This window comes from Bdellovibrio bacteriovorus (assembly GCF_001592745.1).
In the GTDB taxonomy this organism is placed as follows: domain Bacteria; phylum Bdellovibrionota; class Bdellovibrionia; order Bdellovibrionales; family Bdellovibrionaceae; genus Bdellovibrio; species Bdellovibrio bacteriovorus_B.
Window position 1 is genome coordinate 19,674 of sequence record NZ_LUKD01000001.1, and the last position, 57,671, is coordinate 77,344.

Below are 57,671 nucleotides of genomic sequence, written 5' to 3' on the forward strand. Positions count from 1 at the left end.
AAAAAGAAGCAGGCACCTATCGGTATTTTTCGAAGTAGGTGTTGAATGTGCCTTGGCGGTTTTTTAGTTGGGTTGAAAGTTCGTTGATCATTTGTGCGTAGCCTTCGAACTCTTTGGCGTCTTCTTGTTGAAGGATGTAGCTCGCCACCGCTAAAGTTTCTAAGGCTTCGGTGCGACGTCTTTCGATGTCGTTAGCGTCAGTGATCGATGTTGTTGGTTCGACTGAAAACTTCACGCGCACGCCGAAGTGATCCGACCAGGGTTTGCGTGGCGTGCCGCGCATATTCACTTCACCTTCAAGAGCTTTTAAAGTCGTTCCTGAATTTCCAACGTTTGAGAAGAAGATGTAGTCGAACGTGTGATCGCTCAGCATCCATCCCAACGGGTTTCCTGTGCAGTAGGTGCAGAAAGATTTGGGATAAGCTCCACCGAAGTATTCTTCCATAGAGTCGTGAGCTCCTAAAGTCAGCATTAAAAATTTTCTTTCAACGCTATCGATATCCGCATTGAAATCTCCGGATAAAACTAACTTTTCGTCTTGATGCTTAAGTCTCCAGCGCAAGATATCCAGGATTTGTGTCAAACGAACAGCGGGCGACGTGGGATGCAAGTGCGTGTTGAGGAAAAAGAAATCCTCATCGATACCAAAGAAGCCCGCACGCACCACGTGATATGCCTTTTTCACATTAAAAGCGACACGTACCGAATCCAGGACGCCGCCCTCGTTATTCACCTGGAAGTCTTCAGTTTGACTCCCCTTCACATCGGCCATGAATAAAGACATCAAACCGATACGGGACTTTTTATTGGGGGCACTGATTTCGTATTGGCGATTCAGATTGTTTTCAATTTGTTGAATATGCCCTTCATTCCAAACTTCTTGTAAATGAACCACATCACATTTAGGGATGGATTGAAGAAATCCCGTCATTCTTTCAGTGCGTTCTTCCACTTTAGAAGCATAAATCGGACCGTAGGCATTGAAGTTTTGTAAGCAGAATCGCGGAGGATTTGGATCGGCGGTAAAATACATTTCCGCACGCGCACTTTGAGCACCTAAAACAAGCAAACCCAGAGTTAACATCTTTGAAAGAGTCATCACGTTCCTCGCCGACAAAAAGTCTTACGGTGATCTATTCAAGTTCCATACAAAGGCGAGCGGCTTTTTAATTTGAAACCGGCTGTCTAACTTTGAGACAGGGCGACTAATTGGCAAAGGACTCGAGGCTTTTTTAAGGAAGGATCAAGCTGTGGCCTGAGGTTAAGAAATCGACCTTCACTTGTTCCAGGAAACTCTGTGAAGAGAGCTCGGTTCCCACCCATGAACGGACTTCATCGAAAAAACCATCACTGGTCATGTGCGAGGCCGACTTTAGAAGTTTAAATCCCTCGTGACGATAGTCATCTTGGTTCAAACCATACTGAGCATCGTGTCTCCAGATGAAGTTGAGCTTGAGAAGCTCAAACTGATTTTCAGGGGGCAAGGATTCAAGATAGTGAGAGTAAGAAAATCGCGACTGCAGCAAAGTCATTGTGGCATCCCAAGAAAAGCTCCAATGACGTTCTTCCCGAAAGTTCAGACTGTAAAGCTGTACTTCAGACGCCTCGGCTCTGTGATTCAAAAAACTACGGGCCTCATCAAGAACAGCCGCCCAGGTGGGATTTAAAATTTCGGTTTCCGCCAACCAACTCTTTGATTCTAAATGATTCTTTAATTCGACCAACCATTGATCGACCAAAACCAAATTGACGGACATTCCCGACAAAGGATCGACCGGAGCATGAAATCCTGCAGACACATAAAACAAGAAACCCCGTCGTGCAGACAGGGCTCCTTCGATAACTATGCTTAATGGACTTTCACGAACGAAGCTGAGCATTAGTTCAACTGCAAAGCTTGTGTGTTCATCGTCACGTGAGACTTCGAACGGAACTGGTTCACCCAAGCCTCAAACATGCCGTCACCGCGACGTTTTTGAAGCATTTCTGGAGCCATAGGTTCAAGAGCAGTTACTTGCTCTACTTTTGTTTCTTTTAATTTTAGTACGTACTTCGCATTGCCATCACGGACCAGACGTTTCAACAAAGGCTCTGTCTTTTTAAGTTCGAAAACCGCTTCAGTGGCAACCGAGCTTGTGATTTTCGGGAAAGTCTCAGCGCTCAACTCAACAAAACCGGTTTCTTCCCAAGTTGCTTTCAACTCTTTAAGTTGCGCGTTCACGGCCGCTTCGTCGCCCTTAGCCAAGGCTTCGTCCAAAGCTTTCACAGCTGCGTCAGCTTTTTCCTTAGAAAGAGCTTTTGTCGCCGCTTCCGAATCAACACGAGCGAACATCACGTTGATCTTTTGAGATTTCAACTCTTGAATCTTTTTAAGTTCGACAGCTGTTGGTTTTGCAGCCAACTCAAACATCTGACGCGTGCGCACGTTGGCGATATCTTTACGAACCTTGTTTTCGAAATCACCTGGAGTTGAACGCGTAGACTCAAGATAACGGCTGTAGAACTCGCGTTGGAACTGTCCGTTCTGTTGGAAAAATGGAATGTCTTTAACGATAAAGTTAGCAACTTCGGCGTCTGTTGTTAGAATGCCGTTTTTCTGTGCAGCTTGAGAAACAAGCTCCATGCGCACAAGATTCTCAAGAGCCTGCTGGCGAAGCAGTTGACGCTGAGAGCTAAAATCCATCTGGCTTCCGAAGAGGTTTTGGTAGTACTGCTGAATACGGTTTTCTTCCTGCTGGAAGTCAGCAACAGAGATCAGGCTGTTATTCACACGCGCCACCGAACCAACACCTGCACCCAAGCGCCCCGGCAATCCGAAAAACACGAATACCAGAATGATCGCGCCGAAGAGAATGATAGCTGTCACACTCTTACCAGAGAGTTTTCTCTTCATTTTATCAGCCATATTTTCGCTCATAAACTTTATCCTTCCTTAAACAACTTTTGAAAGCGGTTCCATTACCCAACGAATTTTGCATTTTTTCAAGGGGAAATTGTTGAAATAATTGGTTCTTTTGACTAGCGTTTGAATATTACCACGAGGACGCACTTTCAGAAATCGCGGTAACCATACACAGCATAGAGGGGAACCTTTGAACTTTTTCAACTTTGATCTCAAGAAACTTGTGATGATCGGGATTGTTTTGGCTTTGCCACTAATCTCTATCAACATGCAGCAAAGACCTCAGGAATCAAACTGGCTTTCGAAACCATTTACGATGTTGGCTAGCGCCGTATCGGAAACATTTTACGGCTTCAGTCATGGTGTCACTGATACAACCGCCATGTACGTCAATCTTATCAATATCAAAAAACACAGTGAAGAATTAAAAAGCACCAACAACGAGTTGCAAGCGCGTTTAGAAAAAATGAACGAACTGCTTCTAGAGAATGATCGTCTTCGTGGCTTGCTGACGTTTAAAGAGCAAACGAAAATGAGCTTGATGGCCGCACAAGTGATCGGCCGCGACTTGGTTATTGATCACAACACGGTCACCATCAACAAAGGAACCAACGACGGCCTGAAGGCCGGCCAAGCTGTTATCACGACCGGTGGTGTTCTAGGTTACATCTTTAAACCTGAACCATTCACTTCGCATGTAATGTTGATCACGGATCGTTACGCCGTGGTTGATGGTTTGATCCAAAGAACGCGCGCGCGCGGTATCGTCGAAGGAAAAAGCCAATACGCTAGCACTTTGCAGTTAAAGTACGTGGAGCGTACGGAAGACGTGCAGGAAGGCGATATGGTTGTTACCGGTGGCTTGGATAATATCTTTCCAAAAGGCTTCCCTGTCGCGGTGGTAGAGTCCGTTGAAAAGAAAACTTTCAGCGTCAGCTTGAAAGTTGATCTTCGCCCGGTCGTCGATCCTTATAAAGTTGAAGAAGTGTTTGTTGTTCTTTCCGCCGCTGCCGAAGACTTCGGAGACAAATATGCTCCCCAAGCAGCCACAGAAGGTGACACAGTCGAAGGCGCAAACGGAGCAGCAACGGCGGCTCCAGTTGCTACCCCCGCTGCAAGCCCTGCGGCGACTGCCAAACCAACTGCGACAGCAACACCGGCTGTAAAACCGGTAGCGAAACCTTCGCCAGTGGCAACTCCAGCGCAAACTCCTAAAAAGCCTGAGGAGAAACCACAGTGAAGATCCGCTGGAATGCTATTCTGAATTTTCTCGTATTATTTGCGGTCTTAATTTTGGTAGCAGGCTTACAGACAACTTTTTGGTTCGAACTTTTTGGGAATGTTCCTTCTCCCCTCCTTTGGTTGAACCTTATTGTGTATGTGATCCTTTATCGTAAACCGTTCCCGGCCATTCTCACCGTATACGCGATGGGCTTCATTTTGCTGTCGTTCACGGCAATGCCTTTAAAGATGATGTGGATTAGTTTATTAATCCTCTTCACTTTGGTCTATGCGATCAAAACACGCGTCTTTTGGAGTGGCTCTGGATATTATACAATCATGTGCGGATTCTCAGCCGTCGCCTATCACCTGATTTATTTCTTCTCTTCGATGGTGTTAGAAAAAAATCCTGCGAGCTTTGAGATTGTTGATCGCTTAGTACAGATTGTTCTTACTCCATCATTTGCCTTCCCGATGTACTGGATCTTAGCAAAAATCGACAAGATCACTCAGGATGAACTGATGCACGAGCCTGGGGGATTGGAGTTATGAGTACTTACGTAAGTAATCCGGATGAGGCAAAAGAGTACCACAGCCGGTATAAAATCTTTTACATCGCTATTGCGTTTGCTCTGACTATTTTCTCGATCCGCTTGTGGTATCTGCAAGTGATCTCGGGAAATGAGCTGCGTGAGTTCTCGGAAAAAAATCGTATCAAGCAAAACAAGATCACCGCTCCCCGCGGATTGATGTTGGACCGTGATGGAAAAGTTCTGGTGGAAAACCTGCCGGGCTTTGAAGCGATTCTTTCTCCTCAATATATTGAGAACTTGGAAGAGCTTTCAAAAACTGTAGGACCCGTGCTAGGCATGGAGCCAGACAAAGTCGTTTTGAAAGTGACAAAGAGCCGTCGTCAAAACGGACCGTTTGCACAGATTCGTCTGAAAGAAAACTTAAGCCGCGAAGAAGTCTTCCGTCTTAAACGCATGCGTTTGGATACACCGGGACTTGAGATCCGTGAATCCATCGTGCGCTACTACCCTCTTAAAGATAATGGCGCACAACTTTTCGGTTACGTCGGCGAGATCTCTAAACGTCAGCTTCCCGTTCTGAACGAGCTTTACAAAGGCACGCTGCTCTTTGAACAAGGTGATATCATCGGTAAGAGTGGTTTGGAAGAGACCCTGGAAAAAGACATTCGCGGTGCGGATGGTGTCAGCTTTATTCAAGTCGATGCCCACGGACGCGAAACTGTCACCCAGACTCCAAATATTTACGGTGAACAAATCAAAGACTTGATTCCGGTTCACGGTAACAACGCTGTTCTGACTATTGACCGCGACATCCAAGAGGCCGCTTTCAAATCCTTCATGGCACTAAATCGTATTGGCGCCGTGGTCGCGATGAAAACAAACGGCGAGATCTTAGCATGGGTCAGCACTCCTTCTTTTGATCCGAATGAGTTTTCTACGGGTATTTCGGCGCAGACATGGTCCCGCTTGATCAATGATCCGTTTAAGCCACTTCGCAATAAAGTTATTCAAGATCATAACTCTCCCGGTTCAACATTTAAACCGTTAGTGGCGGTGCCGGCACTTCAAGAAAAAGTGATAACGCCGACAACGATCGTCAGTGCGCCTGGTGTGTTCTACTTTGGACGCCGTCCTTACCATGACCACTTAAAAGGCGGTCACGGTAACATCACGGTTTATGAAGCTTTGGAAAGATCTTCAAACGTGTTCTTCTATAAGATGGGTATCGCGCTGGGTGTAGATAAGATGTATGACTACATCAGCCTTCTGGGTATCGGTCAAAAAACCGGCATCGAACTTTCTCGTGAAGTGTCAGGAACGATGCCGAACTCGGCTTGGAAAAAAGCCACTGTCGGTGAAGAATGGCAACCAGGTGAAAACTTAAGTACTGCGATCGGGCAAGGTTTCGTCAACGTAACACCTTTATCGATGGCGATTGCTTACAACTCAATCGGCACTGAAGGAAAAGTTGTTAAGCCATTCTTGGTTCGTAAGATCATCGATCAGGATGGAAAAGTTTTGCGCGAAAACTTCCCGCAAGTGGTGCGCGATCTTCAACAAACTCAACCCAACGGCGTGCATATTTCTCCAGAGACTTTCAAAGTCGTCAAAGAAGGTATGCGTCGCGTGGCCAACGGTGATCGCGGTACGGCGAAACACTGGAAAGTTCCTGGCGTGCAGATGGCTGGTAAAACCGGCACCGCGCAGGTCATGGGCTTTTCTGCAGATCAAATTTATGCAAAGTGTGAAAGCCGTCCTATTCACATGCGCCACCACGGTTGGTTCGTGGCGTTTGCTCCGGCAGACAATCCCGAAATCACGATTGCCGCTTTAGCAGAACATTCGTGTCACGGCAGTACGGGAGCCGCTCCCATCGTCCGCGATATCGTGCAAGCCTACTTTGAGAAATATCATCCTGAGGTGATTGAAGCCGCGCTGAAAGCCAAAGGGCAAAAACGCGCTACAGCTCCTACAGGCCCTATCCCTGAACCTGCAGAAGGAGAATAAGGGTGTTTACGTCGTTACACGTTGAAGAGCGAACACTCTTCAAAAAATTAGATATCAACTTAATCATCGTCATCTTGGCGTTGAATGTGATCGGTCTTATCAATCTGTACAGCGCCACTCACGGCCCGACAACGGTCGACGTGGCTTCGCTGTTCATTTCTCAGATCATGTGGTTGGCCGTTGGTTGGACAGTATTCTTGGTGGTGACTTTATTAGATTATTCCGTCGTCAGCAGGATCGCCCTGATCGTCTACGTTCTTAATCTGGGAGCTATCCTGTACGTAACCTTCTTCGGTAAAGTGGCTTTGGGAGCCCAACGTTGGATTGATCTTGGATTCTTCCGTTATCAACCTTCAGAAACAATGAAGTTAGCACTGATCATGTTGATGGCCAAAATCCTAGCAACCAGAAACACTCACGGCCCCGGTATGGGACTGAAAGAGTTGATCGGACCTTTAGTAGCTCTTTTAATCCCATTCGGTCTGGTTGTAGAACAACCTGACTTAGGAACCGCGATGATGCTAGCCGCAATCGGCGGGTCGATGCTGATCTTTGCAAAAATCAGAAAGAGCATCTTAGCAACAATCATCGTTCTAGGAATCATCGCCCTTCCTATTGCATGGAAGTTCGTCCTGCACGACTATCAAAAAAATCGTATCTTCACTTTCCTTTCTCCAGCTAGCGACCCCAGAGGAACGGGATACAACAGCATCCAATCCAAAATCGCCGTAGGCTCTGGCCGCTTCTTCGGAAAAGGCTTCATGAAAGGAACTCAGTCCCAACTAGAATTCCTTCCAGAACGCCACACCGATTTCATTTACTCAGTACTTAGCGAAGAACACGGCTTTGTAGGAAGTATCGCCGTCATCGGCCTGTTCGCGTTCCTCTTCATCACAGGAATCAGAATAGCCACCAACGCCCGCGACAAATTCGGAGCCCTCTTAACCGTCGGCGTCCTGTGCTACATCTTCTGGCACATGTTCGTAAACATAGGAATGGTCATAGGCCTCCTCCCCATCGTAGGCGTCCCCTTACCACTCCTCAGCTACGGAGGCTCCTCCATGCTAACCACCATGGCCGGCCTAGGAATAGTCAGCAGCGTAGCCTACCGAAGATATCTATTCTAAAAAAGAAAACAAAAAAGCCCTTCAACAGAAGGGCTTTTTTTATTTCCAAAACGAACCGCGCTGAACGACAAAAAATATCTTTCGTTTTCATCTCAACATCTTCGTTAGACTTTCAACATCGACCACCCTAGCTTTTATTTTCCTAATTCCAAGAACACTAAATTCGTTCGAGCTTCAAATCCTCAACCAAAAAAACGCTGATCGACTAGTCATATAAAGCGATCTCAAAACGAACAACCTTCAAGACAGTTCGAAGCAACGAAATCCGCATCAGCACAGCTTTCCCTTTGTGGGAGGGCTTTATGGATCTCGTCCGAAGCGAGGCCTTCGGCGGCGCAGGATGCGCGAACCGCGCGAATGCGCGGCGCCGATTGAGCCACGACGGCGTGCCTCGCGAAGAGACGATAGCCATAAAGCCCTCCCACAAAGGGAAAGCCGTCGCCCGAAGCGATTCCGGCCCCACAAAGAACCGTCTCACCAAGAACGCCTCGAAAAGAGAATTCGTCCTAGAACGACTAACCAATGATCAGACACCGTCAACACATTGGTTGACACCCCTCCAAGCCAGCTCAAACCAATCAACTTTAATAGGCGCTTCATTCTAAGAATCCAAGAAAAACAAAAGCTTACACCGACGGCATGACCCTTGAACTTACCTACTTACATCAGGAGGTAGCGGTTATGAAAACGAAACATCTCAATACAGGAAAAGTGATAGCAGCCGCAACGCTCACGTTGGTTCTTTTTAATAACTTCGATTTCGTTCAATGGCCTGCCGTGAACAAGATCGGTATCGAAAGCGTGAATGAAGCTTCTCGCATCTCGCACGCTAAAGAACTATTAGGTTCAGACTATAAAGGTAGCGGTGCCCAAAAAGTAGAAGGCACTGCGACTTTGAATGAAATGATTTACGATAAAGTGCAAAGCTCTTTAGCTCCTCGCTGGAAAGGCCAAGCACGCAATATCTCTCGCACTGTTATTACTGAAGCAGCGAAACACAATTTAGATCCTGTGTTTGTTCTTGCAGTGATCAAAACAGAAAGTAAATTCAATCCATTGGCTTTGGGTCGCTTCGGTGAAATTGGTTTGATGCAAATTAAACCTGACACAGCAGAATGGATCGCGAAAAAATTCAAACTTCCTTGGAATGGTAAGAAGACTTTGGAAAACCCTTCTGCCAATATCCGCATCGGTCTTGCTTACATGAGCTACCTTCGCGGCAAGTTTGACAAAAAAGCCGTGAAATACGTTAGCGCGTATAACATGGGACCATTGAATGTGCGCCGCCTTCTTGCCAAAAACATGAAGCCTGCGGAATACAACTCTCGCGTGATGAAAAACTACGGCGAAATTTACGCGAAACTTTCTAACAGCACAAACATGGTTGTCGCGTCTAACTAATGTTCTAGCTTAGGAGAGAGAAGCACTTTTCTCTCCTAAGCCTTTCTGCAAATTTCCACTTTTTATACGCACCAATAAAGTACGGAAACATTAAATTTAAGTACGTATCAAATTCACTCTTCAAAGAAAATTGATTCCTCCCGAAAAGCTTCTATCTGAACATTTTGGGGGAATTTCATGAAGTATCAGTACTATCTGTTCAACCCACGTATACTCACTGACGAAACAGCGAAACTCACCAATCAGGTATATGAAACTTGGAAACAAGTTTACGACGGAATCTTTGAGTCTTTGCATACGGACGACTTCTATCGCAACGAAGTCATCACCTGCCTAAAGGATGTGGAGACTGACGAAGTCTTAGCCTTCCACATGTACAGCGTTTTTGACGACCGCGCGAGCTCTCACCTAGAGCATCGCTATATGGAACCCTTCACGCCTGAGCTGGTTAAAAAGTTTCAAGCCGAAGGGGCCCATACCTATATGTCGCTTGAATATTTAGGGGTGAATACTTCTTACCAGTTAAGCAAGCCCGGCTTTAAGGTCGCCGATATTATTAGCGCCCTCAGCATGAAGGCCTTTGAGGCGTCCCCGTGGGATGGCCTGCTTGCCGTCGCTCGTATGGATTATAAGATTCATGAAAAAGCCCAACGCTTTGGCATGCGCCCGATGGGCGAAATCATGCGCGGAAAATATCCGTGTCAATTATTGTTCTTAAAGAAAACAGAAACCAAAGAACTCTCCGACCCGTTTTTAGCCAAAATGGTGAACGAACTTTGGAATGCAAAAATCAACCACACTGATCTCATCAGTGATCAGCCTGTTAAAAAACGCCATTTAAAAATTGCTTAGTCATTTTTCAACTTAAACCAAATGAGGGACGTATGGAGAAAAAAAAATTAGCTACGATCATGGATCGCGAAATCAAAGCCTTGGGTGACAAAATCATGGATTGCCCTTGGGACAATCCGGACTTTTATAAAAACTGGCTGGCGCAGACTTATTATCTGATTCGCCACACGACAAAGTTTTTGGCTCTTTCAGCGGCTCGCCTGCCCGTGGATGATCGCGATCACCACTATGCCATGCTTCACCATATCCAAGAGGAACTGAATCACGATTTCATGCCTTTAAAAGATTTAGAAAACATGGGCGGTAAGCTGGAGCAATATCCCGAGCTGCCAGAGACCGAGATGATCCGTCAATTGCAGTATTACTGGATCGAGTTTGAAAATCCACTTTCACTCTGTGGATACGCTTTCTTGCTTGAAGGCGCAGCGAAGTTCCACGGGCCTAAGCTTTTAGAAGTGCTTGAAAAACACTACGGAAAAAAAGCGACGGTGCACTTAAGAGTGCATGCGGTTGTCGATCAGGATCACTATGAAGAGGGTCAAAAATTCTTGGAACTTTTAAGTGAAAAAGATTGCGACTATATAGCCAAGAATATGCTGCAATCGGCGGTCCTTTATTCCCGTATGGTCGAAAGAATGGCAGAACAATGTAAAACAAAGGCACGCAAAGCCGCATAAACAGAACACGAATTCAAAAATAGAAAAGGCACCCCTTGGGTGCCTTTTCTATTTTAAGAATCAACAATTTAAGAACTAGTTGTGAACTGGTTCTGCGGTCTCAATCACCAACAAACCTTCAACACGTTTGTTGCGCTTCAAAGGACTGATCAATTTCACTTGTTGCATGAATGATTGTCCGTCTTCTTTCACTTCTTTTAGAAGATGCGGCTCGATATCAGGAACATGGCTGTCAGGGATTTCACCTGTAGCTACCTTCACGCCCAGATCGAAAATCTTCATTGTCATCGCAGCATTGCGCTCATAAAGATTCCACCACTCGACAGAGTACAGCTCTTCCAAAGTGTAAGAGCAGCATTCAAAGAATTTGAAATTGCGGTAAAGCTGTTTGTTATCTACAGAATAGATTTCGACAAGATTTTCATCCGTCATGTGATTGAAGACATCCGCACGAGGAATGAAATCAAGTTTGCGGAAGGCTCTCCATACGAAACTTGAGTTGTCTTTTAACTTATAACCTTCTGCAATTTGTTCTTCACAAAGCTCTTTGAAGAAAGTGATGCTAGTAACGATCTCTTGCATTTTTTCGTAAGAACATGCTTGAAAATGAGGCAAACCTTCAACGTAAGGTTTTCTGTAAACACCCTCCGTAGCAAACATCATACAGATTTTTTGAGATGCAGCTTTGAACTTCTCAACGAGTAAGGCCACATCTTGCTGGCGAACTTCAACAACTTCAATAGACATTTCTAACCCCTGCATACACTCACCTTATGTGAGTAGTTCAAAGATAGCCAGCAATTTGCCTTTTGTCCAATCAGACGGCTCAGCAAGTTAAATCTTACTGAGTTGCAACGATTGCGGACACCAGGGAAAAATTAACGGGGTTTTGACATAAAAAAACCCCGCTTTTTTACAAGCAGGGTTTTTGTTTACTTCGCTCTGTCGAGGGAAATTATACGTTCTTGTTCAAGAAATCCAAGATCGCATCTTTCGGGTGGTTACCAACAAGTTGACCCACTTCGCTGCCACCTTTGAATAGCAACATTGCTGGAATTCCGCGGATACCATATTTACCTGGAGTTCCTGGGTTCTCATCAACATTCACCTTTACGATCTTCACTTTTTGACCCAACTCTTGAGCGACTTCTTCAAGCTTAGGAGCTAGCGCGCGACAAGGTCCGCACCACTCAGCCCAGAAATCCACTAGGACGGGAGTTGAAGAGTTAAGTACTTCTGTTTCAAATGAACTGTCAGTGACAGGTTTCGTAAATGTGCCCATGAATGGCCTCCGTAATATTCTCTTACTAATTTGAACATCAAAAGGTCTATCGTCAAGGTATGCGCGGAGCAATTACTTTTTAAACAGCGCTTTGGCGAACTCTTGGCGTAACTTATCGAGATCGCTGAGGTTTTGACCATCCCAATGAGCGGCAAGCTCTCTTTGGCGTCGACGCGCCTCAACTCGGGTCACGGTGCTTTTCGGAGAGACCTTCACATCTGCGACGATATTGCTGTATTTAGAGACACGGTCCTTAAGACCTTCTTCCGCCTTTTCAAGATCGGCCTTGGCCTTCGCCTGAATTTCCGGGGCCACATCCGAAGAGCCCGTTACAGCAAGACTCTCGTCTTCGGCCGCCGTATTATCAAGAACATCCACGCGCTCCACTTCAGGAGCACCGCCACCTAAAAGTTCGCGCTCCAAAGCCTTCAAATCAACATCCGGGAACGCCGACTCTTCACTGTTCGTCGATGCTTTTTCCGACGTGGCTTCAGACATGCGATCGCCAAACTTAAAAGAGAATTTTTTCGTCTCTTCTTCAGGGTTTAGCGTGAACTGTTGAGATTCTTCGTGAATTCTTTCTGACTGCAAAGAAGCATCGCCAGTGCCTTCTTCAGCACCCTCGGGAACGACACCTTTAACGTAAATAGCTTCGTTTTCAGTTCCGGCCTTACCACCGACAATGCTGTTACCGCCCGCCTTCTGCGGACTTTCCACATGCATGGCTTTATTCAAGCGCTCTAAAAGAACCGCTTCATCATGTCCTAAGATTTTTCCAATCACTTGAACAAGTCTTAAAGGAGCTACAGGGGCTTCAAGAATCATATCTACGCGAATGCGGATCAACTCTTGTGGATTGGGTTTGAAGTTTGCGGGAAAAATAAGCACAGACTTTCCCTGCCAGCGCGTCATCTCTTTCAAACGTTTGCCAACGCCCAACGAACTGACTTTACCACCCTTCCCATTACCAACAACAAGATCCGGATTGAATGCGAGCATCTGTTCTGCGATGGAATACTCGCTGGAAAGACCAATGACATCGAAGCCCACTTTTTTCAAAGTCGCCTCAACAGACATAAGATCTGCGTAATCCTCGTACACCAAAAGAATCTTGTTCATACATCTATTGTCGGATATGCAATGGATCGGGTCAATATCGCAGAGACAAACTGTCTGTACTAGACGATGGACGCGATGACTCCTTTAATTCGGCGGACTACAATGGGACTTCACAACGGAGACTGCTTTTGAGTATCTTTCACGGGAAAAAAGCTGCGCAGTACATTTTTTTTGAAATGCTTCCCAGCTTCATTTTGGGACTGATGGTCTTTATTTCGATCATCCTCATGTTTCAGGTTTTGCGCCTGACCGAATTTGCTCTGGTCCACGGCGTGACTCTTAAAACCATCGCCGAGATTATCGGTTATGTTGTCATTTCTCTTTTGCCAGTGCTCTTTCCGATGGCCTTGCTCTTTTCCGTTCTTTTAACCTACGGAAGATTGAGTCAAGACTCAGAAATCGTCGCGATGAAGGCGTCGGGACTTCCGATGGGCACACTGCTGTTGCCAGCAGTTGTGTTATCGCTTTTTGTCGGCGCGATTTCAGCTCAGATGTCCTTCAACATCGCACCTTGGGGAAATCGCCAGTTTGAAGTTTTGTACTCACGCCTGGCAAACACCAAAGCCGGCGCTGTGATCAAAGAAGGAACTTTCTCTGAAGGTTTTTTTGATATGGTCGTCTATGCAAATGAAGTGAACTCGGACAAAGGCCTACTTAAGAACGTGTTTATTTACGATGAAAAAACCGGCGACGTGCCTTTGACGATCATCTCTAAAGAAGGTGAAATCATTCCCGATAAAGAGCGCCCCGGCCACGATATACTTCTGCGCCTTAAAGACGGAGAAATCCACCGTCAGGCCAAAACTCACACGAAGATCAGCTTTGATACATACGATGTCAGATTCTCTGAACCTGTGAACATTGAAGAGAAAAAAAAATCTCCCCAGTCTTTAACTTTGAACGAAGTGCGCAGCCGCCTCAAAGAAGATCTTAAAGACGAGGAACTGGAGCGCACCTTACGCACGGAATATCACAAACGCTTGGCGATCACTTTTTTATGTGTGGTCTTTGCGATGATTGGCGTGGGGCTAGGAACGACCACAAACCGTCGTGCCGCGAAGGCTGGCGGTATGATCCTATGTATTGGCCTTATCATTCTGTATTGGACGTTGTACGTCGCTGCTGAAGGTATGGCGCGCTCAGGAAGCTTGCCTGTGCCTGTAGCGATCTGGGCTCCGAATTTTATTTTTGCTCTTTTAGGTATGGAATCTTTAAGAAGGAATTGGAACTAAGACTGCGGTCGAAAATTAGAGCGATGCAGTAGCATCCATACTACCACGGTCATCCTTGACCACATCGCCCCTCCCTTAAATCAAATGGTAGGGGCATTCCCTCGACCTTGCAAAAGATTTTTTTAGATCATTTCATTTTTTTCTGAACAATTTTGGCAACTTAGATAACACACTACCGGTAGTGGTGAGCGATTTCAGAGTCTCCTATTGGTGCCGCCAGCGACTTTGAATTTTCCATTTCTACGCCAAAGTGCATGGATAAATCGTGAGCATCGCGGACCAACAATGCACCGTCCACTAACAATTCTAAGCTCCCTGTAAAGTGTGGATCTAAAGGGTGCCCCGGCACCACCCATACCGGACGTCCCAGCTGCAAAGACTGCTGTGCCGTAATCAGTGTTCCACTGCGCTTTTTGGCCTCAACCAACAAAGTCGCGCGACCCAATGCCGCGATCAAACGATTCCGATGATGGAAAAGATGCTTATGCATTTTCTGTTCGTAGGCGTACTCGCTGATGAAACAACCTCCGCGATTTAAAATCGGCGCAACCCACTCCTGTAAGTTCGCAGGATACAGATTTCCCAAGCCAGATGGCAAAACTACAACGGTTGTCGTGTCTTTGCGCAAAGCTGTCGAGTGAGATTTTTGATCGATACCGCGCGCACCTCCACTAATCACGCACGGCTTTTCTTTATCACAGAACGGAGCAAATTCTTTTTCCATCCACTGCATTGATTCAAATGTCGGCTCGCGACTGCCGACGACGGCTAGCGTGCGTTCGTTGAGCCATGCAGGTGACCCTAGAAAACTTAACGTCAAAGGAGGCTCCTCCATCCAATAGCACGAAGAAGGATAAAGCGCTTCGCCATAGCAAACCATCTGCACCCCTTGAAGTTTTAGCTTCACGGTTTCTTCGCAGTGATTTTTAAAAAGCGTGTGATTCTTTTGTAAGGCCGTAAAAAGATCCGGCGATAGGATTTTTAATTCATCCATCAATGTTTCTGCATCCAGACGGCCCGTGCCCCCGAGTGTACGATACAAATGCAAAAGAGAATCTTTTTGAAGAGTGTATAATGGATGAGACTTAATAATTTGCGATAAAGAATAAAGATCGTTCATAAGCAAAAAGCCCCTGCAATTCGCAGAGGCTTTTAAGCTTCATTATAATTCAAGGTCTAAGTCGTCGCTTCCGGATTCCGGTGAGCTTTCAGGAGTCGCAGTCGGTGCATCTTCAAAATCTTTTTCGAAATCTTGATCCACCGCAGGTTCCGTCTGACTAGGAGCTGCGACAGGCTCCGTATAGTTCGTCGCATGCGACGTTGCACTTCCCACATAGTCGCCTAGCAAAATATCTTCAGAAGCTTTCGTGATATAGGCCGTCGCAAAGTTTCCAGAGACTTTCACAATTTTTGCTGTGCCAATCATACGGTCATTCGTCAAAGCATTATTCTTTCTATTACGAACACGCTCATCCGCGAAGATGGCTAAAGTTTGACCTTCTTGCAATCCTTGATTTGTTCCCGCATCTAGGAACACCAATGAGTTCGAACCAAATAGTTTTCTTTTTGCTTCAAAGTGTCCACCCATGATTTTAGCGCCCACTCCCGAACTCACTGCTCCTGGAGAAGGATCAATTACAGGCAGCTTTCCTGGCGTTAAAACCGCACCCACTTGAACGGGCTGCAGAGATCTTTTAACAATCGCGCGATAGATGTTTTTTTGATCATTCACACGCTCTAAAATTTCAATCTCGCCTTGGATTTCAACCATATGACCCATGCGACCTTTTTGCGCAGGATCTGGCACCGTTCCGACGTTTCTTTGCGCCACGTATTCTTTAGAGCCACCGCCATTTTCAAGCTGCACGAAAACATACTGGTGCTCACCGGCTGTTTTCATATCGAGCTCTGCTGCAGTCACTACACCTGCTCCATACGCCGGAGTATCTTGGATGTAATATTCTAGATTTTCTAAAGCTGTCGGGAACTGAGTTTTCGGCAGCTCTACTTGCAGTTGCACTTTAGCTGCTCCCAATGCCCCCATGCGGTACTGAGGCAAACTTGGTGGCAACGATTTTAAAAGGGGCGTTTTTTTGCGAGCCCGTGGAATTGTTCCCCCAACGGCAGCATTTCCCGCAGCGGCGGCCTCTTCGTTGCCATTACTTGCTTTTTGGTCAATGACTGCAGTTTCACCGACATCCAAAGTCGGCGCATCATCCATGCTGCCCGGGAAGAATTGCACACTCATCCCTGGATCAATTTCATGCGGATTTAAAATCTGTCCTTTATTCAAAGACCAAATTTTTGGCCAGAATAAAGGATCCCCGAAGAAAGTTGTGGAGATACCGGAAAGTGTATCTCCTTTTTGAACTTGGTAAGTTTCTGATTCACGAGCACCTACGGCTTTTTCCCACGCTTCGACAGAAGTTGGCTGCTCGTTGTAGGTTTTGTAAATGCGGTGAAATTCGGCTTCGCGAGAATAATCCGGTTCACTTGTTCCAAAAGTTGTTGGAGCAGCATCTGGCGTCGTCGGTGGCAAATCTGTAGCGGCTGGCGTAGAAATGTCTTCAGCAGGAATATCCGGCGCAGGAGTTTCCGCAGATTGTCCAGACTCATCAATTTCTTTGAACTCAGGAACTGTCGGTTCCACTGTTTCTTGAGGTTGCTGAGGTTCTAACACATCCAAAGGATCTGACTCCCAAGTGGTATCAGGAGGTGTGTCTTGCGCCTGCGCAACAAGTGCACAAAAAATCATTGCTAAAAGAACCGAGAACTTTTTTTTCATCACTTATGCGTCCTTGCGAAGTGAATTTCTTATTTCGTCATTCTGATTTCAGCGTCAGCACGGAAGGATTCCGGGCTGCCAGGATATTTTGTGCGCACTTCTTTCAAAGTCATGAGCGCATATTCCGGCAAGTTCATGCGTTTGTACGTCATGGCTTTTGCGAATTTTGCCGCCGCCACTTTGTTGCTGCGAGGATATTCTTTTTCAATACGAGCAAAGTATTTTACGGCTTCTGCGAAGTTGTTGTGATCCACGGCCATGCGACCGGCAAGAAAAAGTGCGTTGTCCGCGTAAGAACTTTGCGGAAATCTTGAAAGCAAGCTTTGCAGACGACTCTTAAATGCAATTTCATCGTCATTCTGATAAGCGCTTACCATTTCAGCATAGAGTGTGATGTCATTTTCTTTAGAAATGTCTTTTCCTGTCAGCTCCACCAGCAAAGACTCTTGCTGAAGTTCTTTCGCTGAAAGCTTTTGGGAAGATGCTCCAGGCTTCGCTAATACTGTCAAAGGAAGGGTCGCAAGGACCGTTGCTGCTAATAGTCTAAGTTGCTTCATCTCTCGACACCTCGTGATCTTTCTCCAGTATGACACGCATTGAGAAGTGCAAACAAGCAGGAGTTATCCACATAAAATGTTGAGTTATTGTAATGCTAGACCTTGGACCTGTTCATTTTCAAGGGTTTCAGCGAAATGCACACTCCTTAGGCATGGTATAAGCATTTGAAAACACTCAATAAAGTGCGATTACAGCGGCGTAATTAAGCTTGCAAATTTCAGATCTTAAAATCCGACCTCAGGAGACGCGCGGACCCAATGACAGAACATTTTAGAAATTAGGTGCGTCATTAAATTTGCTAACTAGTTGTAACCATGATTGTTCTTCTTCTTCTTGCTTTGAGCTTAAGCACACCACTTCCCAGCACTTTGCTAACGAACACATCAATATTCAGTGAAGAAATTCAGAGAAAATGTTCACAGACTCTCCCAAAAGATTCGCAACACTTCAATGCACTGAACTCTCTTGTTTGTGGCGAAAAAATCACAGACAAAGATTTGCGCGAAAATTTGCGTAAGACATCGCTCATTCATATCTTTGTGGTCTCGGGTTCTCACCTGCTTTTACTTGATGAACTCTTAAGCATTTTGCGAATTCCATTCTGTGTAAGATTTTTCTTTATGAGTTTTTACTCCATCGTCGTTGGCTGGCAAGCTCCGGCCGTGCGTGCGCTTTTAGGCATGTGCAGTCGGCGTCTTCTTCATCGCTCTCGCATCTTTCTTCCTAAAGACCTGTGCGTGCTCGTAGCGGGGTTTCTGGCGCTGATGCTATTCCCCGCTTGGTGGAACTCATTGTCTTTCCTAATGAGCTGGTGCGCCGCTTTGGCGCTGACGGCTCCTGATGTGCTGCGCATTAGGAATTCTTGGGCGCGCGGATTTTTAACACAGTTTTCGATTTTCTTTTTTATGAGTGCGCCACTCTGGGGAATCGGAAGTCTGCATCCTTTAAGCATTCTTTATAATTTATTTTTAGCGCCTGTCGTCTCCTACATTCTTCTGCCTCTGAGTTTTCTGGTTTCGGTGTTTTCGTCTTTGGTATTTCTGTTTGATTTTTTTATGGATCACTTCCATCACATTCTTTTTGTGCTATCAGAGCCGATTGAGTTCGCAGCTCGCCAGACCCCAGATATTCGTCTTCTTTGGTGCTGGATTTTATTTTGGCATGTCGCCTTTCATTTTCTGCGTCTGCATCTTTGGCAGGGAAAGGATCTAACATGAAGGGCTTCATCTTCTTTTTAATTTTAGGAAGTGCCAGTCTTACCCAAGATTTTCCCGCGCGATCGTATTTCATTGTTTGGAATGTGGGACAGGGGCAATGGTTAACGGCCGTAACGCCCAGTGAGTGTCATCACTTTGATATGGGTGGAGAGTTCTTCCCTTGGGAGAAAGTTCTTCACCAGTGCGCGAATAAAGACAATCGGGCTTACTTAAGCCATTGGGACTGGGATCATGTCGGAGCTTTAAGTAAAACCGCAAAGATCGCGCGCTTTGAGAAATTCTGCATTCAATTGAAGCCACAAGGAAAAAGTTCGCGCGGAAAAATGAAGATGTTGAAAAAATATTCGGAGTGCCCTTCCCGCCCAGAGTTTTCTTTATGGTCCCCGAAAGCCGCAAAGAATTCAAACGAACTGAGCCATGTCGTTGCCTTCAAAGAATATTTGATTCCCGGAGATTCGACCTCGAGGCAGGAAAAAGTCTGGAGTTCTTTAAAAGCGTTTCGAAACAGCCATGTCTTGATCCTTGGACATCACGGCAGTCATACTTCCACTTCAGAAAAACTTTTAAGCTCATTACCTGAATTGCGTATGGGAGTAGCATCCGCGCGATGGTCCCGCTATCGCCATCCCCACAGCGAAGTTCAATGGCGGCTGCTGAAAAGAAAAATCCCCCTTCTTCGCACGGAAGATTGGGGGAATATTTGGTTTGAATGATTTTGAACTATTAAGGCGCGATGGTTTGAAGCATTTTCTTCAAAGCTTGCATTTGCTTTCCGGATTTAGTCATGTAGTCAGCTCCGGTGAAACCAAACCAATCCCAGCACGCATACGGATTGTCTTTTGAAACTTTTGCGGACTGGGGATAAAGAACGATGATGTTATTAGTTTCGGCCCAGTCGTTGTATCCGGCTAATGTGGCGAACTTATCTTGAATAAAATCCGGATTCATTTGGCAGCCGTGAAGTGCGATATGCAGACGACACTTTTCACCTTGTTGGCAGTTTGACGGAACATAGACCCAGCCCTCTCTATATAAAGGCGTAGTTTCATCGCCGAAATCTTTTTGCGAAAATTTGTGCAAATGTTTTACGTCGGCGACTCCCCGCTCTTGCAAAGTACCGTAGGCCGATTTTAGAATTTCTCCTGCTAAGTCAAAATTGCATTTTAAAAGCCATGGAAGAAATCCCATTTGGCAGGGATTACCCGCAGTCAAAGTGGGAAAACCGTGAGCCGCCTCGACACTTTTTTCGACGAGGATTTGCGATGTCGGTATAAAAGCACGATAAAACTCTTCTAACTTTTCTCCATTACCTGGATGAATAACGGCATCTTTGGGACTAGCAAAAATGTAAACTTTTTGGCGCTGCATATTTGCGACGGGATCAACAACTCCCGTCTGCGCCAGTTTTCGCACTTCATTCACTTGCACTTCGGATTGAATATTGTTCGGTTGCTTCATGCACCAGGTTTGTGCTTTTTGAGAATCCCCTTCGGCACACCAATATATTCCACCGGCCACACTCGCGACAGAGGCAAAGTCTTTTGAAAAGGCTACACCGAGTTGCACTGCCATAAAACCACCGGAAGAAACTCCGGAAACAGAAATCGCACTCTTATCGATATTGTAGGCTTTCAATGAGTCGGCTTGTGGTGTCGGTGGCTCCGCTTGGAGGGCCTTCGCCAAAGACAATTGAACAAGCATTACCAGAAAAAATAGAGATACTTTCATAGGAATCTCCTTACCGCTTCGAGTGTTCGTGTTCCGCGAGTTCCTGTCAATGAGGACAACTCGGGTTGACGGATGTTTGCTCACAAGATTTGTCACTTTTATTTTAGCTTTAGACGAATTCGTGGTGAAAATGCGCTTTAAAAGGATTTGAGTAAGGACTCAAGTTTGCACCAACACTCACGGCACTTCAGATTTGGAGGAAGAATGAAAGCTCTAGTTACGTTTTTAGCAATGACCCTGCCGTTCTCTGCGGCCTTTGCGGATGGGACTATTTACTGTACAGCCATCGATCAGGACAATGGGCAAAGACAAGACGTGCTTTTGTTAGAGCCTGAAGACATGTATCTTTTAACAGTCGCCAAGGCGGATCAGTATCTTACTTCACGCAAGGAAACTAACGACGAGTGGATTTTTGGAAACTCTAAGTATCTGGTGACGCTGAATCACCCGAATAAAACGCTGACTCAGCAGGAAAAAGCCTCGGGGGCCTCGAAGGTCTACACCGAAGTGAAATGCCGCTATAACGGCGAACCGGATGAAGGATGGTAGAAATAAAAAAGCCCAGCACAAAGCTGGGCTTTTTAGTTTTAGGCTAAGCCTTGAAATTAACCTTTGTAAGGTCTGTATTCCATGTGAAGATCTTTTGCCACCGGCTCGTAACATACGTAACCGCCGTAAGTATTAAGACCTTTCATCAATGCTGGAGATTTCGCAACAGCATCTTCTACACCCATCGCTGCTAGCATTGAACCGTAACGAGAAGTCACGTTCGTTAGAGCGTAAGTAGAAGTTCTTGGCACCACGCCTGGCATGTTAGGTACGCAGTAATGGATAACGCCATCAACTTCGTAAGTTGGGTTTTGGTGAGACGTTGGACGGCAAGTTTCGATACAACCACCTTGGTCAACCGCAACGTCAACAACCACAGAACCTTTAGCCATTGAAGAGATCATGTCTTTAGAAACTAGAGTTGGAGCTTTGTGACCTGTGATCAAAACGCCACCAATAACTAGATCAGAATCTTTCACTGAATCTTCGATGTTTTTCGCGTTCGAGAACAAAGTCATGCAACGACCTTGGAAGATATCATCAAGGTACTCAAGACGAGCTGTGTTCACGTCAAGGATCGTGACAGAAGCGCCAAGACCGACAGCCATTTTCGCTGCGTTCGTACCGACAACACCACCACCGATGATTGTGACTTTACCTGGTTTAACACCTGTCACACCACCAAGAAGGATCCCTTTACCTGCATGGTCTTTTTGAAGATAGAAAGCACCGATTTGAGTCGCCATACGACCTGCAACTTCAGACATAGGAGTCAAAAGAGGCAAGGAACCGTTATCCAATTGGATAGTTTCGTAAGCGATCGCTTTCACTTTGCGTTCACAAAGAACTTTCGTCAATTTAGCTTCCGCAGCCAAGTGAAGGTAAGTGTAAAGGATTTGATTTTCCTTCATCAATTCGTATTCGTCTGGAAGTGGCTCTTTCACTTTTTGGATCATGTCCGCTTTCGCGTACACTTCTTTTTTAGTGTCGATGATTTTCGCGCCGGCTTTTTCGTATTGTTCGTTTGAAATACCAGAACCAACACCCGCATCTTTTTCAACGATAACTGTGTGGCCTTCTTTCACGTACTGGCGTACGCCTGCTTCTGTGATACCAACACGGTTCTCAGAAATTTTAATTTCCTTCGGAATACCGATAATCATATTTGCTCCTGTGGGGTGACATTGAAATCCCCCTCATTTTTGTCTTTTATGATGACCCCGGAACTATGCCAGAACGGTAATAAAATGCAAGCGAGCTAGGGGAAGGTTTGGGTGTCACATTGCGTAAAGAACTTCGACATCTTAGACTGTCATTTTGCGGCTTTTTCCCAGCGAAATTACAGCCAGATCGAAATAAATCGAACTCCACGCCTAAAAAAGTGGCAAAGGAGTTGCTCTAGTACTTTTTGGACCAAAACCGTATTGGAGTGTTTTATGAAATTTCTCGGGGCTTTCTCATTGGTAGTTCTCGCCTCTTTGACTGGACATGCTCAGTCAAACACAACCCCGTGGCGCATTACGCAGCCGACGTGGACTGAAAACCATGAGCGCCAATTCGGTGAATTTGTCACTCGCATCGGTGAAGCCGTCGAAAAACGCCAGTGCTGGAAAGTCGATACCTGCTTACAAAGTACGGCGAATCCCTATTTTGGTTCTGATCCAGCAGGCTTGAAATATTACGCGGACTGTGCGGATCTTCCCTATTACCTTCGCGCTTACTTCTCTTGGAAAAACGGTCTTCCTTTTTCAATCGCCAGCGAAGTGAAACCCAACATCGGCCCTCAAGATGATCCTACCAAAAAAGTGGATGCTCGTTACTCTACCATGGGTAACTACATCACAAAACGTTATGACGTCGTCACCAAGAATGGCGTTTTCAAAAACACTTACGTCAACGCATTTGATGTTTTGAACAATATCGTTCCGGGTCTAACTTTCTCTGGTTCTTTCCGCATGCAAGGAAATGAAGATGCGGAACTTTTCACTGATTTTTATCCGGTGAAAATCAATCGCGATGCCATTCGCCCCGGCACGGTGATCTATGATCCTAACGGTCACGTCGCCATTGTCTATAAAGTGGCTGATGACGGCCGTATTTTCTACATCGATGCTCACCCTGACAACTCATTGACGATGGGTATGTACACGCCTAAGTTCGTACGCAGCAACCCTGCTCAAGGCGCGGGTTTTAAAAATTTCCGCCCTTTAGCTTTGGTTGACGCCAAAGTTGATTCTTCAGGTTCTTATGCTGGTGGCAAAATTGTCGCGGCAATGAACTACCAATTACCGCAATATGGTTTGGAACAATTCTACGGAACCGAACCTGACTCTGCAGGCTGGAGCAAAGGTAAATTTTCGATCCGTGGTCAACAAGTGCCTTACTATGACTATGTTCGTATGAGCTTAATGCAAGGTGAAGTACACATTGATCCATTGAAAGACATGGCTCAGTTGACGGATGATATTTGCGTCAGCTTAAATGACCGTGTTGAAGCTGTGGAAGCAGCTCGCACATCAGGTGTTTATTTGAAAGCTCATCCTGAAAGATTGCCGGTCAATATCTATGGCGCTGAAGGCGAATGGGAAAACTATGCGACACCGTCACGCGACGCTCGTTTGAAAGTGGCCTTTGCCGATCTTCTTATGTCGACGAAAGCCAATATCGAACGCTATAGAAAACGCGATCCTGCTATCAAGTACAATGGCGGAAATTTAGCGGCGGATTTATTTGCGGTGTACGCCCAGAAAGCTCAGGCGTGTCAGTTCACTTACACGACGACAAACGGTTTGACCGTGAAAATGAACCTAGAGGCCGCTCGACAAAGACTTTTCAATATGAGCTTTGACCCTTATCACTGCATCGAGCTTCGTTGGGGCGCGCGACTAGAACAAGAACTTGCCGCGTGTACGGATGACGCCAACAAACGCGCTTGGTATGAAGCAGAAAAATGGCTTCGTTATCAGTCTGAGCGTCGCTATGACGCCCGCATGGACTTTACCTTGGATCAGTTAACCGGTCCACTTCCCGGCGCCGGAGTCTCAGCACCCGCAGATGTGGATATTGTTGGCTATTTAAAATCTCAGAGGTAATTCTTAAAAGCGCCGAGGCAGAACTTCTGCTCGGCGCTTTTAATTTCAAAACCATCACAATCTATCAAGCTTTGCGCAGAGCCACTCGTTATATAAATGAGGAAGAACTTCGGAACAGACGATTTTTCCTTCACTCCCACCTTTTTCAAAAGTCATCGGGGCAAGTCCCAACTTTTCTGCCATGGCGCTATAGTAGTTTTCTTTTGTTGGATGAAAAGGAGTCACTGCATTTACTAAAGGCGCGACAGACCTGTCTTCACCTAACTCATAAATGATGCGAATCAGATCTTCTCGATGAATCAGGTTTACGGGTGCTAAACCATGGCTGATTACGTTCCGGCCGACAAGGTGGAAAACAGGATGTCTGCTTCCTCCCATCAAGCCCCCTGCCCGAACGATCACTCCGTTTTTGGAAAATCTTTTTTGCAACGCTTGTTCAACCTCGTAAAGCCATTGTCCGGAATCGGAATTGGGATGAGGTTCTGTCCCTTCCGTGACTTCACCTGTAACATCTCCGTAAACCGAGATCGAACTTACAAAAATGATCCTTTTAAAAGAGTTCTCTGGAATCTTAGCCACAAAAGAGGAAGCCGACATCGTCTTTAACGGAGGAACGTTGACTAAAAGAATATCGCAGAATTCGCCAGGAAACAGATCTTTTTCCCAACTAAAAGAAGACCTGTGCGTGCCCCAGAACTTTTGATTTTTCGCTTTAAGATAGCTGGCGAATTCCGCCCCCAACCATCCTAGACCGATAATTCCCCAAACTTGACTCATAGATCCGCCAATAACCACTTTCGTGGCGCCCCGTTATTTTGTCATACGGGCTGTTTTCAAAACCTGGAACTCTTATAGGTTTGCAGTTCCACATAGTCTACTAAAATGCGTTGTTCTGATTTTTGCTTACTTGGAAAATAGGGTTAGGACTTTTTTTGAAAGGGGTTTTTCCATGTTGAAGGTGATCGCGGAGAATTCTCAACACAAGTACATCGAAATTCTGGTGGATGGCGACATTAATAAAGATTCTGTGGCTGCGCTTTTAAGCCTGATGCAACAAAGAATTTCCGAATGGGGTGAGGTCAATGTCCTTGAAGATGTTCGCGACATTGGCAAAGTGGAACTGGCGGCCTTCTGGAAAGATCTCCGCTTTGGAATTAAAAACATGGATAAGTTTCCGCGCGCCGCCATTGTAACGGACATTCATTGGGTAAAAAATATTTCTAACTTTTTAGATCCTATTGTTTCGATGGATATTGAAGTTTTTGCGCGTAAGGATATCGAGCGCGCCCGCAATTGGCTGTCAGGAATTGAACCAGCGACACCTTCACCGACTCCAGAAGATCTTCCCCCTTCACCATAAATGAAAGCTCAATGGGGAAAGCAAGCTTTCCCCATTGTTCCCTCAGGCGGATTGATCCTTGATAAGCCGGCGGATCGCGTTCACAAGTTTTTTGGTTTCTATAGGCTTAGGAACGTACATCTCAAAACCAGCATCCAGAGCCCTCGATTCGGTTTGTTTTGAAGTAAAGGCCGTTAAGGCCAAAGCGGGAATATGATTTTCGGCAGATTCAAGACCGCGCACGGTGCGTATGAACTCGATACCGTTTTTACCCGGAAGACCAATGTCACTCACGATAGCGTCCGGCTTCATCTGTTTTAAGAGCTCTTGCGCTTGATCCGCATTTTCGGCAGCGACAACTTCAACACCGTACTTTTTTAAAATGAGCTTAATCATGCGCAAGGCATCGGGTTCATCTTCGACGACCAAAATGCGACGGCCCCGCAATTCTCGCACATCAAAGTTTTCAATTGCAGCCTCGGGCTTGGCGTCCTGACCGTGATACAGGGGAAATTGCAAAAGAACTTTAGTGCCTTTCCCTTCTCCCTCACTTTCAATTTTCACTTCGCCACCGTGAAGATCAACCAGGTGCTTGACAATGGAAAGTCCCAGACCCAATCCTCCGTATTTACGCGTAAAGCTGCCGTCTTGCTGTCGGAAACGATCAAAAATATAAGGCAAGAATTCAGGCGTTATGCCGACACCACTATCCGTTATCTCGACATAAAGATGCTGGTCATCTTTGCGAGAATGCACCTCAATGCGCCCGTGTTCTGGCGTGAATTTCACGGCATTAGAAAGAATATTCCATAGAATTTGAGTGAGTCGCACCGAGTCCGCCCACAGCGGCGCCTCGGTCAACTGAGCCGACACCTGAATTTCTTTCGCTCGCGCCATATTTTCGATGGATTCTAAAGCATCACTAAGGATCTCTGAAAATTCAAGTTTGTGGGGATCAAGAGCGATTTTACCGGTGATGCTTTTAGAAAGATTCACCAAGTCCTCGACCAAACGAAGTTGAATCGCTGCATTTCTTTGAATGGCCGAAAGGGCCTGAAGAGCGGTCTCGTTCTTACGATCAACTTCTTCAGATAAAATTTCGGCGTATCCAAATATTATACTAATCGGAGTTCGCAATTCGTGGGACAGTGTCGCTAAAAACTCATCCTTCAAACGACTGAGCTCTTGCAGTTCCGTATTTTTATCCGCTAAAAGACGCGCCATTTTTTCAAGGTCATCCCCTTTTATTTCAAGTGCCTGTTCAATCACTTGTCGAGCGCGATAAGCTTTGGCGTGATTGCGCACGCGTGCCAGTAGCTCTACAGCTTGAAAAGGTTTTGTGACATAGTCTTGCACGCCTTTATTCAAAAGCTTCGCGCGAAGAGCATCATCAGCTTTGGCTGTCAAAATTACGACAGGAATAGACTGCAGAGTCGCGTCAGCCATGACTTGGTCGACAAGAAATTCGCCGCTGTAGTTCGGCATCATCAAATCACTTAAAATCAAATCAGGCTTTACAGCCCGTGCTTTTTCATAACCTTCTTTACCATCCGAGGCCGTCATACAGCGAAACTCTTCAGACAGAACTTCGACTATAAATTTCTGCAAGTCCGGGCTGTCTTCCACGACCAATACCAAAGGAGCTTCAGCACCCGCCTTAACAGGTTCAGATGTGGGCTGGGCGCTGACTGAGTGCGCTTCCTTCAACTGGTCTACCAATCCCTGCTCCACCAGTCGGATGTTTTTATTTTCGCCCATGGCAGGACTGACTTGCACATCTTCGCTGGCAAACTGAGGTAGCAGAACTTCGAAAAGGGCGCCGCCTTCGGGAGCTTTTTTTACTTCAACCTTCCCATGCATAAGCTCCACAAAGTCTTTTACGATGGAAAGACCTAATCCCGTCCCGCCTTTTTCGCGGTTCATACTATCTTGAATCTGAAAAAAGCGTTCAAAAATATTTTTTCGCATGTTTTCAGGAATACCAGGCCCGCTGTCGGCCACTTGCAATTTGATCTGGGGCTCTTTTGTATTCTGCATTAAGGAAAGACTGCAACGGACCTCTCCATTTTGTGGAGTGAACTTAAAAGCATTACTTAAAAGATTTAATAGAATTCGCAGAAACTTTTCAGGATCGGTGTCCATATTAAGACGATCCGGAGTTTCAATTTTAAAGCGATACCCTTTTTCTTCGGCTAAAACAGAAAAGTTATCTGCACTTTGTTTGACCAAAGAGGACGCATCGATTGAAACATAGTGAGCCGTCATTTCTTGCGCATCAAATTTTGCAACGTCTAAAAGATCATTCACTTGACGCAAAAGAATCTGACTGTTTCTTTTAACGAGTTCTAAGTAATTCCTTTGCGATGCCGTCAGGCTGTTATCGCCCAAAAGCTTCTCTACGGGTCCTAAGATTAATGAAACCGGGGTTCGCAGTTCGTGACTGACGTTGGCGAAAAAGTGCGTGCGCTGCTTATCTAAGATCGCCAATTGTTCGTTGGCTTCTCGCAGCTCTTTTTCACGAAGCTCTAAGGATTTATTTAAGGCTTCCAGTTTTTTATTCGTGACCTGAATTTCTTGAGCCCGTTCTAGAACGTCAGACTCCATCAACCCGACTTGATTTTTAAGCTCTTCATTGATTTTACTTTGTTCTTGCTCATGCTTGCGCATTTTTACGAACTCTGTAACGTCTTCCACCTTGTGAATGATATAAATCAGCTCGCCTTCTTTATTAAAAAAAGGAAGATTGATGGGGCTCCAGTAACGCTCTTCATAGGTACCATCAGGACGACGGATATCATATTTTTGTACGGCCATGGTGGAGGCTTGTTTTGTATCCACGACTTGTTGAAACGAAGCCCGAACATTATTCTTTCCCGTCGCTGCTGCTTCAGAGGGGTTTTCTGGAAACACATCAAACATGTATTTTCCGATGACTTCTTCGCGTTTAAGGAATGTGGATTTCGCGTAGGCGTCGCTCATCGCGACCATGTGAAAATCAGGTGTCAGCACTAAGTAGAGGCCAGGAATGCCTTCAAAGAGCGCACGATAATCTGGTTCATTCTGTCTTGCCATCTTGGACTCCATCGCAACAAGAACAAAAATCTGTTTGCTCTTTGAGTCTAATGCGAGGCCAATATGGAATGCTGGAAATTAAATTTGATTTTGCAATCTTACATTAGAGAGGAACAGTCCATCCCGAATAACGCTGAACTTCTTCTGAAATGTCCGCGCCCAATTCGACGTGGCGATAGCTTGTTGGAGAGTCCCATACCTTTTTAACAAGCTTATTCATAATATCGTGACCGGCTTTATAGAGCACGACGTGGCCCATTAAAGGCATCTCTAAGGTCACGAGATCGCCGAGGGCATCTAAAGCCTTGTGACGAACAAATTCATCCGCCCAGCGCAAGCCCTCAGGATTGATGATTTCAGCGTGATCTAATACGATGCAGTTGTCTAAGCTTCCGCCCTTCGCCAATCCGCGGGCCTTTAAGGCCTCAACGTCTTTCATGAAACCAAAGGTGCGGGCGTTGGCAACATCACGTCCAAAAGACTGTTCATTGATGTCGATGTCAATTGTCTGTTTACCAATTTTGGGATGAGGAAAGTCAATAGTCACGGTCAGACGAAGACCATGATAAGGCACAACGTAGGCGTGCTTTTCGCCCTCACTAAAGTAAATCGGCTCTGTGATGTAGCAATATTTACGAGGCTGATCTTGCTCCACAATTCCTACCGCAAGCAAAGCTTGTAAGAAGTCGCGAGCACTGCCATCACCAATAGGAATTTCAGGGCCGTCTAATTCAATGAACAAGTTATCGATGCGTAAAGCAGACAAAGCGGAAAGACAATGCTCAATCGTCGCCACTGAAAAAGCCGCACCACCGATAGTCGTCTGATGCGAGGTCGCCTGAACATTGCGTGCAGTGACTTTCAAAGAAGGATTTCCAGGAAGATCTGTGCGAATGAAATAAACGCCCGTATCCGGAGGTGCCGGCCTGAAAGTCAAAGTGCAGGAATCACCAGAGTGAATCCCGATACCATTTACCACCGTCTTTTTACGAATCGTTTTTTGTAAGAACATACTAGTTAGACATTACTCTAACTAGCCAACCTTCGCAATGCGGATTTGGCCAACGACATCACCCTTCCAGTTTGTGACCGAAGGGAGGGTGTGTTTTGCTAACGCTTTAAACTCGGCCTCATTAAGACCACCCAGTTGCAACAACAAGGAGGCTGTTGCCGCCTGAGCTGCACGTGAGGCGCCATCCGAGGCTTTCACAGCGAAAGCGAGGCGTTTTTCAGGAAGAACTCCACAGAAAACTCCCTCTGCTCCCCCCTTCACAATCGCGCGACCTTGTGACTTTTCAATCACAGCTGTAGCGAAATTGTCACTACCTGAGAGATAGAAAGGGAAATTCTTAACCGCTCGCAAAATGCGTTCTGCCGCGGCTTTGCGGGCCGGAGTTTCCTTGGGATTAATCAAAGCCGACATGCCCGTCGCCATGGATTGCAATGGCACTGCATACGTCGGTATACCACAACCATCCACGCCGTGCGGAACTTTGGAATGATCAATCTTCATTGTTTCCGTCAGAACCTTGCGCAAACGTTTCTGCGCATTGTGTTCGTACTTTTCATAACCTGTCGGGTCTTCACCCAAATGCAGACAGGTTGTGATGATGGCCGAATGTTTTCCGGCACAGTTATTACAAAGCACCGTAGGCTTCTGTCCGCGACGGGCAAAATCATTTGCTGAAGCTTCGTCATAAGGCATGTGGGGGGCGCACACGTAAGCGCCCTCTTTGATCTGAACTTTTTCCATCCACTGACTTAAAGCCGCAAGATGGTCTTTTTCTCCACGATGAGAAGCACAGGCCAGCGCAATATGTTTGTCTTCAAGTTCGTATTTGTCGGCGGCACCCGACTCGATGAGAGGCAAAGCTTGAAGCATTTTTATCGCACTACGGGGCATCGTCAAAAATTGCGGATTCCCCCAATAGTTCGTTATACTGCCAACCTCGTTTGTCACAACGATCATCACCTGGTGCAAGCTTTCCACGACGGGACCTCTTAACACCTCAACCACTAATGGTTGTCTCAATGCCATAGCTACTTCTCCGATAGTACCGAATTTTTTGCATACTCTGTGATCACGCGACCACGAGGTGTTTTTTGAATGAATCCTTCTTGGATCAAGAAAGGCTCATAGACCTCTTCTAGAGTGTCTCGCTCTTCACTGAGCGCAGCAGCCATTGTATCAATTCCTACGGGCCCCCCGTTATATTTTTCTTGGATCAGGCTCAAAATACGACGGTCCATAAGGTCCAGTCCAAATTGATCCACTCCAAGCTGGTTCAACGCATAGACGGCGATGTCCTTAGAGATAGTTCCATTACCTTTGACCTGGGCATAATCACGAACACGCTTTAAAAGGCGATTCGCCACACGCGGAGTCCCGCGCGAACGGCGCGCGATTTCGTCGGCCCCTTCCTCATCGATTTTCACTTTGAGAATTTCTGCCGAACGAATCAGGATTTTTTGAAGAGCGTTTTTATCATAAAACTGCAAGCGTTCGACAATTCCGAAACGATCTCGGAATGGTGGATTTAAAAGACCGGCTCGCGTTGTCGCCCCGACAAGAGTGAAGGGCGCTAACTGAAACTTCATCGAGCGCGCGCCCAGGCCTTCACCCGTCACGATGTCGATGTAGTAGTCTTCCATCGCTGTGTAAAGATACTCTTCCACATGACGGCTCAAACGATGAATCTCGTCGATAAATAAAACGGAATGCGGCTTTAGCGAGGTTAACACCGCCGCCAGATCGCCTTTTTTATCAATCGCGGGGGCCGAAGTCATTTTGATTTCAGCACCCATGTCGTTCGCGATAATTTTTGAAAGAGTTGTTTTACCCAACCCCGGAGGCCCGCATAACAAGACGTGATCCAAAGATTCTCCACGGTGCTTTGCCGCCGCGACGAAAACCTTGAGTTTTTCTTTCACGTCTTCCTGGCCCGGGAAATCTTCAAAGTGCTGGGGACGCAGTTCGTTTTCCCAGCTCTTTTCACCTTCTACCGGATCTCCTTCTAAAATGCGACTCATGACAAGCTCCCAGACAACGTCTGAAGACCTTTACGAACGCCATCTTCCAAAGAAATATCTGTCGGAAGAGAAGATACGAATTGATCTACCAACTGTGATTTGTAACCCAGGTTCAAAAGGGCTGATGTGATTTGCGTATGGCTTTCTGATTTGCCTTTGATCGTCTCTTCGATAGAGACGAGTTTGCCTTTTAACGTTAGAATAATTTGTTCTGCCGTTTTCTTGCCCACTTTAGGAAGACCGGAAAGAGCTTTGGCATTACCTGCTTCGATCATTTCTTGAATTTGCGCAGGTCGGCCGCCAGATAAGATACTGAGAGCCATCTTCGGACCAACGCCGTTCACCTTCAAAAGCGACAAGAAAAGATTTTTTTCGTCTTTAGAGTGAAAACCAAAAAGTTGCAAAGCATCTTCTCGTACGTGCGTGTGCACCCAAATGATGATGTCTTTACCCAAGAGTGTTTGCAAATCGCCTAAAGTGTTCGCAGAGGCGTGAACTTCATAGCCCACCCCTTGCACATCAATCAAAGCGGAGTCATTTAAGACTTCAATAATTTTTCCACGTAAATAACCAATCATAAACTCACCGCTCTTTGCAGGATGGATTTCTTTTTAATTTCAAAAGCATGGTGGCAAGCCATAGCCAACGCATCGGAAGCGTCAATACGATTGATCACTTTGATGTTTAAGATGGCTTTCAGAATCGCCTGCACATCTTCTTTGCTGGCACCACCGGTTCCGGTGACACCTTTTTTTACAACACGCGTGGCGTATTCAAACACATCAGATCCACCCAAACCGGCTTCATACATCACCACGCCGCGAGCATGTCCCAATTTGAAAGCGCTGTCCGCGTTTTTTCCCAGAAAGATTTTTTCGATGACAACCTGATCCGGCTGATACTTCGTCATGACTTCGCGGAAAGCAGAACCCAATTCTTTCATGCGATAAGGAAAGGCCTGATCCGCATCCAATAAAATCACGCCGTGATTGATATGTTCAATCCGTCCGTTTTCCACTCGGATGACTCCGAATCCTGTTATGCGAGATCCCGGATCCACCCCGAGGATTGTCACTGACATTTCCACCACCAATAAAAGTGTGCCGTCATATTCTTTGAGCAATAGAATTGTGCACTTGTTTTCGATTTTAGTGAGAAGTATTGCTTAGTCAATAAATCTGAAATACTATTTCCTAGAGAGCACTCACAAAACGGTCACGACCGCGGCGCGAAGGGATCAAGCATTGATGAAAATAGATGCAAGCACCATTGAAAAGTACCAGCAGATTCTTGAGAAAGATCCCAATTCTCAGGTTTTCGCTCCGCTGGCCGAAGCCTATCGCGAAATGGGTTTACTTCCTGAAGCCAAAAAAACCGTGACTGCAGGCGTTCAACGCCACCCGCAATTTGTGGGCGGACTTGTCACGTATACAAAAGTGATGCGCGATCTTGGAGAGCTGAATAAGGCCCTGGACGCGGCTAAGCGAGCGACGTCTCTTTCTCCCGAAAATATTTTGGCGCATCAACTTCTGGCGGAAGTTCAATTAGCCAGCAAGAATCCGAAGGAAGCTCTTAAAGCTTTCAAGATGGTTTTATTCTTAAATCCGAACTCCAAGTCAGCACAAAAAGCCGTTCAAAAACTAGAATCTTTGACTGCGGACGAATACGATGAAGAAGTTTTTGCGATGACGAAGCTTCCGGAAGTTCGTTTGAACGAAACTCCACCACCCGTCGCAAAAAAAGAAGAGGCTCTGGTCGCAAAGCCTCTGACACCGGCCTCTCCTAGCAAAGCCATGGAACGCATGCTTTCTTTGATTGATGCTTTTATTGTGCGCAATGATCTAGAAAAAGCGCATGCTCTTTTGAAAGACACACGTGTGGAGTTTGGGGATCATCCCGAAATTCAGCGACGTATGAAGACTCTCCAAGTTCGCTATAATGATTCTGACGAAGCCACACCCTTAAGACCTTTGATGCCGAGAGAACAACTGGTTCGCGAACGTAAGCTTGAAGTTCTGCAAATGATGCTTCGCAAAATTGAAGAGTATCGCCTGCAAACTTAACCCTTAGAAGCAGAAACATTCCTTTCTCTTCTGCTCCCATTGCCCATGACGCATAAAGACCTTTGCGCCGGAAAATGGCGATAGAGCCTTTTTCCAAAGGAGTGACTGTTGACCAAATACAGCCACTTAGGAGAATATGGCTCCTCTGCATTTACAATTTAAAAGGATCAAACATGTACGAAACGTCCGATTTTAAAAAAGGTCTTAAAATCATGATCGAGGGCAAGCCCTACGTAGTCGTTGATTTCCAACACGTTAAACCAGGAAAAGGAAATCAGTTCACACGCACAAAACTGCGTAACATGCTGACAGGCCAAAACTTGGAATCCACTTTCAAGTCCGGTGAAAAGTTCGAAGTTCCTAACGTTGAAAACAAAGAGATGACTTTCCTTTACAAAGACGACTCTGGTTACAACTTCATGTCTCCTGAATCTTACGAACAAATCGCGATGTCTGAAGACGATTTGGGCGAATCTAAGTACTATCTTACTGAAAACTTAAAAGTCGTTATCTTGTTCTACAACGAAAAAGCTGTTGCTTGTGACGTACCAAAAGCCGTGAACTTGATGGTTGCAAAAGCAGATCCGGGCATTAAAGGTGACCGTGTTACTGGCGCAACGAAGCCCGCAATCATGGAAACAGGCCTTTCTGTGAACGTTCCATTGCACATCAACGAAGGCGATGTTCTTCGTATTGATACCGCTTCTGGCGAATACGTTGAGCGCGTAACTCAAAAATAACTAACGCCTAGTATTAAGTCTCCGCAACCACTCGTTTTTATCGCAAAATAAGAGGGATTTGGTCGCGGAGGCTATTCTTGTCCACATTTGTTGAACTAGAAATTCAAAATTTGCTCAATGAAGGAACTGACCTTCAACAAGCTTCCGAACGTCTGATTCAAAATTTAGAGTCTTCTTCTGAAGGCCTCACACTTGATAACGTCACTGCCTTAGCGAAATTTTTAATTCAAGCTGAACAGCCGCATCTGCTGATCGAATTTATTTTGCGTTACATCGACAATGAATCTTTTCCGATCCCTTGGCCTTATTTCTTGGAAGCCTTAGGCGCCGTCAGTGCGGAGCTGGATGAAAAGACCGTCAAAGCTTTGTTAGAGGGAATCGCAGAAGACAACTCTGAATCTGAAGCTGGCCGTTCTTTAGCGCTGAAAGATTTGATTCCAGAGTTGGGTGAATGGCGTGGCAATCGTAAATATAAAATTCACAAAGACTATCTGAACAATAAACGTCAGTTGTTAGATCAGCTTATCACTTTGCGCACGCAACAGCTTTACGAACAAGAAAAACATCTGTTACAACGCCTGCAAAAACTTTATCCCGGCGACGCTGATATTCGCAGCGAAGTGAATGAACACAAGCAGCGTTATGCACTTGAAATTCTGCAACGTCGTACGCCGAAAGCACGCACGGTAAAGCCCGAAGATTTTTCTCCCAAGGATCCTGAAGTTGAAAAGGCCATGAGTGCGCTTATGCAAAGCCTGCACGAACACGCGGCCGAAAATCCCGACATGGCTTTTGATTTTGCCGTAGCCGCTTTCATGATGGAAAACTACGAAGCGTCCCTATCGCTTTTAGCTTTGAGTGAAGAGACTGACTCCCTTCTTTGGTTCCGTCTGGAAGTCTTGTTGAAGTGTCGTCGCTTCGTTGAACTTTTAAACGAACTTTCACAAACAGAGATTATTTTCGCCCACGAACCGGAAACTTTTTTTGCAACGGCTTACTTGCGTGCACAGGCCCTTTGGGGCTTAGGACAGAAACACACAGCCATTGAAGTGATGGAAGGTTTGTTGGCTTCTCGCCCCCACTATCGGGCAGCCAGTGCTTTGCTTAGCATTTGGAGTGGTCAGTGAAAAGAGCGTTTTGGATTTTAATCACGCCCCTGGCGGGCTTTTTAGTTTTGTGGCTGATCGGCTCGATGCTGATTGCGCCCAAACTGGAAGCTTGGGCGTTGAATAAGATTCAGACGTATTCAGACTCTTCGTTACCCGTCAAAATTCGTGCGGAAAAATTGCAGCTAAAACTTTTCAAACCTTCTTTAGCATTAGAAGGCATTGATGTTGAAGCCAAGGGCGAATTGGCTGAAGCCTTAAAACCAGTGCGGGTTGGCAGCGTGCGTGTTTTTATCGACTTCTTTCACCTGCTCAGTGGCCGTGTCACATTGTCGGCTGTGGTGGTCGACTCGCCGGACGTGGAAATCAACATCGATCCTTTTTTGAAAAGTGATGCTCCTCCCAAAGAGTTGCCGCTGAATGCCTTATTCAATCAGCTGGACCAATTGCCACTGCATCGCCTTTTCATTCAGAATTTGCATTTGAAGGTCACCTCGAAAGACTTAAAACTTCAAGGTGAAATTCAAAGTGGCGACCTTCTTGCCACTAACATGGGAAAACACCTGACCGCCAAGGCCAATGTTCCCCAATTAAATTTAGACCTAGAAAAAATCGGAAGCTTTCAAGGCTCTTTAGACACGCATCTTTATCTGACAAGACAAAGTCTGCGCATCATCCAAATGGGCGTACGTTTGGATGAGTCCGAAGTGCTGGTTCGTGGAGAGCTGACGCAATTTCATCGTGTGACCATCAAACCCTCAGGCCTTCTGGATGTGTCTGCCCGCCTTCACCTCAGCGATCTTTATACGGAACTAAAAAAGATCCGTCCCGATTTAAAGCTGCCAACATTCAGTGGCGAAGTGAATTTAGATGCGGAGGCTCGCTTCAACGGTTTAGATCAGTTGCGCGGCAAAGCGGACATAAAAACACGCGCCTTGATGGTGGATAAATTTGAATTGGGCGATGCGCGTATTCAAGGTGAATACCGCGATAAAAAAATCAGCCTTTCAGAGATTCGCGTTCAACATCCCGCAGGCGAAGCCGTCATGACGAAAACGCAAATGTCGATAGGTCAAAACTTTGACTTCAAGACGCATGTTTCTGTTCACGACTTGGATTTGCAAAAGTTATTTATTAGTTTGAATTTGAACAATGTTCCTGTGGGTGTAGACCTTCAAGGAGAACTTCCTTGTGAAGGCCATCTTCACCCTAGCTTTGAGTTCACCTGTTCAAAAGCTTCATTGAAAGCACAAAACCTTTGGGTGAAGTCTTCTTTAGAACCAAAAGCCACGGCGATCTTGGATATCAATTCGATGAGCGCCGAAGGTCAGGTCAAGGTCACAACAGAAGCCGTGACCTATGCCGCCGGAGTTTCTATTGGTGATAGTACAGGTCATAGTGACGGCGTCATAGATTTCGCTAAAGGCTTTAAGATCAATTTCAAAACCGACAAACTTGAATTTAAAAATGTTAAGAACCTGTCGAACCTGAAGCTGGAAGGTTCAGCAAGCATGGAAGGCTCTACATCGGGAGATTCCAACGCCGCGATCTTCGACATGAAGGTTAACGCACGCGAATTCACTTTCGAAGATTTCTATTTGGGAAATTTGATTTCGAACTTGAAGTACCGCAGTGGCCGTCTGATTTTTGAAGATGTGGCCGGAGCGATTCGAAAAACGCAATACTTGGGAGATCTTGAAGTCAATCTGGATAAGAATACATTAACCGGCGACTTCAGCATCCCAACCGCCGAACTCCCCGATGTTGCCTCGGTCTTCACGCGTATTTATAAATTTCCGGTCGATGTTCAAGGACAAGGATCGGCAAAAGCCTCTGTGCGTGGCCCTTTGAACTTCTGGAAAATGAACTACGAGCTTCAGTCGGCGTTTAAAAATGTCAGTATCGGTCCTGAAACCTTTGATACTTTGAATTTTAATGTCACGGCTCGCGACGGCAACATCCATGCGGATAAAGTCACTTTGCAGCGGGCGGGCTCCATCGTCTTAGTACAAGGCGGAATCAGCTCTTCTCAAATTCTAAATCTAAACGCGGATGGTAAGAACTTTAAACTGGAAGAGTCAGATACAATCAGCAAAATCAATTCGAGCATTGCCGGGAATCTAAACTTTGCGGCAGAACTCACCGGCCCGGTGAAGAATCCGCAAGTCTTAGTCAAAGGCGCCGTTACCGATTCCTTCTTTGAGGATCAAGAGATTCCAAACTCCAACTTCATCGTTCGATTGAATTTGGATACGGTCTTCACGCAGCTCAGCCTTTTCGGCGGTAAGGTTCAGGGTGAATTCCAACTGCCATTTGAAAAAGGGCGCGCGCCCCTGATGGTAAAAATGCAAACGCGGGAGTGGAACTATTCAACACTGCTCGGGCTGGTGGGCGGAGCCAATCTTGCCAGTGAATACACTTCATCACTGACGTCCACGGTGGATTTGCGCTCGGAAAGTGGCGATATCTTTAAGTCCAGCGGTAAAGTTCACATCGACGCTTTAGAACTGCGCCGTGGCACTTTAAGTCTTAAAAATCCCCAAGCTATCGATATCGTGACTGACAACGGTGTGGCCTCAATCCGAAACTTCCGCCTTGAAGGGCCGAATACGGAATTGGCGATTCGCGGAGAAAACTTCACCGCACAAAATATGAATATCGCCGTCAATATGAACTCAGATCTTCGCCTGTTGCATATCTTCATGCCCTTCCTTGAAGATTTAGGGGGACCGATCAAAGTTTCCACAAACATGACCGGCTCAGTGACAAAGCCACAAATCATGGGAACTCTAAATGCCAATAACACTTACATCAAAATCAAGGGCTTCCCTCACCCGCTGGAGCGCTTGAATGTGGATGTCGTGTTTTCACAAAGCCGTGTGATGGTGAATTCCATCCGTGGAAATATCGCGGGCGGCACGCTGACTGGCGACGGCGGTATTTTAATCAATGAGATCAAAGACATTCCAACGACAATTCGCCTGCGCTTAGATAACGTCACTCTGAACGTTCCTGAAAAAGTTCGCACCAATGGAAATGCCGATCTGGTTTTCTCGGGCCGTTGGTTCCCCTTCACTTTATCTGGAACTTACGCGGTGAACAGCGCCCTGGTTGAAAAAGAATTCACCGAAGATTCTGGCGGCGTAGCGGGGGTCAAACAAAGCCTTTATCTTCCGAAAGTCATCCGTGAAAGCCGCTTTGAACCGGTGTTGTTGGACATTAACATACTTATGAATCGCAACATCATCGTGAAAAACTCGCTTTTAGATGGCGCCGTCAGTGGGAACTTGCAAGTCAAGGGTCCTCCGACAAATCCGGTTCTTTTAGGTCGTATCAACGCGGAAAAAAATTCGAAGTTGATCTTTAAAGACAAGATCTTTCTAATTCAAAGCGGAACTATTGATTTCACTGATCCGGATGAAATCAATCCAAGTCTTTATATCTCGGCAGAGTCACGCATCAATGAGTATGACATCTCTTTGCTGGCTCAGGGGACGGCAAAAAATTTAACAATTCACCTCAACAGTATTCCTCCCCTTCAAGAACAAGATATTATTTCTCTGATCGCTTTAGGGGTGACGACTTCCGCCATGGATCAAAACGTTCAGTCCCGTGAGCAAGCTCAGCAATTGGGTGCAGAAATTGGCGGCGCCGTGCTGGCAAAGCCGATCAATAAAACTATTGAAGCCACGGGCTTTAGCTTAGCGGTGACTTCAGAGTACGACTCAACCCGCAATATCAGTGTGCCTAAGATCACCTTAAGCCGCAGTCTATCGACACGCGTGAAGGTGTCAGGCAGCCGTCCTGTCGGTGATTCACAATCCTATGACTTAAAACTGGAATACCTCATCAACAGCAACTTCACCGCCGTCGGCTCTTTTGAAAGCCGCGGGAATGAGGACGACACGACCTTGCAAACCACGCAACCAGCAAGCCAAAGTATTTTCGGTCTGGATCTTGAGTTCAAAAGGGAGTTTAAATAATGCTTCCTGCAAAGACTCTGTTGTCCCTATTCGTATTTATTCTTCTGTGTGCATCGCAGGCGCAGGCTAAAAAAAACCTTCGCTATGAGACACTGCCTGCGGAGGTACAAGAAGATCTGGTTAAAAGATTTCCGCAGATTGAAAAAGAGGCGCTAAGTCTGGAACAACTGGATGAAGTCATTCGCTATCTGCAGCTTAAGCCCGAGTTTGAAAATGTGCGCATCTTGGATGACGGCAATGGCTCCCCTTACCGTTTGGATTTTCAGCGCACGCGGATTATTTCCAAAGTCTCCATCGACGGAATTTCAAATATTTCTGAAAGTGAAGCCGGAAGCACTTTTGGTGTGAAGGCCGGCGACGTCTTTGATCAACAGAACCTGATCGAAGGGGCCGAAAAAATCCGTCAGCTTTATGCCGAGCGTGGTTACCTGAATGCCATTGTCGATATTGCGATGCCACCTGAAGGAGCCGATCAAGTCGGTGTCGAGATCAAAGTCACTGAAAACAAACAAACCCGCGTGCGTAATATCGTGCTGCAAAGCCCGAACGACGCTTTAAATCGTGAACTTACAAAACATCTTAAAGGGTTTCTCAAAGATCCTTTTACCGATGCGACTTTGAATGAACTTCAAAAAGACGCCCGAGAATACTTAAAAGAAAAGCGTTACGTGCGAGCCGATCTAACGGGACCGACCACAGAGTTCAGCTCTGACGAATCTGAAGTTTCACTCATCTATCGTGTGGATAAAACCGAGCGCTACACTTTTGAGTATGAAGGCATTCGTCTTTTAGGCGCCCGAGAAATCGAAAAGGCTTTGGATCTGGATAATTATTATTCGGCAAGTCCCACAATCGGTTCAGAGCTTGCGCAAAAGATTCGTAATTATTATCTATCTAAAGGTCATGCCCGCGCCGAAGTGCGTGCCGAAGAACACGAGGGCCGTGATCCCCTCCATCGCCGTATTGTTTTTAAAATTGAAGAAGGGCCTCAGATCAAAATCCAAGCGGTGAATATCACCGGGCGTATCAGCAAGCGCCAAAGATATTATGTGAACTTTATCGAAGAGCACAGTTCCAAAGTCGTCGATAAGGGTCTTTATAATAAAGAGGACTTCGACACCGGTGTGCAGAATCTAATTTTGGAACTGCAAAACAATGGTTACTTGCAAGCCAAATTGATTTCCACTCGCACTCAGTACAATCGAGAGCGTGACGCCGTCACTTTACATGTGAATTTGGATGAAGGACCCTTGACCCAAATTGAAGAAGTCGATTTCAGCGGGAACAAAGATTTTTCAGACGAAGAACTTATTGGTGTGACGGGCTTAAAACCCGGAGCCCTGCGCTTAGGACAAATTGAATTGGCCATCGCTCGTCTTAAAGAGTTCTATCATGATCGCGGTTACATCGAAATGCTGCTGTTAAACGAAAAGCAGGATTTAGTGACCTATGATGAAACGAACACCAAGGCCTCTTTGCACTTTAAGATTTTAGAAGGTCCGCAGGTGCGTGTAGCTTCTATCGTCCTTGAAGGAAACACCTTCACCAAGGATTACGTCCTTTTAAAAGAGCTGGAGTTCACAGAAGGCGATCTAGTCACGCCTTATAAGGTTCAAGAATCTGTCGCACGTTTACAAAGAACCGGTTTCTTTGGCACTGTCGACATTCGCACCCTGGAAGAAAAAACCAATGTCGCCAACCGCACCGTGGTTGTGAAAGTGACAGAACGTGATCCGGGCCTTTTGACTTTCGGTGCAGGTGCCACGAATGAAAGAAAGCTGACCTTGCGTGGATACGCGGGTGTCGCTTATCGCAATATCATGGGAACTGGCCGCGGAGCTTCTTTGCGCTTAGAGGGCAACTACAACATCGCAGACCTTAAGTACCTTGAGCACAAAGTGGTCTTCGGATATCTAGAGCCTTATCTTTTCGGAACACGTTTACGCGGTCGTATCAATATCACTCGTTCCACGACCGTGACGGATTACGAGATTCACCAGGCCTCTGAAGTAAACTCGACGACTTATTCCGTAGAAAAAGATTTCACGTCGCACGTTCTTGGAGTGTGGGATATCTGGTCTTTAGCGACAATCCGCGACTTCGGTATCGACGATGTCTATCCGTTCCCCGAAGATGAACAAAACATTGCGACGACGGGGCCGACACTGGATTTAGATTTCCGTGACAACCCTTTCAATCCGACCAAGGGAAACTTCACGCGCTGGAACGCCGAATACTCTGCGCCTTTCTTGGGTAGCACGGGCACGATTGAATACTGGAAGACGACCCTCAGCTTTACTCATTATGCTTCTGTTTTTGAGCTGCAAAAGCAGCCTGTTGTGTGGGCGAATCAAGTTCGTGGCGGTTACATTAAGAATCTCAGCACACGCGATGATGGCGGCGTACCTTGGGATAAAAAAGGTTTCACTCTTGGAGGCCAATCCACCATTCGTGGTTACGAAGCAGGAACTCAAGAAGTTTTCCCTAATCGTGATGACTTGGGATTATCTGAAAACGAAAAGACGTATTACCTAAAAACCGAAGCCGTGATGTATCTTGTGAAATCGGAAGTGCGCTTTCCTGTTTACGGGAATTTAGGCGGAGCTGTTTTTTATGACGGCGGTTACGTGAAGATTCAGGATTTGAGTTTTGAAGATTACTACCGTGACTCTGCAGGCTTTGGGATTCGCTATAACACGCCAGTGGGACCTTTAAGTCTGGAGTGGGCATGGAAATTAGATGCCCGCCCTAGTGAAGAGCCTTGGCGCTTCCACCTTTCAATTGGGACGTTCTAATTTAGGATCGGCTTACAACGGGCGACAACCAGATACGCGTCGGGTTTGCCCTCTTTCAAAAGCGGCAGCGCATACATCACGCGAACGCTGACCGCCAATCTTTCTAAAGACGCTTTCTCAATCAAAAGATGTTCTTCTACGTCAATGTCCATGCTGGTTTTTTCGCCCGTAATAATCGACGTTAATGTCGTGACAAGCTTCGCCGTCACTTGAGGATCACGTTCATACAGATGGATCCAAGGGCGCGTGTAAATATCTTCCACCGTATAGCTGGCATATTGGAAATAACTGAAAGTTCTAAAAAGTTGGATGTTCGCTAGATTATAAATTTCTGTCAGGTGTTCGTCCTGGATCAGTTCTAAGACTTTGGCGTCATACTGATAGCCATAAAACTCTAAAGCCTTTTTTACAAATAGTGAGGCATCCTTGATTTTGCCACCCGCTTCGTGAACGGAGTCGCAGATCTTGATGTAGTTCTCAAGATTTTCTACGGTGCTTTGCTGCTCAGCTTCAGAAAGTTGACGGAAGTAAGGCAAAGAATCTTGGCTGTAAGGGCGAATTACAAAACCCTCTTGCTCAATAAGCTCACATAATTCTTCACTAAGAACTTTGAATTTGGCGATGGTAGAAGCTTGTAATGAATCCATACAGAACGAACCAGAATCTATCGTAAACGACTTTAAAAGAAAAGACCCCTACTACGGGGTCTTTTAATACTAACAAAACTTTAAAATAAAAGAATTCTTAGCGTGCTTTGCTGCCCGCGAATTTGCGGCGTAGATCTTGAGTAACTTCTTGAATAGTCGCATTCAAAGTCACTTCGAAAAGATCGTCAGCAGATACTTTGTAAAGCTCGCCCAATTTTTTTAGAGCGTTGATTGGTGGGTGAGAAACACCACGTTCCCAGTTAGAGATAAATTGAGGTGTAGAGTAGCCCAATTTATCAGCCACATCTCTTTGAGAAAGCCCTGCCGATACACGTTTTTGTTTTAGAAAGTCTGCAAGCATATTTTTTTGTCTCATGTGATTTCCACCTAGCGATAGGATTAGCTTAAACACAAAGGATATACTGTGACAAGTATATTTAGTCCGTAAACAAATACAGTATACATTGTTTGGAGTAAATTACTTGGTGTTTTTTTACAAAATCTTCCTTTGAGATCAAAGTAATTTCATGTTTTCATTTCCATCGACGAACAAGGATTTAGCCGTGACAGAAAAGACGCAACATAGCCTCTGGACAGAAAAATATCACATTACAAGTTTGCTAGTGAACCCTCTGGGGCGACTAGGACTGTATGGAGCCCTCAATTTGCTGCAAGAGACCGCATGGATGCACGCCGAAAACTTAGGCTTCGGCATGAAGGACATGGATAAAGAAGGGATGTTTTGGGTTTTAACCCGCCAATGTTTGCGGATGAAAAGGTGGCCTCACTTCGGCGAAAATATCCGCGTACAGACGTGGCTGCGCCCACCGGAAGGGGCCTTTGTTTCCCGTGAGTTCGCATTTATTAACGAACAGGACGAGGAAATTGGCCTGTGCACCACCAGTTGGCTGGCGTTGGATCGCCAGACGAAAAAAATCCTGCCCTCTCAAAATCTACGAGATTGGAACACTCTTACCCACGGGCGCGCCACGGGTCTGACCGCCGAAAAGATTCCCGTGTCTGGCGAATACCAGAAGCTGGCAAAATACCGCGTGCGTAATTCTGACTTGGATATCAATCAACACGTCAATAACACCAAGTATGCCCAATGGATTTTAGATGCGATCCCCTATGACTTGCACAAAACTCTTTTACTGAAATCCTATTCCGTCAATTTCCTGGCAGAAACGCATTTAGGTGACGAGGTTCAGGTCGACATGAGCTGCAGCTCCCCGACGGTGGAAACGGCGTCGCAAGGTAGCACTGCGTATCGCGGTGTCCGCGTCGGCGATGGGAAAATCCTGTTTACCGCCCTTTTAGATTGGGAGAAACGCGCGTGAAAAAACTGATTCCTTTTACCAACACGGCGCAGACAAACCTTTTTAAGGTCGCAGCCGAAATTGAAGCCATCAGCCATGACACTCACCTTCTAAACTTTGAGATTCAGGGACCGGTTGAAAGAATTCTTTGGCCAGCCCCCGCCGTCATTGAATCGCGACAAGATGAGTTGTGGAAGACCACGTGCCTTGAAGCCTTTCTTTCTTCAGGCAACGCGGCAACCGACAGCTACTTAGAGATCAACTGTTCCCCCAATGGCAACTGGAATGCTTATAAGTTTAGCAGCTATCGCCAAGGCATGGTGCCAGCAGCGGATGTATCGGTACGCCTTCAAGAGCGTACTGGAGAGACTCAGCGCGTACGATTTCAAATCGAAATTAAGGGATTTAACGCTTCCGAGGCGGTCTTTCACGGCCTGACCGCAGTGATTGAGTTTACGAACGGAGAAAAAAGCTACTGGTCGCTCAAGCATGCTGACGCAAACCCGAATTTCCACGACAAAGAAGGTTGGGAAAGCGCCACGACGCGCTGAATGAATCCTCTGTCCCCAGTCTGATTCTTGACCCTTTCTGACGGCCAAGTTAGCTTGAACCGTTTTGATTTTCTAATCCAGAAAGGGACTTTATGAAAAAACATTCCGTACGTGTTTATCCGTCTAAAGAAAAGTTAGATCGCAAAGATCAACTTGCTTGGAAAATTGCAGAAATCGCTTCTGACAATGCTCCCATCAAAGCTGACGTTGTAGACATGGTTATCAACCGTATCATCGACAATGCCTCTGTAGCTATTGCTGCTGCGAACCGCCGCCCTGTTGCATCTGCACGTGCGATGGCGATTGCGCATCCTCGCAATGGTGGTGCGACTGTATTCGGTATGCCGAATGATCAAAAATTTGACTGTGAATGGGCGGCATGGGCGAACGGCACGGCGGTTCGTGAGTTGGATTTCCATGACACTTATTTGGCGGCTGACTACTCTCACCCCGGTGACAACATTCCGGCTATTTTGGCGGTAGCTCAACAAATGGGTAAAAACGGTAAAGAGCTTTTGAAAGGTATCGTGACTGGTTATGAAGTTCACGTTGATCTAGTAAAAGCAATCTGCCTTCACAAACACAAAAAAGACCATATTGCTCACTTGTGCCCGGCTCAAGCTGCAGGTATCGGTACTTTGTTGTCTCTTCCAACAGAAACTATTTTCCAAGCGGTTCAACAAGCGGTTCACGTGTCTTTCACGACTCGTCAATCTCGTAAAGGTGAAATCTCTTCTTGGAAAGCTTACGCTCCAGCACATGCGGGTAAATTGGCTGTTGAAGCCGTAGACCGTGTAATGCGTGGCGAAGGCGCTCCGTCTCCAATCTATGAAGGTGAAGACTCTGTGATCGCTTACATGCTTGATGGTAAAGATGGAAAATACGAAGTTCCACTTCCAGAACCAGGCGAAGAAAAACGCGCGATCCTTGAGACGTACACAAAAGAACACTCTGCGGAATACCAATCTCAAGCATTGATCGACTTGGCTCGCAAAATGAAACCAATGATCAAAAACTTCGACGACATCCAGTCCATCGTGATCCACACGTCGCACCACACGCACTACGTGATCGGTACGGGCGCGAACGATCCACAAAAAATGGATCCAAATGCATCTCGCGAAACTCTTGATCACTCGATCATGTACATCTTCGCTGTGGCTCTTCAAGACGGTACTTGGCACCACGTTAATTCGTACGCTCCAGAGCGCGCGAAACGTGCTGACACTGTGGCTTTGTGGCACAAAATTTCTACTGTCGAAGACAAACAATGGACTGCTTGGTACCACGAGACAGATCCAGATAAAAAACGCTTCGGTGGCCGCGTAGAAATCACAATGAAAGATGGTTCTAAAGTTGTTGATGAATTGGGTGTGGCTGATGCGCATCCGGCGGGTGCTCGTCCATTCAAACGCGCGGACTACATCCGTAAGTTTGACACTTTGACTGAAGGAATCATCACTAAAGCTGAGAGAGATCGCTTCATCGGTCTTTGTGAGCGTCTTGAGTCTTTGACTGCTGACGAAGTTCAACAGTTGAATGTTCAGATTCCTATCGACAAATTGGTTAACAATAAACGTGATAATAAAGGGATCTTCTAAACGAAGACCGCCTACGGTGAGGAGGAGCCAAGTCTTAANNTTAAGACTTGGCTCCTCCTCCCCGCAGGCTCATTGTTTAGATGATGCTCTTTATCTTGTCTTTGAAAGCACATTCGTGTTTGGAAATGTTAGAATCACCAGTGAATTTTCAAAGGCAAAGCTTTACTGTTCACAATAACTAGTAGCTTTGATCTTATTTATCTTTGGAGGAACGATGTTATTTCCTGAAATTACTCCCGCTCAAAAACGTAAGAATTTTCGTGAGGCTTTGAAATCGGGGAAACTTTTGCAGTTTCCGGGGTCTTGGTCGCCGCTTGTGAGTATGGCTATTGAAAAAGAAGGCTTTGATGGGGTTTATATCTCGGGGTCGGTTCTTTCTAATGATCTTGGGTATCCTGACATTGGTTTGACTTCTTTGACTGAGGTGGCTCAACGTGGGCGTCAGATTGCTCGTACGACGAAGCTTCCAACTATTATTGATATTGATACGGGCTTTGGTGAACCGATGAGTGCGACTCGCACGGTGCAAGAGATGATTGAGATGGGACTTGCGGGTTGCCATATTGAAGATCAGATCAATCCGAAGCGTTGTGGTCACTTGGATGGCAAGGGTCTTGTGACTCGTGATGAAGCGACTCGCAAGGTGGCGGCGGCCGCTCGTGGTAAGAAATTGGATGAAAACTTCCTTTTGATTGCTCGTACGGATGCTCGTGCCGTGGAAGGCTTAGATAAAGCTATTGATCGTGCGAAGGCTTACATCGATGCCGGTGCTGACTGTATTTTCACTGAGGCTTTAGAGACTGAAAAAGAATTTGAAACTTTCCGTAAGGCGGTTTCTGTTCCTCTTCTTGCGAACATGACAGAATTTGGTAAAGGTCGTTTGTACACTTACCAAGAGCTTTCAAATCTTGGTTACAACATCGTGATTTATCCTGTAACGACGTTCCGTCTGGCAATGGGTGCCACAGTAGCCGGTCTTTCTGAAATCAAAGCTAAAGGAACTCAAGAAGGTCTTTTGGACAAAATGCAAACTCGCAAAGACTTGTATGCGCTTTCTCGTTACGACGAATACAATTCTTTTGACACAAGCATCTTTAATTTCACGTTGAAATAGGTACCTGCTTCCGATTGTTCATAAAAGAACAGGGTTTGAGGGGAAAAAGGCGTTGTCCTTTTTCCCTTTTTTTATTTTTTACTGCTGGAAAAAAGCAGCGCACTGTTAAGTAACGGAGTCGTGCATTTCTCGTTCACATCCAATACACTCTCTTTACCAACAGGAGCTCTTTATGAAAAAAATCTGTGTGTTCTGCGGTTCTAGTTCGGGGGTTCGTCCTGAATATTTAGAAATGGCTCGTGAGTTAGGGAAGACGTTTGCGATGAACGGCATCACTTTGGTTTATGGCGGCGCTAAGATCGGATTGATGGGCGCCATGGCGGACTCTTGCCTGGCTCATGGTGGTAAGGTTATTGGCGTGATTCCTCAAGTGATTATGCAAAAAGAAGTGGCGCATACGGGACTCACCGATTTGCAGGTTGTGGACTCTATGCATACTCGCAAGGCGCGCATGGCGGAACTGGCTGATGCCTTTATCGCATTGCCGGGTGGCTTTGGAACTTTTGAAGAGCTGTGCGAGATTGTCACTTGGGCGCAATTGGGTCTTCATCAAAAGCCGATTGGAGTTTTGGACGTCCATGAATTCTATAAACCTTTAAAGGAACTTATAGAGTCCGGAATGCGTGAAGGATTTATTCGCGATGAGTACAAAGGCCTGGTCGTGTTTGCGAACTCCCCCGACGACATTTTGAATAAGTTTGCGAGCTACACACCCGTCCCGACGCCTCAATGGATTAAGTCGACGGCACAAACTTAAAATAAAAAAGCCAGTGGATCACACTGGCTTTTTTATTTATGGAACCTCAAAGCATTAGCAGCCTGAACCTTCCATGTCGATTTGATGAATCTTTCCATTTTCAGTGTCGATGATTAACAAAGATGAGAAAGTCACTCCACACTGGACGGCGCCGATAGGAGCCACACCATATTTAACTGATCTGATCGAACGAAGAATGAACTCGGCACGATTTACTTTCAAAGTGTCGTCAGCGAATTTGATTTTGTCTTCCTGAGTTTGTTCACTCTCTTCCAGTCTGAATTCCAATTGACCTCGGATATAGCCAAAGCCTCCTGCTAAAGTCTCAGGACCCCAAGTCATGCCATCTGTTTCCCACGCAGAACCGTCTTCCGCCCAACGCTGTTCAAATTCCTCTACGGACTCGAAGTAATCCGTTTGCATTGCCAGCTCGCGAATCATGACTTTTGGATCTTTGTTCGGAGCTACCGTGTGTGTTTGCGAACCTTCAGCAACTTCAGCAAGTAAAGTCACCGCATAGTTGATACGCTCCTCAAGGCTTTTAGATTTCGCGTTAGCAGTGAAAGAAAAAACAAGTGAGGCAATAAGAATTAAATTTTTCATCGGGCCATCCTTTAAAAAAGTGATTGGAATGGCCCGGATATATGCCGAATCCAGATGAAAACAAAATCAATGCTTCACCTGAATATATTCATGAATTGAATAGTAAATATTACTCAGCCCCAGAGGTCATTTTTAGACCAATGATGGACACAAGCAAAAGAGCTAAGAAAAAGATCCTTGCTGGCGTCACAGCTTCTTTAAATAAGACGATACCCAATATAGCCGCTCCTAGGGCGCCGATTCCGACCCACACTCCATAAGCGGTTCCGATAGGAAGGACGTTTGCGGCTTTGGCTAAAAGGAACATACTCCCCGCCAAAGTCAGCAGTGTGAAAACACTGGGGCCTAATTTCGTAAAACCGGCTGTGTATTTAAGTCCGATCGACCAGCCTACTTCAAGAAGGCCTGCAACCAATAAAAGAATCCATGCTGTTGTGTTAGACATACCAACACTCCTTTCGTTAGAAAAAAGCGTCGTCTTGTCTTGACCGGGTACGTCGCACATCGTCCGGGTAAAGGCTCAAATGAAAATGAACCGAAATACAGCCTTATTTAAATCGTTCTCAGTGAAAATGTCAACTTTCCAGGCCCGACTTGAGACCTTGCTCTCTTGACGACAAAGGGCGCAAGGAATAGGTTACGCCCTATGCAAAAACTCAAAGTTTTCCTGTCTGACAGTTTGAATCCTCATCTTAATCTTGCGACGGAAGAGTGGATCTTTCACAACCTAGATCCTTCTCAACAAATTCTGTTTTTGTGGCGCAACGAAGAGACTGTGGTCATCGGCCGCAACCAGAACCCTTGGACTGAGTGCAATCTTGCGCAAATGAAATCAGACAATGTTCACTTAGCACGCAGAACAACCGGCGGTGGCGCTGTCTTTCACGATTTAGGAAATACCAACTTCACATTCCTATCTCCAAAAGAATCTTATAAGCGTGAAAACAATGTGCAGATCATTTTTGATGCTTTGAAAACTTTCGGCATTCAGGGTGAAGCTTCCGGCCGGAATGATTTGCTGATCCCCTTCCATGATGGACCTCGCAAGTTCAGCGGCAGCGCATATCGTGAAAAGAAAGATCGTGCCTTCCATCACGGAACTCTTCTTTTGCACACCGATCTGACTCGCCTTGGAAATTATCTAACTCCAAATCCAAAAAAATTACAGGCGAAGGGGAAAGAATCTGTTCGCGCACGTGTGGCAAATTTGAATGAAGTGGCATCAGAAATCCGCCACGAACAGATTGTTGAAACCATGGTGGCTTCTTTTGAAAAATTCTATGGCGCCAAGGCCGAGATCGAGTCTTTGACGATGGCAAGCTTAAAAGAAATGCCAGAGCTTAAGACTCAGTACGACTCATTAAGTTCTTGGGATTGGTTGTATGGAAATACTTTAGAGTTCAGTCACAAGATGGATGAGTATTTGTCTTTGGGCTTTTTTGATTTCCACTTCAAGGTGGAAGACGGTGTGATCAAGGAACTTCGTATTTTCACGGATTGTTTGTACCCGCAATTGATCGAAGACCTCACGAATGAACTTCGTGGGTCCCCTTACCGCGGCGACGTGATCAAACACGCGCTTGGAAAAATCCAAAGCAAGTACCCGGATCTTTCCGCGGGACTGACAGAGCTTGAACAATGGCTCTGCCGCCAAATCGAAATTTAAATTATCTTACGCGTTTCAAGTTGCGGCATTCGTATTGTTTATAAGTGCGAGTGCCATCAGCTTGGAATACGTGATCGAAATAAAGATTCGCAGCTAAAACGCGACCAGTACCATCGCTGGCAATCTTCACTTCCGCTGAAGAAACTTTGTCTAAGTTAAAGCTATAAGCATGAAAGCCATCTTTATATAGATAAGGTCCTTTCACAGAGGTCTTGTATTGCGCTTTACGAGCATCGCCTTTATTTACGGCTTCAGGAGCTTCTACTTCGATGCTTTTCACTTCGCCTTGGCCGTTAATGTTTAAAGCCACAGCGCAAGCTCTTTCAGAAATCGCAAGCTTCTTACAGCCCAGATCTTTCGCAAAAAAACCACTGCCCGTATCCGCACACTGTTTGCGAGCTGCCAAAGTGCCGTGGAATACCAATGATTCCCCTGCTTGAGCTCCGATGGAGAACATCATTACGATCGCTTGTACCAGAAACGCTCTTTTCGTCATAAGAAAACCTCCGTTAATATTCGTGAGGCTTAGGAGCAACATGTGTTCCAATATGAGATCAAAGACAACGAATCCTCGCCTTTATTCGAGTGCTCATGCCTTTACCAGGTGACGAATTTGGGCGCCTCTTCAAGATCTCCAGGATTGTCCAGTATGTCCCGTGACTGGGATTGTCTGCCATTCAAAGAATAGACAGGCGCTCTTGTCTGCGAAGGAAATAAACAGGTTATAACCTAGGCATAATCGTCGCTAGAAAGATTCCTGACTTTAGAAACCAGTTTTGCAACGTTATAGAAAAAAGGGAGAACCCATGTTCGCTAAGAAATCTATTTCAATCACAGCAGCAGCACTTCTGTTAAGCTTGGGCAGCCAGGCAATGGCCGCCTCCATGGAGTGCTCTATCAGTTTGACAACAGCGACTGCCGGAGGACTGATGCCGATGGAGCGAGCCATCACTTTAAAAGCGAGCGAGGTCCGTCCCGAAGCCAAGATGGAACTGAGTGAGTGTACGGACTCTGATATTTTAGGAATGACGGTCACGCTTTGTGCGATTGAAGACGGTGATGCTTTGGGTGTGTTTCACGCCGAATTGTTTATCAATCGCGACGGCGGTGAAGAGCTTGAGTTCACTTCGGCGAAAGATATCTTTGCCTACTCTAAAAAACGTGCCGGTGCCTTAGTGTCGCTATTTTCGGAAGGAACTTTGACTCCGCAATTCATGAAGAAGATGGATGATGCGAATCTGACTTATCCAGAGTACAAAGGTGGCGATTCATTGGCGATTGATGACGCCGTCTCTGCAGCCTTCAAAAAAGGTGTTCTGAACAAAAACGATATCGTTTCTTTGAGCATTGAAAGCTGCCGACTTAAATAACTATAAAGAAGGAGTTCTGCCGCCGTCGACGGGTAAGTTGATACCTGTAATATAAGAGGCGGCGGGACTTGCTAAAAACGCGATGGCTTCAGCCATCTCTTGGGGCTCTCCGATTCTTCCCATCGGCACTGACTTTTTCCAATTTTCTTCGATCTGATCCAATGTGGTTTGCGATGATTTGGCTGACGAATCCATTAAAGACGTCAAACGATCCGTCAGAATATAACCTGGTAAAACATTGTTCACCGTGATTCCAAATGGTGCGAGTTCACCGGCTAAAGTTTTTGACCAACTGGCCATCGCTCCCCTCACCGTATTAGAAACTCCCAAATTCGGCAGAGGATTTTTCACTGACGTCGAAATCACATTGAGGATGCGTCCATAGCGAGATTGCTTCATAGAAGGAAGAAGTGTTTGCACCAGCAGATGTGCGGCATGCAAGTGCGACTTAAACGGAGCTTCGAACTCTTCAATACTAGCGGCATGAAGAGGACCGCCTTTAGGTCCTCCTGAATTGTTAATTAGAATTTGTATGGATTCTTTTTGAAGCGAGGGTAAAAGCTTCTTCAAACTTTCCGTTTCCCCAAGATCAACCGTGAAATACTTATGACCACTTCCCGAAAGTTCGTTCATTAAAGTTTTAAGTTTTTCCTCTGTGCGGGCTAGAGCAATCACTTTGGCTCCGCGCTCAGCGAATAACAGAGCCGTCGCTTTCCCAATACCACCTGAGGCTCCGCAGACAAGAGCTGTTTTTCCTTCAAGACTCCACGAATTCATTTTTCCCTCGCGAAATTTGGGTTAGAAGTTCGACTTAAGCCATTCGCTTATATCGTCTCTCATTTCTGGAGAGATTTCATGACCCGCATTGTAAGTCTTAAAGTTAAACGCAAATCCGGCTTTTTTCAAAGTTTCTGCGGTGGCTTCGGCGTGAAACAAAGGCAGTTTGTTATCGTGCAGACCATGCATTAGTAAAACTCGAGGCGTGGACGTCACCGTGCCATCAGGCACCACTCCTTGAGAGACTTCTTGCAAAGTGCGCCCGCCTATCGCAACCATGCCGCGAATAAGTTCAGGTTCGGTAAATCCTAAAGAAAGACTCATGATCGTGCCTTGACTGAAACCCAAAAGAACAATTTTACGGGAATCAACTTCAGGATGCGATTTTAACTGATGAATAAAATCTTTTAAAAGAAGGCGGGAGCTTTCCGCCTCTTCGCGATTGTGCAGAGGTCCCTCCGCCGTGAAGCGAACTTGGAACCAGGCAAAGCTCTCAGGCCCCATCACTAAAGGCGCGCGCAAACTAAGGACGGCGAATCTTGGATCCAGCGAAGAAGCCAACTCCGCAAGATCCTTTTCGTTGGAACCGACACCATGAAGAGCGATGATCACAGGCGACTTACCCTGGCTTTTTTCTTTTGCCGGAATGTAAATCGCCTGCAGCTTGCTATCTGTTTTCATATCATCCTTTTTTACCCAAGCTAAACCCACGCATAGAAATAGAACCCATGTCATAACCTTCAAACTGGAACGCCAGTTCATCTTTCTCATCTGCGGCTCCTAAAACATACAGCATTGGTAAATAGTGATCGGGCGTAGGAACGCTTAAGCGTCCTGCTGTGGATTTCATAAATTCTTCAGTAAGTGCTTTAAAGTCGCGATCGACCAGTTTTTCTTTGGCCCATTCGTCAAATTCGATCGCCCAATCTTCACCTTGCAATGGCTTATCCCAGTTCGCTCGGCGTAGGTTGTGAACGATGTTGCCGCTTCCCACGATCAAGACGCCTTGCTCTCTTAATTTTTTAAGAGTGCGGCCTAACTCAAAGTGAAATGCGGGAGGTTCGGACATATCGATACTCAATTGTAGAACCGGGATATCGGCCTGCGGATACATCTTACGAAGCACCGCCCAGGTTCCATGATCCAATCCCCACGAGCTGTCGTCGCCATGAATTTGCGGTTTATTAGACAGGCTTTGAATTTGTTTTGCCAACTCAGGATCACCGGGCGCGGGATATTGCACGTTGAATAACTCCTGCGGAAATCCATAGAAGTCATGTATAGTGCGCGGCTTTTCCATACGAGTCACCCATGTGCCTGCACTCAACCAGTGAGCGGAAATCACTAAGATGGCTTTCGGTGTCGCGATTTCATTTCCTAAATTAGCTAAACTTTGCGTGAACGGATTGTCTTGGATCGCGTTCATAGGATTGCCGTGCCCCACAAAAAGCACGGGCATCTTCGCACCGTCTTGTTTTGAAGTCAGATTTAAAAGAGTTTTTAATTGATCAGGCATATGCAATCTCCATAGGCCCCAAGCCGTCAGCGCACTGCCTGCGCCAATCAGCAAAGACCTTCGACTTAAGGAACGTGTTCCCTTGCTCATGCCTCCATTATTATGGAAAAAGCACTGTTCCAAAAGACGTCAAATTTGCATAACACTGTTCTATTTTTGTATATTTACCCTCTAGGCCGGGCTTATTTAGCTTTTCAGATAGGGCACTAAGGCAATTGCTGCCGGCACAAATTGAATCACAGCACCTCTCCACATCTTACGTGGATTTGACAAGAGCAGGACTAAGCCCGCACCACAAATTGAAAGAAGGGCGTAAATAATAAGCGTCGTTCCCATGGAATAGGTCATCTCTCCCGTTCTAAAATGCAGGCCCGCAAAAATCGCGATCGCCAGGAAGAGATTGTAAAAGCCCTGATTGAACGCAAGCGGTTTTGTCGCGGCGACATCTTGAGGCTTTACGCCGAAGATGCGATTGATGCGCGGGCGTCCCCAAAGAAGACTTTCTAAAATGAAGAAGTAAACATGCAAGAATGCCGGAAGAAGAGCGAACGATATTTCCATACATTCAGTCTTTAGATCATGAGCTTTAAGGTCAAGGGGTCTTCATGCGGGCCCTCTCCCCTCGCCGCGGCTGGCAAAGGGAGGGTTCATTGTTTCGGAGAGGTTGACCCACGCAGAACCCCGAGCTAGCTTGAGCCATTACTTTAACGACACATTGTGCGCCGCATTTTAAAGCAAATGCCGACGCCTTCTTGCGGAGGAAAAATGGCTGAATATATCAATCCAGATTACGTTCCAGAACCGGATAAAATGAACGTGAAAAAGGGCCTTGAGGGCGTGGTTATGGATACTTCAAAAGTATCTAAAGTAAACCCTCACACAAACTCTTTGATCTACCGTGGTTACCCAGTTCAAGACTTGGCTGAAAACTGCTCTTTTGAAGAGGTGGCTTACCTTCTTTACAACAACGAGTTGCCAACAGCTTCTCAACTTGCAGACTTCACGAAAAAAGAGCGCGGCTACCGTGAGATCTCTACAACTTTGTTGAACGTGATCAAAGCTCTTCCACAAAAATGTCACCCGATGGATTCAATCCGCACAGCGGTTTCTTTCTTGGGAACTGAAGACGCTCGTATTTGGGATGCGACTCCAGCGACAAATATGGATAAAGCAATCCAGTTGTTGGCAAAAATCCCAACAATGGTTGCTGCTGACTACCGCTTCAAAAAAGGTTTGGATTTCATTCCTCCTAAAGCGGATCTTTCTATCTCTGAAAACTTCTTCCACATGTGCTTTGGTAAAGTGCCTCAAAAAGAAGTTGTAAAGGCTTTCGACGTTTCTTTGATCCTTTACGCTGAACACAGCTTCAACGCTTCGACTTTCACAGCACGTGTTGTGACTTCAACTCAATCTGATATTTATTCTGCAACTGTTGCGGGTATCGGTGCGTTGAAAGGTCCTTTGCACGGTGGTGCAAACGAAATGGTTATGCACATGATGAAAGAGATCGCAGACCCTGCGAAAGCCGAACAATGGATGTTGGATGCTCTAGCTCAGAAGAAAAAAGTCATGGGCTTCGGTCACCGCGTTTACCGTTCTGGCGACTCTCGCGTTCCAACAATGAAAAAATACGCGCAAGTTATGGCAGACGTGACTGGCGAACAAAAATGGATGCAGATGTACACGTCGCTTGAAAAAGTGATGGTAGAGAAAAAGAAAATCTACCCTAACTTGGATTTCCCAGCGGGTCCTGCTTACTACATGATGGGCTTTGAGATCGACTTCTTTACGCCGATCTTCGTGATGGCTCGTACAACGGGCTGGTCTGCTCACATTATGGAGCAAGCTGCAGACAACCGTATCATCCGTCCTCTTTCTGAGTACGTGGGTCACGAACAACGCAAAGTTGTTCCTTTGTCTGAAAGAAAATAATTTAGAGAAATCTAAAATGAAAAAGGGAGCGGTATCGCTCCCTTTTTTTTGGCTCTAGTGAATTGAGAGCTGCTGGCGCTCGTGGCTGTAGGCCACTAAAATGCGCTCGATTTCTGGATCTTCCGTATTCAAGCTCTCTTTGGTCGTTGGTAACGCCATCAAGTAGTCGCTTTTACGAACCATGTTTTGAAAATCAAATTCTTTTAAATCCTTAAAACGGCCCATTTGACGACGAACTTTGAAAAGAGACGTCATGGATTTAAGATGCGCCAAAGTCCCCTCGGCGTATTGAGTCCTCATCGTTGTTAGATCAATGTTTTGACGCCATCTTTGAAGTGTTCCCATAGACGAAGCTTTTAAAATTTCACTGGATTGAGTATCTAGGACCTCGGCCCAACGCTTCGCCGTCTGCATATGCAATGAAATGTCGTGACGGCGCTTGGATAGTGGCTGAACAGCGACGCCATTTGTGGGCTGTCTCACTGTGGGACTGGTGCTTTTGGCTCCAACCAATGCGAGTTCAGAGGCCATGATGGCAAGTCCTACGAAACAAAGCGCGGCAGTTCTTAAAAATATAAGCATCTTCTTGTTCATACTTCTTAGGATATCCAAGAGTTGTGCCGTGTTCTAATTTGAGACGAAAGAATTTGACCGCACGAACGTCCTCGCATGAAATGAAGGCGCGTTTTTTATGAAAAGGACCGTATGAAAAAGATCTTACTGCTTTCGTTATTTCTTCTTGGCTGTGCTCAGACGGCGAAACATGATTCGGGTTCGTCAACTTCGGCAACGTATATTTCCTCTCTGCCGTCACAGGAAATCGTGTACGAAAAGCCGGTGCATAAAATCGCCTTTGGTTCTTGCGCCAATCAAGATCAGCCCGAACCTTTGTGGAAGGATGTTCTTCAAGCCAAGCCCGATCTTTTTCTGTTCATGGGTGATAACGTCTATGCTAGCCACCCGACTCAACAACCTATCGCCGAACAGTATCGCAAGATGGATCAAATTCCTGAATACATCGCTATCCGCAAAGAAGTTCCTTTTATGGCGACGTGGGACGATCATGATTTCGGCGAGCGCGATGGCGGATCTGACTTTAAAGGTAAAGACAATGCCCGTCGTGATTTCTTAAACTATTGGGGTTATGTTAAAAATAGCATTCCTTTAGAACAAAAGGGCATCTATCACGCGAAGATGATCGGACCTAAAAAGAAATCTGTGCAAGTGATCATGCTAGATACTCGTTATTTCCGCAGTCCTTTAAAAGAAAGCCCGGGGAATGAAGGCAAAGCGCAGGATTATATCCCGCAAGAGGAAGGAACGATCTTAGGGGAAGCTCAGTGGGAATGGCTTGAAGGACAATTGAAGCGCCCTGCAGACGTGCGCTTCATCGTTTCTAGTATTCAGT

Annotated in this window: 55 protein-coding genes and 1 riboswitch (1 of these 56 only partly in view); of the genes, 27 read left to right on the forward strand and 28 right to left on the reverse strand. The window is 46.0% G+C overall.

All coding sequences use genetic code 11. From position 1 onward, the window contains the following. Positions 1-16 precede the first annotated feature (16 nt). From AZI87_RS00070 to AZI87_RS00080, 3 genes are all read right to left on the reverse strand, one after another. Positions 17-1,099, reverse strand: a complete 1,083-nt coding sequence (locus AZI87_RS00070) for an endonuclease/exonuclease/phosphatase family protein (RefSeq protein ID WP_063204425.1) — start codon at positions 1,097-1,099, stop codon at positions 17-19. A gap of 133 nt (positions 1,100-1,232) precedes the next feature. After that, on the reverse strand, positions 1,233-1,880 hold the full coding sequence (locus AZI87_RS00075; protein WP_063204426.1) for a hypothetical protein: 648 nt from the start codon (positions 1,878-1,880) through the stop codon (positions 1,233-1,235). Further along, entirely contained in the window at positions 1,880-2,917 is a 1,038-nt protein-coding gene (locus AZI87_RS00080) for a SurA N-terminal domain-containing protein (protein ID WP_063204427.1), read from the reverse strand. The genes AZI87_RS00075 and AZI87_RS00080 overlap by 1 nt, the downstream gene beginning before the upstream one ends. Before the next feature lie 175 nt (positions 2,918-3,092). Between AZI87_RS00080 and mreC the strand changes: the two genes are divergently transcribed. The 7 genes from mreC to AZI87_RS00120 all read left to right on the forward strand — a co-directional run bounded on the left by mreC (position 3,093) and on the right by AZI87_RS00120 (position 10,720). Next, positions 3,093-4,142 carry a rod shape-determining protein MreC gene (mreC, locus tag AZI87_RS00085; RefSeq protein WP_063204428.1) on the forward strand — a complete coding sequence of 350 codons (1,050 nt, stop codon included), beginning with the start codon at positions 3,093-3,095 and terminating at the stop codon, positions 4,140-4,142. Further along, positions 4,139-4,675 carry a hypothetical protein gene (locus AZI87_RS00090; protein ID WP_063204429.1) on the forward strand — a complete coding sequence of 179 codons (537 nt, stop codon included), beginning with the start codon at positions 4,139-4,141 and terminating at the stop codon, positions 4,673-4,675. The genes mreC and AZI87_RS00090 overlap by 4 nt, the downstream gene beginning before the upstream one ends. Beyond that, entirely contained in the window at positions 4,672-6,663 is a 1,992-nt protein-coding gene (gene mrdA / locus AZI87_RS00095) for a penicillin-binding protein 2 (RefSeq protein ID WP_063204430.1), read from the forward strand. The genes AZI87_RS00090 and mrdA overlap by 4 nt, the downstream gene beginning before the upstream one ends. A gap of 2 nt (positions 6,664-6,665) precedes the next feature. Next, a complete protein-coding gene (gene rodA, locus AZI87_RS00100; RefSeq protein ID WP_063204431.1) occupies positions 6,666-7,790 on the forward strand; it encodes a rod shape-determining protein RodA in 1,125 nt (374 codons plus the stop codon). A gap of 681 nt (positions 7,791-8,471) precedes the next feature. Then, positions 8,472-9,191 carry a lytic transglycosylase domain-containing protein gene (locus AZI87_RS00110; RefSeq protein WP_063204433.1) on the forward strand — a complete coding sequence of 240 codons (720 nt, stop codon included), beginning with the start codon at positions 8,472-8,474 and terminating at the stop codon, positions 9,189-9,191. 177 nt (positions 9,192-9,368) lie between these two features. Next, positions 9,369-10,043: a hypothetical protein gene (locus AZI87_RS00115; protein ID WP_063204434.1), complete on the forward strand. Its 675-nt coding sequence runs from the start codon at positions 9,369-9,371 to the stop codon at positions 10,041-10,043. Between the two features lie 32 nt (positions 10,044-10,075). Then, positions 10,076-10,720, forward strand: coding sequence for an iron-containing redox enzyme family protein (locus AZI87_RS00120; RefSeq protein WP_063204435.1), 645 nt, complete (start codon positions 10,076-10,078; stop codon positions 10,718-10,720). Positions 10,721-10,795: 75 nt separating this feature from the next. Here the strand turns inward: AZI87_RS00120 and AZI87_RS00125 are convergent, their stop codons facing one another. The 3 genes from AZI87_RS00125 to AZI87_RS00135 form a co-directional block, all read right to left on the reverse strand. Continuing rightward, positions 10,796-11,467: a hypothetical protein gene (locus tag AZI87_RS00125; protein WP_155722463.1), complete on the reverse strand. Its 672-nt coding sequence runs from the start codon at positions 11,465-11,467 to the stop codon at positions 10,796-10,798. 208 nt (positions 11,468-11,675) lie between these two features. Beyond that, positions 11,676-12,002, reverse strand: a complete 327-nt coding sequence (gene trxA / locus AZI87_RS00130; RefSeq protein WP_041874691.1) for a thioredoxin — start codon at positions 12,000-12,002, stop codon at positions 11,676-11,678. Between the two features lie 72 nt (positions 12,003-12,074). Next, positions 12,075-13,121 carry a hypothetical protein gene (locus AZI87_RS00135; protein WP_063204437.1) on the reverse strand — a complete coding sequence of 349 codons (1,047 nt, stop codon included), beginning with the start codon at positions 13,119-13,121 and terminating at the stop codon, positions 12,075-12,077. 128 nt (positions 13,122-13,249) lie between these two features. Between AZI87_RS00135 and lptF the strand changes: the two genes are divergently transcribed. Further along, positions 13,250-14,353: an LPS export ABC transporter permease LptF gene (lptF, locus tag AZI87_RS00140; RefSeq protein ID WP_063204438.1), complete on the forward strand. Its 1,104-nt coding sequence runs from the start codon at positions 13,250-13,252 to the stop codon at positions 14,351-14,353. A 172-nt stretch (positions 14,354-14,525) separates the two neighbouring features. Here lptF and AZI87_RS00145 read toward each other — a convergent pair whose 3' ends face one another. The 3 genes from AZI87_RS00145 to AZI87_RS00155 are packed head-to-tail and all read right to left on the reverse strand — an operon-like array spanning position 14,526 to position 17,695. Next, positions 14,526-15,473, reverse strand: coding sequence for a DNA-processing protein DprA (locus AZI87_RS00145; RefSeq protein ID WP_063204439.1), 948 nt, complete (start codon positions 15,471-15,473; stop codon positions 14,526-14,528). Positions 15,474-15,515: 42 nt separating this feature from the next. Further along, the gene (locus tag AZI87_RS00150) at positions 15,516-17,138 is read right to left on the reverse strand and encodes a LysM peptidoglycan-binding domain-containing protein (RefSeq protein WP_063204440.1); all 1,623 of its coding nucleotides are present in this window, start codon (positions 17,136-17,138) and stop codon (positions 15,516-15,518) included. 29 nt (positions 17,139-17,167) lie between these two features. Continuing rightward, positions 17,168-17,695, reverse strand: coding sequence for a tetratricopeptide repeat protein (locus tag AZI87_RS00155; protein ID WP_063204441.1), 528 nt, complete (start codon positions 17,693-17,695; stop codon positions 17,168-17,170). A 315-nt stretch (positions 17,696-18,010) separates the two neighbouring features. Here AZI87_RS00155 and AZI87_RS00160 point away from each other — a divergent pair, with 315 nt between their 5' ends. Next, entirely contained in the window at positions 18,011-18,913 is a 903-nt protein-coding gene (locus AZI87_RS00160; RefSeq protein WP_063204442.1) for a ComEC/Rec2 family competence protein, read from the forward strand. Beyond that, positions 18,910-19,626, forward strand: a complete 717-nt coding sequence (locus AZI87_RS00165; protein ID WP_155722464.1) for a hydrolase — start codon at positions 18,910-18,912, stop codon at positions 19,624-19,626. The genes AZI87_RS00160 and AZI87_RS00165 overlap by 4 nt, the downstream gene beginning before the upstream one ends. Before the next feature lie 10 nt (positions 19,627-19,636). On the opposite strand, the gene AZI87_RS00170 is transcribed toward AZI87_RS00165, so the two are convergent. Next, positions 19,637-20,641 (reverse strand): extracellular catalytic domain type 2 short-chain-length polyhydroxyalkanoate depolymerase, encoded by a 1,005-nt coding sequence (locus tag AZI87_RS00170; protein WP_253696271.1) that lies wholly within the window; start codon positions 20,639-20,641, stop codon positions 19,637-19,639. 204 nt (positions 20,642-20,845) lie between these two features. Here AZI87_RS00170 and AZI87_RS00175 point away from each other — a divergent pair, with 204 nt between their 5' ends. Continuing rightward, positions 20,846-21,190 carry a hypothetical protein gene (locus AZI87_RS00175; protein WP_063204443.1) on the forward strand — a complete coding sequence of 115 codons (345 nt, stop codon included), beginning with the start codon at positions 20,846-20,848 and terminating at the stop codon, positions 21,188-21,190. A 56-nt stretch (positions 21,191-21,246) separates the two neighbouring features. On the opposite strand, the gene ald is transcribed toward AZI87_RS00175, so the two are convergent. After that, positions 21,247-22,353 (reverse strand): alanine dehydrogenase, encoded by a 1,107-nt coding sequence (ald, locus tag AZI87_RS00180; RefSeq protein ID WP_063204444.1) that lies wholly within the window; start codon positions 22,351-22,353, stop codon positions 21,247-21,249. 273 nt (positions 22,354-22,626) lie between these two features. Between ald and AZI87_RS00185 the strand changes: the two genes are divergently transcribed. Beyond that, complete coding sequence (locus AZI87_RS00185; protein ID WP_063204445.1) at positions 22,627-24,282, forward strand: hypothetical protein; 1,656 nt, start codon at positions 22,627-22,629, stop codon at positions 24,280-24,282. Between the two features lie 54 nt (positions 24,283-24,336). Here AZI87_RS00185 and AZI87_RS00190 read toward each other — a convergent pair whose 3' ends face one another. After that, positions 24,337-25,059 carry a hypothetical protein gene (locus AZI87_RS00190; protein WP_063204446.1) on the reverse strand — a complete coding sequence of 241 codons (723 nt, stop codon included), beginning with the start codon at positions 25,057-25,059 and terminating at the stop codon, positions 24,337-24,339. 172 nt (positions 25,060-25,231) lie between these two features. On the opposite strand from AZI87_RS00190, the gene AZI87_RS00195 reads away from it, so the two are divergent. Beyond that, positions 25,232-25,642 (forward strand): STAS/SEC14 domain-containing protein, encoded by a 411-nt coding sequence (locus AZI87_RS00195; RefSeq protein WP_155722465.1) that lies wholly within the window; start codon positions 25,232-25,234, stop codon positions 25,640-25,642. A gap of 42 nt (positions 25,643-25,684) precedes the next feature. On the opposite strand, the gene AZI87_RS00200 is transcribed toward AZI87_RS00195, so the two are convergent. The 6 genes from AZI87_RS00200 to ruvC form a co-directional block, all read right to left on the reverse strand. Then, positions 25,685-28,693, reverse strand: a complete 3,009-nt coding sequence (locus tag AZI87_RS00200; RefSeq protein ID WP_063204448.1) for an ATP-binding protein — start codon at positions 28,691-28,693, stop codon at positions 25,685-25,687. A 103-nt stretch (positions 28,694-28,796) separates the two neighbouring features. Beyond that, on the reverse strand, positions 28,797-29,705 hold the full coding sequence (gene lpxC / locus AZI87_RS00205) for a UDP-3-O-acyl-N-acetylglucosamine deacetylase (protein WP_063204449.1): 909 nt from the start codon (positions 29,703-29,705) through the stop codon (positions 28,797-28,799). Positions 29,706-29,726: 21 nt separating this feature from the next. Beyond that, positions 29,727-30,731 (reverse strand): asparaginase, encoded by a 1,005-nt coding sequence (locus AZI87_RS00210; RefSeq protein WP_063204450.1) that lies wholly within the window; start codon positions 30,729-30,731, stop codon positions 29,727-29,729. Positions 30,732-30,733: 2 nt separating this feature from the next. Beyond that, positions 30,734-31,723, reverse strand: coding sequence for a Holliday junction branch migration DNA helicase RuvB (gene ruvB / locus AZI87_RS00215; protein ID WP_063204451.1), 990 nt, complete (start codon positions 31,721-31,723; stop codon positions 30,734-30,736). Next, positions 31,720-32,301, reverse strand: coding sequence for a Holliday junction branch migration protein RuvA (gene ruvA / locus AZI87_RS00220; protein ID WP_063204452.1), 582 nt, complete (start codon positions 32,299-32,301; stop codon positions 31,720-31,722). Before ruvA ends, ruvB begins: the two co-directional genes overlap by 4 nt. Continuing rightward, on the reverse strand, positions 32,298-32,804 hold the full coding sequence (gene ruvC / locus AZI87_RS00225; RefSeq protein WP_063206493.1) for a crossover junction endodeoxyribonuclease RuvC: 507 nt from the start codon (positions 32,802-32,804) through the stop codon (positions 32,298-32,300). Before ruvC ends, ruvA begins: the two co-directional genes overlap by 4 nt. 166 nt (positions 32,805-32,970) lie before the next feature. On the opposite strand from ruvC, the gene AZI87_RS00230 reads away from it, so the two are divergent. The 5 genes from AZI87_RS00230 (at position 32,971) to AZI87_RS00250 (ending at position 42,410) form a co-directional block, all read left to right on the forward strand. Next, positions 32,971-33,786 (forward strand): tetratricopeptide repeat protein, encoded by an 816-nt coding sequence (locus AZI87_RS00230; protein ID WP_253696273.1) that lies wholly within the window; start codon positions 32,971-32,973, stop codon positions 33,784-33,786. A 173-nt stretch (positions 33,787-33,959) separates the two neighbouring features. Then, on the forward strand, positions 33,960-34,526 hold the full coding sequence (gene efp / locus AZI87_RS00235; protein WP_063204454.1) for an elongation factor P: 567 nt from the start codon (positions 33,960-33,962) through the stop codon (positions 34,524-34,526). Between the two features lie 77 nt (positions 34,527-34,603). After that, positions 34,604-35,653, forward strand: coding sequence for a hypothetical protein (locus AZI87_RS00240; RefSeq protein ID WP_063204455.1), 1,050 nt, complete (start codon positions 34,604-34,606; stop codon positions 35,651-35,653). Next, positions 35,650-39,615 (forward strand): translocation/assembly module TamB domain-containing protein, encoded by a 3,966-nt coding sequence (locus AZI87_RS00245; protein ID WP_063204456.1) that lies wholly within the window; start codon positions 35,650-35,652, stop codon positions 39,613-39,615. The genes AZI87_RS00240 and AZI87_RS00245 overlap by 4 nt, the downstream gene beginning before the upstream one ends. Next, on the forward strand, positions 39,615-42,410 hold the full coding sequence (locus AZI87_RS00250) for a POTRA domain-containing protein (RefSeq protein WP_063204457.1): 2,796 nt from the start codon (positions 39,615-39,617) through the stop codon (positions 42,408-42,410). Before AZI87_RS00245 ends, AZI87_RS00250 begins: the two co-directional genes overlap by 1 nt. Here AZI87_RS00250 and AZI87_RS00255 read toward each other — a convergent pair. After that, complete coding sequence (locus AZI87_RS00255; RefSeq protein WP_063204458.1) at positions 42,407-43,057, reverse strand: hypothetical protein; 651 nt, start codon at positions 43,055-43,057, stop codon at positions 42,407-42,409. The genes AZI87_RS00250 and AZI87_RS00255 overlap by 4 nt on opposite strands. Positions 43,058-43,154: 97 nt before the next feature. Next, positions 43,155-43,433 (reverse strand): helix-turn-helix domain-containing protein, encoded by a 279-nt coding sequence (locus tag AZI87_RS00260; RefSeq protein WP_063204459.1) that lies wholly within the window; start codon positions 43,431-43,433, stop codon positions 43,155-43,157. Positions 43,434-43,584: 151 nt separating this feature from the next. Here AZI87_RS00260 and AZI87_RS00265 point away from each other — a divergent pair, with 151 nt between their 5' ends. The 5 genes from AZI87_RS00265 to AZI87_RS00285 all read left to right on the forward strand — a co-directional run bounded on the left by AZI87_RS00265 (position 43,585) and on the right by AZI87_RS00285 (position 48,399). Next, the gene (locus AZI87_RS00265; protein ID WP_063204460.1) at positions 43,585-44,397 is read left to right on the forward strand and encodes an acyl-[acyl-carrier-protein] thioesterase; all 813 of its coding nucleotides are present in this window, start codon (positions 43,585-43,587) and stop codon (positions 44,395-44,397) included. Then, positions 44,394-44,927 (forward strand): DOMON-like domain-containing protein, encoded by a 534-nt coding sequence (locus tag AZI87_RS00270; protein WP_063204461.1) that lies wholly within the window; start codon positions 44,394-44,396, stop codon positions 44,925-44,927. The genes AZI87_RS00265 and AZI87_RS00270 overlap by 4 nt, the downstream gene beginning before the upstream one ends. Before the next feature lie 92 nt (positions 44,928-45,019). Then, positions 45,020-46,528, forward strand: a complete 1,509-nt coding sequence (locus AZI87_RS00275) for an MmgE/PrpD family protein (RefSeq protein WP_063204462.1) — start codon at positions 45,020-45,022, stop codon at positions 46,526-46,528. Between the two features lie 214 nt (positions 46,529-46,742). Continuing rightward, on the forward strand, positions 46,743-47,642 hold the full coding sequence (prpB, locus tag AZI87_RS00280; RefSeq protein ID WP_063204463.1) for a methylisocitrate lyase: 900 nt from the start codon (positions 46,743-46,745) through the stop codon (positions 47,640-47,642). 172 nt (positions 47,643-47,814) lie between these two features. After that, a complete protein-coding gene (locus tag AZI87_RS00285; RefSeq protein ID WP_063204464.1) occupies positions 47,815-48,399 on the forward strand; it encodes a TIGR00730 family Rossman fold protein in 585 nt (194 codons plus the stop codon). Between the two features lie 54 nt (positions 48,400-48,453). Here the strand turns inward: AZI87_RS00285 and AZI87_RS00290 are convergent, their stop codons facing one another. Together AZI87_RS00290 and AZI87_RS00295 are read right to left on the reverse strand one after the other, a co-directional pair. After that, entirely contained in the window at positions 48,454-49,002 is a 549-nt protein-coding gene (locus tag AZI87_RS00290; protein ID WP_063204465.1) for a hypothetical protein, read from the reverse strand. A 109-nt stretch (positions 49,003-49,111) separates the two neighbouring features. Continuing rightward, positions 49,112-49,447, reverse strand: coding sequence for a DMT family transporter (locus tag AZI87_RS00295; RefSeq protein ID WP_063204466.1), 336 nt, complete (start codon positions 49,445-49,447; stop codon positions 49,112-49,114). 23 nt (positions 49,448-49,470) lie between these two features. After that, positions 49,471-49,530, reverse strand: a riboswitch (guanidine-III (ykkC-III) riboswitch). Between the two features lie 118 nt (positions 49,531-49,648). Between AZI87_RS00295 and AZI87_RS00300 the strand changes: the two genes are divergently transcribed. Next, positions 49,649-50,668 carry a lipoate--protein ligase gene (locus AZI87_RS00300; protein WP_063204467.1) on the forward strand — a complete coding sequence of 340 codons (1,020 nt, stop codon included), beginning with the start codon at positions 49,649-49,651 and terminating at the stop codon, positions 50,666-50,668. 1 nt (position 50,669) lies between these two features. On the opposite strand, the gene AZI87_RS00305 is transcribed toward AZI87_RS00300, so the two are convergent. Then, positions 50,670-51,164: a hypothetical protein gene (locus AZI87_RS00305; protein ID WP_063204468.1), complete on the reverse strand. Its 495-nt coding sequence runs from the start codon at positions 51,162-51,164 to the stop codon at positions 50,670-50,672. 310 nt (positions 51,165-51,474) lie between these two features. Between AZI87_RS00305 and AZI87_RS00310 the strand changes: the two genes are divergently transcribed. Continuing rightward, the gene (locus tag AZI87_RS00310) at positions 51,475-52,038 is read left to right on the forward strand and encodes a hypothetical protein (protein ID WP_063204469.1); all 564 of its coding nucleotides are present in this window, start codon (positions 51,475-51,477) and stop codon (positions 52,036-52,038) included. Here AZI87_RS00310 and AZI87_RS00315 read toward each other — a convergent pair whose 3' ends face one another. The 4 genes from AZI87_RS00315 to AZI87_RS00330 all read right to left on the reverse strand — a co-directional run bounded on the left by AZI87_RS00315 (position 52,039) and on the right by AZI87_RS00330 (position 54,892). After that, entirely contained in the window at positions 52,039-52,815 is a 777-nt protein-coding gene (locus tag AZI87_RS00315) for an SDR family oxidoreductase (RefSeq protein ID WP_063204470.1), read from the reverse strand. Between the two features lie 21 nt (positions 52,816-52,836). Then, positions 52,837-53,496 (reverse strand): alpha/beta hydrolase, encoded by a 660-nt coding sequence (locus AZI87_RS00320; protein WP_063204471.1) that lies wholly within the window; start codon positions 53,494-53,496, stop codon positions 52,837-52,839. 1 nt (position 53,497) lies between these two features. After that, the gene (gene ygiD, locus AZI87_RS00325) at positions 53,498-54,421 is read right to left on the reverse strand and encodes a 4,5-DOPA dioxygenase extradiol (RefSeq protein ID WP_081112081.1); all 924 of its coding nucleotides are present in this window, start codon (positions 54,419-54,421) and stop codon (positions 53,498-53,500) included. 96 nt (positions 54,422-54,517) lie between these two features. Next, a complete protein-coding gene (locus AZI87_RS00330) occupies positions 54,518-54,892 on the reverse strand; it encodes a DUF1304 domain-containing protein (protein WP_063204473.1) in 375 nt (124 codons plus the stop codon). A 204-nt stretch (positions 54,893-55,096) separates the two neighbouring features. Here AZI87_RS00330 and AZI87_RS00335 point away from each other — a divergent pair, with 204 nt between their 5' ends. After that, positions 55,097-56,263 carry a bifunctional 2-methylcitrate synthase/citrate synthase gene (locus tag AZI87_RS00335; protein WP_063204474.1) on the forward strand — a complete coding sequence of 389 codons (1,167 nt, stop codon included), beginning with the start codon at positions 55,097-55,099 and terminating at the stop codon, positions 56,261-56,263. A 54-nt stretch (positions 56,264-56,317) separates the two neighbouring features. On the opposite strand, the gene AZI87_RS00340 is transcribed toward AZI87_RS00335, so the two are convergent. Next, a complete protein-coding gene (locus tag AZI87_RS00340; protein ID WP_063204475.1) occupies positions 56,318-56,857 on the reverse strand; it encodes a hypothetical protein in 540 nt (179 codons plus the stop codon). A 111-nt stretch (positions 56,858-56,968) separates the two neighbouring features. Here AZI87_RS00340 and AZI87_RS00345 point away from each other — a divergent pair, with 111 nt between their 5' ends. Continuing rightward, a protein-coding gene (locus AZI87_RS00345; protein WP_063204476.1) for an alkaline phosphatase D family protein crosses the window boundary here: on the forward strand, positions 56,969-57,671 show its 5' portion. The gene runs 359 nt beyond the window's last position; 703 of the gene's 1,062 nt are visible here — the first part of the coding sequence; the start codon lies at positions 56,969-56,971; its stop codon lies beyond the right edge, outside the window.

Bases quoted from the DNA above. Each gene is read 5' to 3' on its own strand.
- AZI87_RS00070 (WP_063204425.1), bottom strand. From the start codon at position 1,099: ATGACTCTTTCAAAGATGTTAACTCTGGGTTTGCTTGTTTTAGGTGCT.
- AZI87_RS00075 (WP_063204426.1), bottom strand. From the start codon at position 1,880: ATGCTCAGCTTCGTTCGTGAAAGTCCATTAAGCATAGTTATCGAAGGA.
- AZI87_RS00080 (WP_063204427.1), bottom strand. From the start codon at position 2,917: ATGAGCGAAAATATGGCTGATAAAATGAAGAGAAAACTCTCTGGTAAG.
- mrdA (WP_063204430.1), top strand. From the start codon at position 4,672: ATGAGTACTTACGTAAGTAATCCGGATGAGGCAAAAGAGTACCACAGC.
- AZI87_RS00110 (WP_063204433.1), top strand. From the start codon at position 8,472: ATGAAAACGAAACATCTCAATACAGGAAAAGTGATAGCAGCCGCAACG.
- AZI87_RS00115 (WP_063204434.1), top strand. From the start codon at position 9,369: ATGAAGTATCAGTACTATCTGTTCAACCCACGTATACTCACTGACGAA.
- AZI87_RS00120 (WP_063204435.1), top strand. From the start codon at position 10,076: ATGGAGAAAAAAAAATTAGCTACGATCATGGATCGCGAAATCAAAGCC.
- AZI87_RS00125 (WP_155722463.1), bottom strand. From the start codon at position 11,467: ATGTCTATTGAAGTTGTTGAAGTTCGCCAGCAAGATGTGGCCTTACTC.
- trxA (WP_041874691.1), bottom strand. From the start codon at position 12,002: ATGGGCACATTTACGAAACCTGTCACTGACAGTTCATTTGAAACAGAA.
- AZI87_RS00135 (WP_063204437.1), bottom strand. From the start codon at position 13,121: ATGAACAAGATTCTTTTGGTGTACGAGGATTACGCAGATCTTATGTCT.
- AZI87_RS00145 (WP_063204439.1), bottom strand. From the start codon at position 15,473: ATGAACGATCTTTATTCTTTATCGCAAATTATTAAGTCTCATCCATTA.
- AZI87_RS00150 (WP_063204440.1), bottom strand. From the start codon at position 17,138: ATGAAAAAAAAGTTCTCGGTTCTTTTAGCAATGATTTTTTGTGCACTT.
- AZI87_RS00155 (WP_063204441.1), bottom strand. From the start codon at position 17,695: ATGAAGCAACTTAGACTATTAGCAGCAACGGTCCTTGCGACCCTTCCT.
- AZI87_RS00160 (WP_063204442.1), top strand. From the start codon at position 18,011: ATGATTGTTCTTCTTCTTCTTGCTTTGAGCTTAAGCACACCACTTCCC.
- AZI87_RS00165 (WP_155722464.1), top strand. From the start codon at position 18,910: ATGAAGGGCTTCATCTTCTTTTTAATTTTAGGAAGTGCCAGTCTTACC.
- AZI87_RS00170 (WP_253696271.1), bottom strand. From the start codon at position 20,641: ATGAAAGTATCTCTATTTTTTCTGGTAATGCTTGTTCAATTGTCTTTG.
- AZI87_RS00175 (WP_063204443.1), top strand. From the start codon at position 20,846: ATGAAAGCTCTAGTTACGTTTTTAGCAATGACCCTGCCGTTCTCTGCG.
- ald (WP_063204444.1), bottom strand. From the start codon at position 22,353: ATGATTATCGGTATTCCGAAGGAAATTAAAATTTCTGAGAACCGTGTT.
- AZI87_RS00185 (WP_063204445.1), top strand. From the start codon at position 22,627: ATGAAATTTCTCGGGGCTTTCTCATTGGTAGTTCTCGCCTCTTTGACT.
- AZI87_RS00190 (WP_063204446.1), bottom strand. From the start codon at position 25,059: ATGAGTCAAGTTTGGGGAATTATCGGTCTAGGATGGTTGGGGGCGGAA.
- AZI87_RS00195 (WP_155722465.1), top strand. From the start codon at position 25,232: ATGTTGAAGGTGATCGCGGAGAATTCTCAACACAAGTACATCGAAATT.
- AZI87_RS00200 (WP_063204448.1), bottom strand. From the start codon at position 28,693: ATGGCAAGACAGAATGAACCAGATTATCGTGCGCTCTTTGAAGGCATT.
- lpxC (WP_063204449.1), bottom strand. From the start codon at position 29,705: ATGTTCTTACAAAAAACGATTCGTAAAAAGACGGTGGTAAATGGTATC.
- AZI87_RS00210 (WP_063204450.1), bottom strand. From the start codon at position 30,731: ATGGCATTGAGACAACCATTAGTGGTTGAGGTGTTAAGAGGTCCCGTC.
- ruvB (WP_063204451.1), bottom strand. From the start codon at position 31,723: ATGAGTCGCATTTTAGAAGGAGATCCGGTAGAAGGTGAAAAGAGCTGG.
- ruvA (WP_063204452.1), bottom strand. From the start codon at position 32,301: ATGATTGGTTATTTACGTGGAAAAATTATTGAAGTCTTAAATGACTCC.
- ruvC (WP_063206493.1), bottom strand. From the start codon at position 32,804: ATGTCAGTGACAATCCTCGGGGTGGATCCGGGATCTCGCATAACAGGA.
- AZI87_RS00230 (WP_253696273.1), top strand. From the start codon at position 32,971: ATGAAAATAGATGCAAGCACCATTGAAAAGTACCAGCAGATTCTTGAG.
- efp (WP_063204454.1), top strand. From the start codon at position 33,960: ATGTACGAAACGTCCGATTTTAAAAAAGGTCTTAAAATCATGATCGAG.
- AZI87_RS00250 (WP_063204457.1), top strand. From the start codon at position 39,615: ATGCTTCCTGCAAAGACTCTGTTGTCCCTATTCGTATTTATTCTTCTG.
- AZI87_RS00255 (WP_063204458.1), bottom strand. From the start codon at position 43,057: ATGGATTCATTACAAGCTTCTACCATCGCCAAATTCAAAGTTCTTAGT.
- AZI87_RS00260 (WP_063204459.1), bottom strand. From the start codon at position 43,433: ATGAGACAAAAAAATATGCTTGCAGACTTTCTAAAACAAAAACGTGTA.
- AZI87_RS00265 (WP_063204460.1), top strand. From the start codon at position 43,585: ATGTTTTCATTTCCATCGACGAACAAGGATTTAGCCGTGACAGAAAAG.
- AZI87_RS00275 (WP_063204462.1), top strand. From the start codon at position 45,020: ATGAAAAAACATTCCGTACGTGTTTATCCGTCTAAAGAAAAGTTAGAT.
- prpB (WP_063204463.1), top strand. From the start codon at position 46,743: ATGTTATTTCCTGAAATTACTCCCGCTCAAAAACGTAAGAATTTTCGT.
- AZI87_RS00285 (WP_063204464.1), top strand. From the start codon at position 47,815: ATGAAAAAAATCTGTGTGTTCTGCGGTTCTAGTTCGGGGGTTCGTCCT.
- AZI87_RS00290 (WP_063204465.1), bottom strand. From the start codon at position 49,002: ATGAAAAATTTAATTCTTATTGCCTCACTTGTTTTTTCTTTCACTGCT.
- AZI87_RS00295 (WP_063204466.1), bottom strand. From the start codon at position 49,447: ATGTCTAACACAACAGCATGGATTCTTTTATTGGTTGCAGGCCTTCTT.
- AZI87_RS00300 (WP_063204467.1), top strand. From the start codon at position 49,649: ATGCAAAAACTCAAAGTTTTCCTGTCTGACAGTTTGAATCCTCATCTT.
- AZI87_RS00305 (WP_063204468.1), bottom strand. From the start codon at position 51,164: ATGACGAAAAGAGCGTTTCTGGTACAAGCGATCGTAATGATGTTCTCC.
- AZI87_RS00310 (WP_063204469.1), top strand. From the start codon at position 51,475: ATGTTCGCTAAGAAATCTATTTCAATCACAGCAGCAGCACTTCTGTTA.
- AZI87_RS00315 (WP_063204470.1), bottom strand. From the start codon at position 52,815: ATGAATTCGTGGAGTCTTGAAGGAAAAACAGCTCTTGTCTGCGGAGCC.
- AZI87_RS00320 (WP_063204471.1), bottom strand. From the start codon at position 53,496: ATGAAAACAGATAGCAAGCTGCAGGCGATTTACATTCCGGCAAAAGAA.
- ygiD (WP_081112081.1), bottom strand. From the start codon at position 54,421: ATGAGCAAGGGAACACGTTCCTTAAGTCGAAGGTCTTTGCTGATTGGC.
- AZI87_RS00330 (WP_063204473.1), bottom strand. From the start codon at position 54,892: ATGGAAATATCGTTCGCTCTTCTTCCGGCATTCTTGCATGTTTACTTC.
- AZI87_RS00335 (WP_063204474.1), top strand. From the start codon at position 55,097: ATGGCTGAATATATCAATCCAGATTACGTTCCAGAACCGGATAAAATG.
- AZI87_RS00340 (WP_063204475.1), bottom strand. From the start codon at position 56,857: ATGAACAAGAAGATGCTTATATTTTTAAGAACTGCCGCGCTTTGTTTC.